A 57671-nucleotide genomic window follows, 5' to 3' on the forward strand; every position below is an offset into this window, starting at 1 on the left:
CGGCGAAAAAGTGATCGACTTTGGTCAAAACCTGGTAGGTTGGGTAAAAGTTACTGTTCAGGGCCATGCCGGCGATTCCATTATGATATCGCACGCCGAGGTATTAGATAAGGCAGGCAATTTTTATACCGAAAACCTGCGCGCTGCCAAAGCGCAAAATATTTACATTTTAAAGGATAACAGCAAGCAAACTTTCGAGCCGCAGTTTACGTGGCAGGGTTTCAGGTATATTAAGGTAGCAGGTATTAAAGGCGAACTAAATCCGGCCGATTTTACCGGGATAGCCTTATATTCGGATATGAAGGTCACGGGGAGTTTTGCATGCTCAAATCCATCGCTTAACCAATTACAACACAATATTCAATGGGGGCAAAGGGGCAATTTTTTAGATGTACCTACTGATTGCCCGCAACGCGATGAACGGCTGGGCTGGACGGGGGATGCGCAGGTGTTTTCGCGCACGGCATCGTACAACATGAACGTGCACAACTTTTTTACCAAGTGGCTTAAAGATGTGGCAGCCGACCAGTACCCCAGCGGAAGTATCCCCTATATCATCCCCGATGTTTTTACTAACGGCAATAATGAAGTTGGCGGCAGTACCGGCTGGGGCGATGTATCAACCATTGTACCGTGGACAGTGTACTCGGCTTATGGTGATAAACAGGTTTTGGAAAATCAGTACGCGAGTATGAAAGCCTGGGTTAAGTACATTGAAAAGCAAACCAAAAACGACCTTTGGGTTACCGGTAATCATTTCGGCGATTGGCTGTTTTACAGTGTGAACAACGACAGGGATGGTACATCTGCCATCACCAATAAATATTTAATAGCCCAATGTTTTTATGCCCATTCAACACAGATTTTACTTAGCAGCGCCAAAGTCCTGAACAAAAAGGCCGACGAACAATATTATACACAATTATTGCAAAGGATAAAAAATGCCTTTGTAAAGGAATATGTTACACCAAATGGCTTGATATCATCTGATACACAAACGGCCTACGTGCTGGCGCTTGAGTTTGACATGCTACCTGTAGCCCTAAGGCAACAAGCTGCCGAACGGCTGGTTAAAAATATAAAGCAGTATGATTATCACCTTACAACTGGCTTTTTAGGCACCCCATACCTTTGCGATGCCCTAAGCAAGTTTGGTCATGCAGATGTGGCTTACAGGTTGTTGTTACAGGATACCTATCCATCGTGGTTATACCCTATAAAGGCCGGGGCCACAACCATTTGGGAAAGATGGGATGGCATCAGGACCGATGGCAGCTTCGAGGAATCGTCTATGAACTCCTACAATCATTACGCTTATGGCGCCATTGGCGATTGGATGTATCAAAACATAGCCGGCATACAGGCGGGAGAGGCCGGTTATAAAAAAATAATTATTAAGCCAGCTATAGGCGGAGGCCTAACCTGGGCCGAGGGCGGTTACGATTGCCCGTACGGACACATCAGCTGTAAGTGGAAAATAGAAGGTGGCAAGCTTGATATGTCGGTTACCATCCCACAAAACACAACTGCTGATATTTTTGTGCCCGATGCGTTGGGTAAAACCTATCAAAAAGTTTCGGTTAAGGGCGGCGATTATCATTTTCAGAGGTAAGTGAATATTTTTTTTATCAAAAAGGATATATAAAAGGATGGTAATGGAGGTGATTACTTGCCTCCTTTAACTACCAACAAACCAGCGGGCCGCAACCATTTGCAGTTCACTATAATCCGGGGCGCCCGAAGCAGCCCACGCGATAATCCCATCCGGGCGTATCAGCGCGGCGCTTACACCTAATCGCTCTTTTGTGGTACCCGAGATGTATTTCATCCGGTCGCTATATTCCCCCGCTAAAGTTTTAAGCGAAGTGTTGGCATCGAAATCCAGCAGTATTCCCATGCCATCGTGCATAAGCTCGCCAATTTTTGTACCATCCCCCAGCTCAAAGTTGGGAACACTGTAGCCTGCCAGGGGGTGATGACCGCCAAGATCATAGTGGGTGGAAACACCCCAAACACGTCCTGCAAAATAGGTGGCGCCATCGCGCGTATTCATTAGGTCGCGCATAATTGCTTGCAGTGCGCGGGCTCCCGGGCTTGGTTTCATGATGGCAACCTGCGCGCGCGACCAATCCAAAACCTGTGCGCCAATTGGGTGCCGTTCGGTATTATAACTGTTCAGCAGGCCTTTCGGCGCTTTATTCTGGATAGTTGCAGCAAGTTTCCAGCCCAGGTTCATGGCATCGCCAAGCCCAAGGTTAAGCCCCTGGCCTCCCAACGGCGAATGAATGTGAGCTGCATCGCCGGCCAAAAGTATCCGTCCGTTGCGGTAGGTTATGGCCTGTCGTGCCCTGTCGGTCCACGTGGTTGCAATATGCAGGGTATTAATGGTAACGTCGGTATCCGAAATACGGCGTAACACCTCCTGTACGTGTTCACGGGTTATTGGTTTTTCTGAGCCATGAAATGCCCCGCCATCAAAATTCTGTATCATTAGGTAACCTGGTTGAGATTGGAGGTACATGCCCCTGGGCGTCACGTTCCGGCCCGGTTTTAGCTTCTCAGGATCGGCAATGTCAATACGGGTGGTGTAGCCGGTAAATTCAGGCTCGGTGCCCGCGAATTCAAAACCGCCCAACTTGCGAACAACGCTACGGCTTCCATCGCAACCTACCAGCCATTTACCTTGAAAAGATTGTTCGCCAGACTGAACAGTTACTCGGTCTTCGGTTTGATGAATGTCAGTAACGGCAAGGCCACGCTTGAGTTCTACGCCAAGAGTCTCGGCGCGACGGGCCAGTACAGTTTCAAGCTCCGCCATTTCAGAAATTAAGCTGGTATCTGTTGAGCCGGGCAGACGATTCGTCCATTGATTAGTGTCAATATCGCCTTCATGAAACGGAATGCCGGCAAAATGCCCCAGCTGCCGCCGTAACCCTTGCCCGGCATTTTGATGAGGATTTTTAAGGCGCTTGTGTACCTCAAGTTGTTGTAGCAATCCACGCCGGTACAGCGCCTCGATAGTAGGTGCCGAGAGCCCCCGGATCCCGAATGGTAATTGTTTTAGTGGTGAGTGCGGGTTCTCGGCTTTTTCCAGTATCAATACCGAACGTTTGGCCAGGGCCAGTTCGCAGGCCAGGAACAGGCCTACAGGCCCGGCGCCGGAAACTATCACATCGTAGATAGAATTATTTTGTGCTGATTTATCGCCTTCAAGTGTAACTTTCATATGGAATGATTTGATACACAAAATTCAGCAATGCCGCTGTTTCAGGCTTGTACAAACGCGACAAAATCGTTGCCTACAGGAGGCTTCCCTTGCTTTGCTTTCCGAGCGAAGGCGGCTGGCGTACTGCCGCTGTACCGCTTAAACTCGCGGCTTAGGTGAGATTGATCTGTATAACCGAGCTCATGGGCTAAACCGGCGAGGTTGATATCCGGATAAAGCCATAATTGGTTACGTACCTGCTCAAAACGCATTAAACCGGACACATCTTTAACCGTGTGGCCAGACGATTGCTTAAAGTTCCGTTCCAGCGTACGAACGGTGGCATGGGCTGCTGCCGCTACCTGGCTTACCGGCATGGTACCCTTTGCTTTGCTCATCGCAACTCCTGCTTTAAATAGCATACTGTTGGCTGCAACCGCCGACCGGGCATTAAGGAAATATTGTTTTATCACGGACAGTGCTTCATCTATCCTGCCGGCTTCAATGCAGTTTTTTAACGTTGGGTGAAGCTGCGCAATAGGATGCTCAAACATGTGCACACCGCCTTTAACCGCCTGCAGCCCAAGTAAATCGAACACCGTCCAGGGAAAGCACCTGATGGCAATAATTTCCAGGCGGTTTTTGGCGTAAAAAACAACAGGCTGGTTGAGCAGCCCCATCATGAACGGCGATGGCAATGGCTGCAAGCTGCCATCCCGGGCAATGCTGCAACCGTTCCCGAAATGAAAAATAATTTCGGCATAGCCATCGGGTTGTACTTCAAAATCAGATAGCTGTTCCCCGAAGTCTCTGCTGTTGTACCAAAAACATTTTATGGAATCTTGTAGCTCTTCGGGAGGCGCAAATTCTTGGTGCTGCATATGGAAAGATAGTGTATTTTATTTTGCATAAAATACAGGAATTTAAACTGAAAATAAGACACCTGTCATTGTTCAGCCCGTCATTGTTCAGCCCGTCATTGTGTTTTTTTCTAAAGAGCACCCTGCGTATACCTGATGATCTTTAGGTTAGACTTCATTATCTTTGATTCCCGCTATACATACCGCCTTTGAAAATTTCTCCTTCTTCGTCTGTTACAAACAATACCAATTCAGCATCTCCAGACGCAGTAATAACAACTTGTTCGTCTTTGAACACAATGGCCTCCTTTTTTTTCAGATCGATACTGTCATTCACCCGGATTGCTCCCTGAAATACATACAGTAATGCCGTAAGGCCATTTTTAGATAATTCGGGTATTTCTGAGCTATTGCCGCCCAGCAGCTTCATATCATACAGCCAGGTTTGGCTGCTGAACTGAAAAGTTGTTGCTGTAGTAGGAGAGGCAAGTAACCTCCATTTATTTTCGCTGTGGATAGTTTCCAGATCAAGAAAGACCACTTCTGGCTGCAAATCCTTTTTGCCGGGACGGATAAATATCTGTAGCCCTTCCAATGGCTCGCCTTCACCAATTATTTTTTCTTCATGGTAAAATGACTTACCGGCTTTCATCAGCATCAGTGTTTTTTTGCCAATCATTTTTACAATGCCTTTAGAGTCGCTGTGCTCTGCTTTTCCGGTCCTGAAATAGGAAAGTATTTCGTCATTGATATGCGGATGCATCTTAATAACCGTGTTTCCGTGAATCTCGGGATGGTCAATCCTGCCGATACTGCCAATGCCGGTATCTGTATTTGAAACAGCTAAACCAGGGTACAGTATTTTGATAGGGCCGTTACCGACAAACAGGGAATTGCTTATTTTTTGTAACATAAGTCATTTTTTAAGGGATCAGGATAATGGGATAGCATTGTCCTGATCCTGATAATTATAATTTAATTTCAGGCAAACTGCCCAACCTTTGACATTACCTCTTCAAAAAGAATTGGCAATACATTCTGCCCTTCTTCTGTAGCCCAGTTATGTACCAGTTCTGATATTAACTGGTTAATGGTTGTAGTCCGTACGCCTTTGCTTTCCCAGGTTTGCTGAGCTATATCATCGGCAACTTGAGAAGGGGAGCCACCGGCGTCGATGACTACCTGAACGTTAAATCCTTCTTCCTGCATGGAGATAGAAGGCCAAACGATACAAACATCATTAGTAAGCCCTGCCATAATAACATTTTTCCTGCCGTTGGCGGCCTTCAATACCGCTGTTTTGTAAGCCTCGTCATCCCAGGCATTGGTAATTCCTGAGCGTTTTACACGATTAGCATACTCTTCGGGAAGCAGATCTTGTAAATCCTGTAGTAAAGGGCCTTGGGCATGGTCTTCCTGGCTGCTTGTAAGTACAACGGGGATATTAAGTGCCTTAGCCAATCTCGCCAATGCCCTTGTTCTGCTTATTATCATTTCGTGTGGTCTGTTTGCACAAAAATTAAGTGTACCTACCTGATGATCCACCAATAACATTACTGTATCATCCTTTTTGAATTGTTTCATTTTCTGAAGTTTTAATTGTTTACAAAATCTTTTTTACTGATTTATAAAACAAAGTTAGCGGGCCGGAAAAAGAAGAACGATGACATTTGTCATTAAAGAAAATTGGATCAGTGGAAGGACGAATATTAGCAGGAGATAGCTGTTATTTTTTTACTAATTTACTGCGAACCCGGCTAAGCGTTTCTTTATTTATACCTAAATAGGAGGCAATAGTATGTTGCGGAAAACGCTGCACAAATTCCGGGTAGTTTTTTAACAGTTCTTCATACCGCTCTTTAGCAGGTAAAGTAATGGAGTAATTTAATCTTTTTTGTGAAGCGATGAAATTGCTTTGATTCATTTGCCAAAACATTTCTTTGATGGCTGGAATGTTCAAAATTTGCAATAAACCGTCATGTTTTAAAGTCAGTAACTCAGTATCCTCCCAGGCGTCAATATTATAAACAGAAGGGGTTTTCATCAAAAAACTTTCACGGTCAACCATCCACCAGTTTTCAATAGCTAATTGTATAATGTGCTCGGTGCCATTTGAATCGATGCTATATAGCCTCATGGCACCTTTTAGGATAAAGCCGGTATACTGACAGACGTGCCCCTGCTCTAAGAACATTTGTTTCCTTTTTAAAGCCTTTGGAAAAAAAGAATTTTTGATCAATTCTTCCTCCGCACTTGTAAGTGGGGATTCGCTATAGCGATGTATATAGTTAAATAGCGACTCATACATAATGGCCAAACGTTTGATTAAAAGTAAAAAAATGTTTTAAGAAGCCGAACAACAAACAGGTGGCTTCAATCCGCACATCATAAGAATACCTTCTCCTATATGTTCCACATAACAAATTGTTAAAAATGTTAAAGCAATTTGATTTTTTTTCGCTGCTTTTTTTCTTTGCATCGTCAGCTTTTAAACATTGAACCAATTATCGAAAAAGCATTTTAGCATTGACGGTACACTTAATTATCTCCCTAACGTTCCGAAGATTTTGGGAATGCGCTTTCTGTTGTCGACAGCGTGTAAAATACAGGTTTATGCCCCATAATTGTAATACGATATGGTACAGCACCTTTAAAAAAATCAACCTTTTTGCCCGGTACTATGGATATCCCAGGCTTAACGGGCAAACTCGGGTTTAAAAAGCTTTGCGTTTGAACCTGGCACTAAGGGTATATAACCTTTTTTTTAACCGTATCAACTACCAGTTCGTTTCGGGTTCTCCCGCTCTCATTAACGGTTCGGAGAACAACATCCGCAGTCGTGTAGCTACTAATAAGCTTTTTAATTTCCTTTAAGGTCACCGGCATAACAGTACCGTGCCGTGGTTTAAAATTCATGGTCACCTCTTTATCTATAACCTTAAAGTTTTTTAAATCGGTTGATTTTGTAAACTGGTAACGGCCGCTGGTATACATGTCATACATCAAAATAAATCCACTGCCATCATTTAATTTAAAAGTACCGGCCCCTTCAACCGGTAGTGTAGTTTGCTGAACGTATTGATCGCTTTGAAGCGCATATCCACCGGTTAAGCTTTTGGAAACTGCAATTTTAATTCCAGGTACCCTATCTTCTGTTTTAAAGAACAAATAGTATTTGTCGTCTTTTTTCTCGATATCCCCGTCTATACAAGCTGCATTATCCGGACTAAAGAATAGCTGCTTAGGCTCCCCTTCAAAATCAGTAAAATCTTTATTAGCATATATATAGTATATCTTATCCGGGTTACCGCCGTGCTTTAAAGAAAAGTAAACCATATACTTTTTAGCAACATTGTCATATATGGTTTGAGGCGCCCATACACGCAAAAGACTATCCTGATTGGGAAAACGTTTTTGAAAATTAATATGAGCAGAAGACCAATGGATCAAATCGTTTGACTTAAGTAACACCAATCCACGGTTAGAGTTCCATCCGTTAGCGGAAACCATATCTGTTGCAACCATATAAAATGTTTTCCCATCGGCACATCTCAGGATATGAGGGTCCCGAACGCCGCCGGTTTCGCTGATAACCGAGCTATTTATAACCGGTTCATTGTGGTTTAAGGAAAGATAGTGGTACCCATCCATGCTGATCGCGAACCGGATGGCCTCTTCACTTTTCTGATTTCCGGTAAAATAGGCAAATAAGTAACCTTTATACCCCTGCTTAAAATTGTGTTTGCTTTTTTGCCCGAAGGCTGCTAATTGACAATTGAGCGAGAAAAAAACAATTAAAGCAATACTGATTGCAATTCTTATATGGTTCATGTTAAAATAAAAGATCATCCTTTGCAAAAGCATTACTGCCAGCAGTTAAAATATAATATAATCAGGCTCCCCGACGATATTGCTAAGGAGTATTGCGAATAAAATCCCGCTTATTGTAAGCGATCTAAAACCGGTTTGTTCACCGCCGACAGTTTTTGGTTTTCGGGTTTTAGCAGTTCAAAAACTAATACCTCATTTTTGCCGGTATGCAACCATTCGCGCGGTACATACAAAGTTTGTTGAGGGCCGGTTCGCCAGTACCTGCCTAAGTTATGTCCGTTAATCCACACCATGCCCTTACCCCAATCGGTCATATCGAGATAGGTATCTCCCAATGAAGATAATGAAAAAGTCCCCTTTTTCATAACAGGTGTGTTTAAGTTAACCAAACCAGGTTTAGGATTGTAGCTACCCACCGTTTTTAATGGCAAAGGAAAGTTTTGCCAGGCCGTTATTTCATTATTTTGAAAAAACACTTTACCAACAATTCCCTTTTTGTTCTGTAACAGGTATTTACCAAAATTGATGCGGCCCAGGTTTTCTACTAAAATATCCAGTGTTACATTTCCAGCAGGTAAACTGACGTTAATACTGTCTAATCCGGTACGACGATCGAGGGTTCCTACCGTTTTTCCGTTGATCATCACTACCGCGAAATCTCTGAGCTCTTTAACCTTCACTATTCCGGATTTTCCTCCCGGAATCGTTGTTCGGTACAACATAAAACCATAATCGAGTTTCATATCCTCAAAGGTTAATGGATTTTGACTGCTTTTGCTTTCCCGTTTTAAGTCGTCAAGGTTTGCCACATTATTGAGCTCAATTTGAGGTATTATGATGGTGGGTTTAACAGGGGGAACAACAGGCAAATTAATGCCGGCGGGTAAATGTTTTTGAATTACGTTTCTAAAAGCCCAAAATTTGGGTGTCGCGTTTCCGGCTTCATCAAGTGGTGCATCATAATCGTAACTGCTTATCTGTGGCTCAAACGGCGACTGGTCGTTATAGTTGGCCCCGTTCATAAATCCCCTTGTAGTTCCGCCATGAAACATGTACATATTTATCGAAATGCCTGCTGCAAGTACAGAGTCTAACCGGCCGGTATACTGATTTGCCGGAACCGTATGGTGTTTTGTACCCCACCAGTCGAACCACGCCGGATACCATTCGGCAATATAATAGGGGCCTTTACTATCGTGGTTTTGGTTGATGAGCTCCTTTACCTTGGCCGGATTATCTAACCCATTTACTGCCGGCAGTAAACCTGGCAAATGTCCTTTTACCAGGTCGGCAGCCGGATCGCAGGTATATAACAAACCGTCAAATCCGGCGTCTTTAAACATTTTTTGATTAACGGCCAGGTAATCCTTGTCAGAGCCGTATGATCCATACTCATTTTCAATTTGTACCATCAGGATGTTACCGCCATGATTTACCTGGTAGGGGGACAATCGCTTTCCTAATTCTTTAATGTAGTTTTCGTATTCGTTTAAATATTGCGGATTCTTGCTTCTTACAACCAGTCCTTCTTCATTTTCCAGCCAATACGGATAGCCGCCAAATTCCCATTCGGCACATACATAAGGGCTGGGGCGCAAAATAACCCACAAGCCTTCCTGCTGAGCTATTTTAATAAATTCAACAATATCATTATTGCCGGCGAAGTCAAATTGTCCCTTTTGCGGTTCGTGCAAGTTCCAAAAAACATACGTACCTATGGTGTTAAGCCCCATTGCCTTTGCCATTTTCATTCTGTCGCGCCAGGCCTCCCGTGGTATGCGGGGATAGTGTAATTCGCCCGAGATCATCTGGAAAGGCTTACCATCTAACAGAAAGTCCTTATCTCCTAATGTGAATTGATGTTTAGGTTGGGCTTTGACCAGGCCGCCCGCTAACAAAATGGCCCCAATTAAAAAAAGAATAAATGATCTCATTAAAAAAATATATAAAGTGTTATTGGTTACATAATAGGCAGGCCTCTCAAAATTGTATTACGGATGCGGTTAAGCTCCACTAATACTTCTGGCTATTAGCTGATGCTGCTAAAATGGATGTAAAATCAATTAATAAAAAGGGGCTAACCCGTAAAATTGAAGGGGTAAACCACTAAAAAGGCCCCAAAAGGTTGTTTTCGTAGGATTTCGGGTAGTTTAAAAACAGACATTAGAGCACAACACTCAATAGATTGCCGGCTGAAGAATGGTTTTTACATTTTCGGGGAGAGGTAAACCAGGCGGCTGCTTACCGGTTTATTTTCTTTCGGCCACCTGGTTTACCATAGCATTTTTGAAGCTCTTTCTAAATTTTTTAATGTATTCGGAAGGTTTTAAGTCGAACACTTTTTTAAACTGCTCACGAAAATACTTGATATCTTTTATTCCAACGGCATAAGCAGTTTCCAATATATTTAAATCGCTATGTACAAATAACTGTGCCGCTTTTCGCAACCTGATAGACCTTATGAAGCTATTTGCGGGTTGCCCGGAAATCATTTTGATTTTTTTATAGATGCCGGAATAGGACATATTTAATTCGTAGGCTAAGGATTGAAGGTTAAAATCGGGGTCTGTTATATGATCCTCAACAATCCGGATGCAGGAATCCAGAAACCGTTTGTACTCTATCGAGATGCTATGGGGGTTATTGTTAAGTGTGATTTCATTATAAAAATATTGCTGAAGGGTATTCCTGCTCCTCAGCAACCCATTGACCTTTGCTTTCAGGATATCTTTGTCAAAAGGTTTCCCGATATAATCATCAGCGCCACCTTCAATACCTTTTAGCTTTATCTCATTTGATGCGCTGGCTGTTAAAAGAATCACCGGAAGGTGCGAGGTTGTCATATTTCCCTTAATGGCCGCACAAACTTCTATACCTGTAATGCCCTGCATCATCACATCACATATAACAATATCCGGCCATTGTTCGTTTATTATTTTTATTCCCTCTTCGCCGCTTGACGCAACAAGAACATTATATTCGAGTTTGAAAATCTGGCGCAGATATTCTCTCATATCCTCATGGTCATCGATGATCAATAGCGTTTTGAAGTCAGACAATGATTGTTCTTCAACCGGGTCTGCTGCCAACACGATGTCATTAGCTGTAGTTTCAGCATCAATCAGCTCCTTTAAAAACCCGGAAGTAGCTGCTGATTGTTCTAAAATAACAGGGTCTTTAAGGTGCAATCTGCCTTTTTTAAAAGTGATGGTGAACGATGTGCCTTTTCCAATCTGACTTTGATATTCAACTGTTCCGGCCTGGCGTTCTACAAAATTTTTGACGAGGTATAGTCCAAGACCAAATCCTCCGGTTGGTGTGCCCGCCAAATCAGGTACCTGGTAAAAACGACTAAAAAGTTTTTCACCAACTTCGGAAGGGATTCCGCATCCATCGTCCTCGACCATTATTGATACCACCTGGTCTGCTTCTTCTACACAGATGCGAATCTTTCCATGTTTATGAGTGAACTTTATCGCATTCGAGAGCAGATTAAATAACACTATTTCTGTTTTTTCTCTATCTACATAAATATTAAGGCAATCGGCTGATGATACAAACTCCAAATGGATTTGTTTTCTTTTCGCTTCATGTACAAAACATAAATAAACCTCCTTACATAAATCAACAATATTAACATTGCTTATTTTAAGCTGATCGGATTCTGATTCTGCCTTTTTGAAAAGGAGCAGCTGATCTACCAGGCCTAATAGCCGGCGCGCGTTTCTGTAAACAATGTTTAAATTGGAGGCATCCATAGCCTTCTTTTCGTTAAATAATAGTTCCTTAACAGGGTTAATGATCAATGTCAATGGCGTCCGGAACTCATGAGAAATATTGGTAAAAAAAGCAAGCTTTCGTTCGCTTAACTCCTTTTCCTTTTCACTTTCATAGTGAGCAATCTGAATTTCGTATTTTAGTTTAGCCTGATGGTCCCTGTATAACAGATACAGATAAACCAACCCGCCAATAATTATAATATAGATAGTATATGCCCACCAGGTTTGGTACCACGGTGGAGAAATAATTATGATTAACGATTTCGGCGTTATGTTCCACACGCCGTCATTATTGCTTGCAATTACCTTAAAGGTATAAGTTCCCGGGTTAAGGTTGGTGTAAGTAACCCTTCGCTGGCTACTGTTAAAATTCCATTTTTCGTCAAAGCCTTCTAATTTATACCGATAACCATTTTTCTCTGAATGGGTATAATTGAGCGAAACGAATTCGATTGAAAATACATTTTGGTCGTAATTAAGAAATGCAGTATCGGCTATACTAACCGGCTTTTTCAATGGCGAATTTTTACCCGGCCTTACCGATTTATTAAACACCTGGAAATCGGAAAGATAAACCTGGGGGATTTTATTATTCAATTTAATTTTTGACGGATCGAAAACAACTACGCCAGTATTTCCGCCTAAATAAATCTGACCATCTGCCGACTTGTAAATAAGCGAGTGGGAAAACACGCCGTCGCCTTCATCAAAATTGGTGACAGCTAATGCTCGGGGAGTAAACTTTGATATTCCCGTTGCGGAGTTAATCCAAAGATTCCCAAAACCATCTTCAACAAGGTTGTTGAAAACATTACTTGCAAATCCATCTTTGCTTGAGTAAACGATAAAAGAATCATTTTTCGGAACATATTTATTTAGCCCGTCGGCCGTGCAGATCCAGATATTCCTTTTACTATCCTCAAATAAACAGTGAACGATATTACTACTAAGGCTACCGGCATTTTTGTCATTATAAGCGTAATGATGAAAAATGCCGGTTTTTTGGTCAAAACGATCAACCCCGTTTCCATTTGTTCCAATCCACACATTGCCTTTTTTGTCTTTTAAAAGCGTATAAATATGGTTGCTGGCAATTGAATTAGGGTTTTTATCGTCGTTATAATAATGTTTGAATTGCTGTTTTTCTTCGTTGTATATTTTAAGGCCGGCGTCTGTAGCGAGCCAGTATTCATGAGGCCTTACTTCAAGAATATCTCTGAAAACATCTTCATTAAAGAAATTGCTCAGGGCTGAATGATGAAAGTGGTGTATAAACCGGTTATTCTTAACGTCAAACTTATCAAAACCATTTTCGGTAGCCGCCCATAATACACCATCATTGTCTAAATATATTTTGCCAACCTGATTGCTGCTGATGCTTGACGGATTATTTGTGTGATTAAATAGCTTTGTGTTTTTTTTTATTAAATCAAACTGATAAAGCCCGTTGTTTGTTGCCAACCACAACATGTTCCCTTGCAACAACATACTTTTTACTTCGCGCGGTTTGATTGATAATGGAATGAAATGGAATTTATACTGTGTAAAATCTACTTTTGTTAAAGCGTCTTTACCACATAGCCACATAATTCCGGCATTATCATTGTAAACATAGCTATCGGCTGTGCTATTAACATCGCCAATTTTTCGCCATTGGCCATTCCCCTTATTTATAAAATAGAACCCGGCGTTACTTCCAACAACTAAGGTGGAGTCGTTAGCGTTGTCGATACAAAAAGCGCCTATATTAACATTGTCACGACTCGGAAATGCGGTATATCGCTGTTTTTTAGGATCAAACTGATAAAGCCCGCTCCAATAGGTGCCCACCCAAATACAACCACTCCTTTGATCGTAAAAAAGGCTCCAGATATCATTAGGGCTTTTTTTATGCAGAGATTCGGTTTGCAGATAATTGGTAAAACGCTTACCAACCTTATCGAATTTATTCAACCCGCCGTTCCAGTTCCCCAGCCAAAGGTTTTTATCGTTATCTTCAACAATTGCATTTACCGACTTTCCTTTTATTGAAAACTCGTTTTGCGGGTTAGGTTTATAGGTAATAAATGACCTGCGATTTGCCACATATTGATTAAAACCATCGTCTGTTCCTATCCAGATAGTTCCTTCTCTATCGCATAAGATCGAAAAAATCTTGTTGTTACTTATCGACTGTTTGATTTTATCACTATGATAAAACCGTTCAAATTTTTCAGTGTTGGGATCTAAAACATTTAAGCCGTCTATCGTCCCAACCCATATTTTTCCGTTTTTATCTTCAGCAAGCGCGTTAATATAATTTGAACTTATGCTTGCCGTGTTACCAGGAATGTTTACTAAGTTTTCAAAGGAGTAGCCATCAAACTTACAAAGCCCATTGTCTGTCCCTATCCACATGTATCCGCGCCTGTCTTTAAGGGCTACTGTTACATTTTCGGATGGCAGGCCGTCATGAGTAGTATATGATTTTAGGGCAAAATTCTTGATGTCATTGGTTGGAGAGGTCGTTAAGATTTGTCCATTTAGGCCGGTTGTGCACAAAAAATTGATCAGGAAGAATAAGACAGCTTTATACATAAATCCGTTATCACTTTTAATTAGATAAATACTATACCGTGTTATCACTGATAACTTGTACCAGTATAAAATAAGCTTCACAATCATCTTTGGTCGGTCAACAATCAAAAATATTGTACTTAATACACTAATTTTCAGGATAACACAATTACAACAAAGCGGGGAACACGGCACGTTGGCCATATTAAAAGTGCCGACAAATGATCCTTTTATTGGGGTATAAATTGAGGTTTGATACGCATTTTTCCTTAAGAATATATAGATCAAACTTTATTTAAACCCTAATTGGAGGATTCATCATCGCTCTTAAATATTAATCAAACCCCTACTGTGACGTTGAAACATTAAGTTTATAAGGCACTCAAATTTATATAATATTAATTGTATTAATAACAAGAATTCCAAATGTTTAGGAATTGAAAACAGCACCGATACTTGACGTTCAGGCGATAACGGGTTAAAAAAAGAAGAGGAATTGCGTTAAAATTCATTAAAATGACACTTTATCCCCGCAATATTGAGGCTTTACCCCCTTTTTAATTTCTGCTTTTTAAAAGAGATTTAGGTTAAACCATATAAACACGGATTTCCCATTTCCATTATTGCTTACAGTCATTTTTCAATGGCTAATCAAATTGCCGACCGTAACGTCCGGCAGTGATTAACGGTAATTGCTGGGCTGGAAATCTGGATTTTAATACCTCTGCCATGAGAATATTCAAATTATTACTGCATATGCATTCAGTTGTTTTGCAGCTAATCGATGTCATTATTTGCTTTGTGCCAACGCCGGGAAGATCACCGCCTTGTTTAAAAGTTAAAACCAACTGATTATAAAGAACTAATTATCTAATATTTTAATATAAAACTTATGAGAAAAAATTTAACCGCCCAGGCGCTATGCTGCCTGTTAGCCTTTATGATGGGCTGTTCAAAAAACACTATTCAAAAGAACCCTGATATCTCCGGCTTGTCGACAAAACAAAACCTTGCGCTTTCAACTACCAACACCAATGGCTTTCGTGGTATAAACTGGGCCGATCCTAATGGCAATGAAGGCGACGGAAGGGTTGTATTGCCAAGCGGTATGACTACATCGCTCACCGCAACCCAGGCTGCTGCTTTGGCCACCAGTATTTCAAGCGCTGTTAAAACAAGCGGCGGTACTACTATCAGGATGCCCATAAACCCATGGACGGCCTCAAGCTCTACTTATTGGCCTGTATACCAGGCTGCAATTAATGCCATTGTATCAAACGGCTGTAAAGTAATACTTTGCTACTGGCCGGTAGGTGTGCATCATGTACCGGATGTTACACAATGGACTACCATGTGGACAACTGTGAATAATGTTTATAAAAACAACACGTCTATTTTGTATGAACCTATAAATGAACCTGTGGATTATTCAAGTACCGATTTGAATAATTTATATGCCAGTTTCCTGACTACATTTAGTACGGCCGATGGGAAATGCATCCTGGACGGCACTGGTTATGCTGCTGACGTAACTGCAGTTGGCGCCGATTCAAGGTTAGTTAATCAATACCTGGGCCTGCACTGCTACTGGTGGTTCTGGGGATCGCATGATGTTTGGTCGGGCTATTACAGCGACATGTCAAGCAGGACCGGATCTTACGCGGCCCGTACGGTGGTTACCGAAGTTGGTATCGAAACATTCAGGAACATGAGTTTCTGGTGGCAATGGGATACTGGTGTATATGTTGATCAGGCATTTTTAACCGGGGCGCTTTCGTATGCCAGGGACAACTCTATGGGTACTATAGCATGGTCGGGCGTTAATGATATTGATACCTACCGCTGGTATAAGGCAAATAATAACCTGGTAGAGGTTAGCCCGGGCACCGCGAACATGTTCAGGTGGTCATGGAAACTTACCGCATCTCCTGTATGGCTGGGGCCAATTGCCGACGGGCGGTACAAGCTTCAAAATCGTGCATCGGGCCTTATGCTTGATAATTTGGGCAGCACAACCGATGGTGCTACCGTAGCTCAATGGGCATCGGGAACAAGCGCCAACCAGAAATGGAATGTAAGTTATACCGATGGCTATTATACGCTAAGCTGTGTAACCGGGAAAGAGTGCCTGGACACCGGGGGTAATACTACTGATGGCTCATCGGTTAAACAATATACAGTAGGCACCAGTACTAACCAGCGCTGGTCAATAGTTTCGGCCGGAAGCGGTTACTACAAAATAGTTAACCTTGCTACCGGGAAATGCCTGGATACTGGAGGCTTGACAACCAATGGATCTGTTATGCAACAGTGGACAAGCGGTTCGAGCTACAACCAGCAATGGACGCTTATTGCGCAATAAAAAAGTTAACAGTACCAAGTGGTAAGTCTGAAGTTGAATTTTTTCGTTTTTGACTTAGAGGCTGTCTAAAAATAAAAAACAGATGGTTATTGCTTCGTACTCGTGCGTCAAGTATTGGAATTTACATAAACATTCGCTTGAACACTGGCTACGGCTCACCCGGTATAGGCTACGCCCGACCACCCTCTCTTCACCTTCGGTGGAAAGAGGGTTTGTTGTTATTTATTTGATAATCAGTTATTTATTAAATCATAATTTTCAAAACCCTCTTTCCGGCGAAGCCGAAGAGAGGGTCGGCCAGCGCAGCATCGCCGGGTTGAGTTGTAGCCGACATGCGAAATATGTTGTTGTCCCTTCATTAGGAGCATAAAAACATTAGCAAATCAAATTTAGACACCTTCTTAGAACTTTAGGATAACATTATCCGTCAATTTATCGATGACATTATACTACATCGCGAGGCTGCCTTAAAAGGGCAGCCTTTTTAATTTTACGATTTATTTACCTTGCGATTGATAACTGAAAATTTGCGAAGCAGTGTATTCATCGATATAAAGGAGGATACACCTAAATTGCGCGATCATTTTAGTGTTAACCATGGTTAAATGCAATGTATTGATTATTAAATATTTATAAATATTTTATCTGAAATGTGTTAAGTTATGTTAACCCAATTAGATGCGTTTGCCCAGGGCGTTATAGGACTAAGTACCTTGCTGCAATACTTCAGATATGATGGGAGCTGCCAATTTCAAAACATGTACAAAGCAGATATATCGTATTTAAAACGAACCCCCCGATAAACCGCTATTGCAGTATTATCGGGGGCTATATCGCTAAAACGAAAGGAAATTTGTGCGATGACAGGACGCCTTAATATCCCGGGTTGTTTGGTAGCAATTTTTTGTTGATGTCAATATCGGCTTGCGGCACTGGCCATAGCCATCCTTTCCCTGCATCAAATGTCCGGGTATCTAACTTAACCTGTTTAAACTGCCAGGTAGCGGCACTTGCCGGATTACTCAGCAACGATTTGTCATATCCATAAACATCATGAACCAGGGATTGATCTTTCCAGCGTAACATATCTGCATACCTGGTGCCTTCCATAAAGAATTCAACCCTGCGCTCATGGCGTAATATTGCCCTTAATTGGGTTTGGTTTAAGCCGGTACCTTCTACATCTTCAACCCTGGGCATGCTTACCCTGGCCCGCACCTTGTCTATAAGTGTATAGATTTCGGTTGCGGTGCTTCCCGATTCAATCAGGGCTTCGGCACGTATCAGCAACACGTCAGCATAACGCATCAAAATAGTATTGAGGGAACAATTATTGGGGTCGGCAATACCTATCGCCGCGTATTTACGCGGGCGTGCACCAGACGGAACCACATCATTGGCAGGTATGTAGGTGGTTGTACCCCACAAAGAGCCAGGTAATACTACTGAAGCAGCCAATCTTGGATCGCGATTGACATACGGGTTTTGAGCATTGTAGCCCGAAGCAGAGTTGGTAACCGGTAATCCATTGGTCATGTAATATGAATCGATCAAATCAGCAGTGACGTTTGGAGTTGGCCAAACACTCAAAGATAAAGCAGATGATGGCCAGGGTTGTGACTGGGTAGTGGGTATATATTGGATGTCAAAAATCACTTCACTATTGTTTTCGTGTGCCTCATCAAACAGCGAACCATAGTTAGTATATAAACTGTAGGCGTTAAGATTGATCACATCCTGCGCGGCCTGTGCAGCATCGGCCCACTTTCCATTGTACAAAAGAGCTTTTGCCTTGTAAGCTAATGCAGCTCCTTTGGTTGCCCGGCCAACATCAGAACCCGAGTAGGAGGTTGGTAGTGCGGCTGCTGCCTCTGTAAAATCAGTTAAGATCTGCGTCAGCACGGTAGCTTTCGCAGTCCTTGAAACATATGCATCCGAGAGCGACAGTACACTGGTAATTAAGGGCACATCGCCAAAATAAGTAGTCAAATCCGTATAGGCATACCCTCGTAAAAACTTCGCTTCGGCCGACATTTGGGTTTTTACAGTAGCATCAATGCTTGCATTGGCAACATCCTGCAAAAACTCGTTGGCCCTTGAAATAATGGTGTAATCCTGGGTCCACTTCGCATATGGCGCCCAACTGTTGGTTGTGGTTTGCCATGCTCCAACTTCCTTTGAGCCCTGCCAGGCATCCTGGCAATAGGCATTATCCGATTCAAATTCAAACTGGAAAAAATGCGCCGGGGTGGCATTAGGTTGCAGTGCATTGTAAATGCCCACCAACGCCATTTTTACCTGGGTTTCGTTCTGGTAAAATGTCGAGGGCGACAAGCGGTCTTTTGGCGTTTTATCCAGAAGGTTTTTCTTGCAGCCGGCAAGATTAATAACAGATGCTAAGATTATGATTTTATATATAGTCTTCATGATTTTATCCTTTAGAAATTAACATTTATACCTGCAGTCATCACCCGCACCTGTGGATATGCCTCAGCTCTTGTTTGATCAGAGGTTTGTTCCGGATCAAAGCCTTTGAATTTGGTGAATGTGAAAGCGTTTTGTATGTTGGCATATATCCTAAGCGAGCTTAAACCTATCTTCTTAATGGCAGCCGGACTTAAAGTATATCCCAATTCAATATTCTTAACCCTTAGATACGACGCATTTTCCACGTAGAAGGAAGAGTGAATATTGTTTCTTACGCCATCCAATGTAACTCGGGGATAGGTATTAGATGGATTTTGTGGTGTCCACCTGTTTAACCACCAGGTACCAACGTTTGCAAAGCCGCTAAAAGGCGAAGCTATTTCATAGTAGGTATAACCCTGCATGCCTTGTACGCCTTGTAAAAACACCCCAAGGTCCAGACCTTTCCAGGCTGCATTGAAGTTAAAAGCATAGGTTATGTCAGGAAATTGCTTACCTATGATTTTGCGGTCGTGGTTTTGGTCAACTACGCCGTCACTATTGAGGTCGGCATATTTAATATCGCCAGGTTGCGCGTTGTAATCGCTTACTTTAACTACACCCGGTTTAAGCGTATAACTACGGCTTGCGTACGGAATGGATGCATCGCTGTTGTTTTGCCATGTAAAATCAGAAATCTGGTAAATGCCCGTCATCTGGTAACCGTAGAATGAATTTATAGCCGAGCCCACAACAATCGCTTTTGGAGAGCTGTACTGCTGAGGCACGTTCATGCTGATGATTTTGTTGACGATGTGAGAAACATTGAAGGAAGTTCTTAATTTAACACCATTGCCAAACGTTGTTTTATAGGATATGCCAAGTTCAAAACCTTTGTTTTGCACTTCACCGGCATTAGCCATTGGGGCCGACTGCGCAATTGTTAGTGGTATCGGCTGGGTCAATAAGAGGTTTTTAGTCCTTTTATCAAAATAATCTGCAGTAATTTCAATGTTATTGTGGAAAGAGATGTCAAGCCCCAAATCCAATTGCTGAGCTGTTTCCCAGGTCAAATCTTTGTTGGTCATTGCCGTAACGGCAACACCCGAGTAAAGCGTTCCGCCGAACGAATAATTCTGACCCGAACTCAGGATATCGCTGCCATTATAGTAATTATTTATATTTTGATTACCTAAACGCCCCCAGGAGGCACGAATTTTTGCAAAATCAAGCCAGCTCACACTTTTCATAAAATCTTCTTTTGATAGTACCCAGGCTGCTGAGAATGACGGAAATGTTCCCCATTGTTTACCTTGTGCAAACCTGGAAGAGCCATCTCTCCGGATATTAGCTTCAAATAGATATTTTTCGTCAAACGCATAGTTTAAACGGCCAAAAAACGAACGGAGGCCGAGATCGTAACTGCCAGAGTTATTGGTTTGTGTGGCCGCATCGCCAAGGTTCAATACACGTTGCGTGTTGTTAACAAAATGTGAGCGAAAGCCGCTTTGCCAATCATAGGTAAACTCCTCTTCGTTGTAACCGCCTAATAAATTGAATGAATGACGGTTAATTGTCTTATTATATTTCAGTAACCCGGTAAGCAATGAGTGGGCGTCAGTCTCGTTGGTTACATTAAGGTCTGATGGCAATTGTGTAGTTGTTCCATTTTGGTTTTTCAGCGTTACATTGGCATGAAAAGCATTTGCGTTAGTGGAGATAACATTATAACCGTAAGTAAGCTGCGCACTTAAACCTGGCAGAATTTTATATTCTGCTTCGGCCTGTCCACTAAAATTGTACCGTTTTGTCAGATTGGTACTACCTTCTTTAATTTCCCCGTAGTAGTTACGTTCGCCGTTAACAGAAACCCAGTTCCCACTTGCATCCTTAAGCGGATGTATAGGCGCCAGGGTAGAATACCATTCGGCATTCCAAAGGTCGGTAGGTTCGCTTTTTACACCCAAATTCCCGGATACATTCCCGGAAACACGAAGCCTTTTATCTTTTAGATGGTAGGTATCGAGGTTGAGACGGAAGTCTGTTTTTTTGTAATTGGTTGCCACCAGGATTCCATCCTGATCCAGATGCCCCAGCATAAATGCATAATTGACGTTGTCGCTTCCTCCCGTTGCGCTTACACGATGGTTTTGCATATAGGCGTTTCCATAATAAACCTTGAAATAATTGATATCGGGGTATAATGGGTTGTTGTGCGCCGCGTATTTTTGAATTATCGAATCCGGATAGGCCGGTGCCGATCCGGTATTTACTGCCGCCTCGTTGTAAAGCGTGGTATATTGAACAGAGTTTAATACATTGGGCAGCCTTGTCGGACTTTGAATCCCGGCATATCCACTATAGTTAACACGAAGTTTGCCTGCTGATCCCCGTTTAGTGGTAATTAAAATAACGCCGTTTGCAGCACGATTACCATAAATAGCAGATGATGCGGCGTCTTTCAACACTGAAATTGATTGAACATCGTTAGGATTTACGTCGCCGATGCTGCCGGGAAAACCATCAACTAACACCAATGGGGAATTATCTCCAAAAGTACCTACCCCACGAATATCTATAACCGTGTTGTCATCTCCGGGTTTACCCGAACTTTGCAGTGCAAAAACACCAGAAACAGTGCCTTGTAAAGCCTGCCCGGTATTTGTCAGGGGCCTGCTTTCCAAATCCTTTGTATTTACAACGCCTACAGAGCCTGTCAGGTTTTCTTTCTTCTGCGTGCCGTAACCTACTACAACCACATCGTTCAGGGTTTTCATTGAAGGTTGAAGTTTTATTGCGATATCAGTCTTTCCGCTTACTGCAATTTCAACTTTCTCGTATGAGATATAGGTTACAACGAGTACGGCATTTTCCGGCACATTCGAAAGTTGAAAGTTACCCTTTAAATCACTCAGGGTACCTTTATTAGTTCCCTTTATACTAATAGAAACGCCTACCAGCGGCTGGCCATCAATAGCGTCTACTACAGAGCCTTTTACAGTTATCGCCGCCTTATCAGCCGCTATATGGGCAATTACGGGGCTATTGTTGTGAGTTATTAAATTGGGGGTTAACGCGTTTGCGCCAATTGGCAATATAAATAATGCCAAAGTTTTAAACGTAGTGCGAACCCCTCTGGAATACAAATAATTTGGAAAAAGTAATTTTCGTTTCATAATTGGGTTATTAAAATTTAAACTGGTTAGTTCTGTGGGCAAGGGCAGTTATATGTTAATGCAGTTGGCTATTCCGCGGCGACAAACGTAATATTGGCATACAATGCAGCCCCCGGAGTTAACTATAACAAGCAATTGCCAGGGCCGGGAATTTATCCCGGCATTTTCGTCGATGTGTTTTAATAAGACGCTGGTGGCTTCTCTTTTTTCAAAGCATGCGCTGTTCTTGGAATTTTCCTCATGATGGTGTTTAATTAATAGAGTAATTGGTTAATATGAATCGTCATTTTGAGACGACCATTCAAGAGGGCAAAGTCTTTGAAAAACGCTAAAAACAAAAGGGGCTAACCTGCAAAAAAGAAGGGGCAAAAAGGGAGTTTTAGATTGAAAAAATACTTTTAGGCGGTTTCGCAGTGAAAATTTGTCCGGAAAAATGAAATGTATTCCATTCCACGTTATCTGTGATCTTTTGAGTTTCGCTATGTTGAAGTAAATGCCTTAAGTCTTCTCTATGAGCAAATTTCATGCGAACACTGCTGCCCCAAAAACAGTCTCTTTGTAAACCGGTGATTAATTTAAGGGAGATAATTTTGATGGAAAATATCAAACTGTTAAAAGACGAAAAAAGAGCAAGTCAATTGATTGAAAAACAGTCTGCTATAACATATTTGTTAGTTGTTTTAGAACCCCTTGCTTTAAAGGACTGGAATAGGATTGAATTGTATCTGGTGCTGATTTTTAGTAACATATATAGTGGTTGGAAAAACAGAAGCATTGAAATATGCATTTCAATGCCGTTTTCTGCTTTAGTAGGCCTGACTGGGCAAATTTCGAACTTTTTCTTCGAGGATTTGCGTAAAACGGCGTTTTAGCTGGCAAAGCTCCAATGTATAAAGATCTGTTTGCCGATATATTTGGTCGGGGTGTATTAACCGGCCAGCGGCGTGAACGGACAACCCTATCGGCATTAACGAGCCTTTGCGCTTGCTAATCAGGACTGTAAAGCTTTCTCAGTTAAGGTTGAACATAGTTTTAATCTCACTATTAAATAATAAAGACTGAACAATCTCATTTGCAACTTCATGTTTTTCATAATTTTGTGCTTTAAAAAAGCTCATGTAGTTGTCCTCCATCAATTGGTCAAGTTCATCATTTATTTGAGGTGAGACCGACCGGATTGTTTCTACAGCTTCAGGCATAAATTTTCTCTGAGTCGGTTCCACTTTGCCTTCTTTAATAAACCCCATTGTTTTTTTATGACAACGGCAAGGATTGGTGGGATTCACCAATCCACACTTATTTTCCATGAATTGAAAAAGGTCAGCCCGGGCTCTCGACAATTGTTTCCGGAAATTTTCCGGAGAAATGTCCAACAGTGGCGCAGCTACAGTAGATTTCATGTTAAAGATAGCTCCCAGTATAAAAATAATTCTTTGCTGTCTGTCCAAACAAAGCAACATGCCACTCATGCATTTATTCCTTGTATCATCAATCAAATCGCTATAAATGACCTGCTCTTCAACACTCATTTCTTCAGATGCATGCGCATTTTCGAGAAAATCACCAAGTTCTTCAAAGGAAGCCGTTTCCAGCCTCCTCTTATTGCCCTGGTTTTGGATGAAATGGTTGAAAACTATACGGTACAACCATGTTCTGAAACTGCTTTTGCCCCGGAATTGGCTTAATTTGGTCACCATTTTTATCAAACCTTCCTGGGTTAGGTCAGCAGCATCTTCAGCATTTCGTACTAATCTCAACGCGACATTATAAACAAATCGCTGATGCAGCTTAATCAAGCTTTCCAAAGCTGATTTTGATCCTTCCTGTGCCTCTTTTATAAAACGCATTTCCTCATTGGTATCATAAGCGACTAAAAAAGGATTCATCGTATTTCTATTGGAAGAAGACATGTTCAGAACATCTAAATTTAAGAATTAATTTCGTCCTGCCATAACACCCCCGTCGACATCCCAAATGGCACCGGTCACCCACGATGCTTTTTCCGAAAGGAGGTATACAATTGTATTGGCCACATCTTCTGGTTTTCCATTCCGGCCGATCGGCTGAAATCCATTAAAACCTTTTAAAGCTTCAACAGCAGCTTCCTGCCCTCCAAAAACCTTATCATATACTGGTGTTTCAACGACTGCCGGAGACACTGCGTTAACCCTGATATCATATTGTGCAAGTTCCATTGCCAAATGCTGGGTTAAAGAGTGCAGCCCCGCTTTCTGCATTGAATAAGCAGATGAAGGTGTGGCCCTGACAGATTGCTTTGCCCACATTGAACCGATATTAACTATGGAGCCGTTTTTATTATTAGCCATTAGTTTGGCTACAGCCTGTGTTATAAAAAACAATCCTCTATTTAAATCAAGATAGGAATCATAGTCAATAGAAGTATGATCCAAGAATGGCTTTGGGCTAAAAATACCGGAAGCATTAACCAGATAGTCAACCCGGCTTATAATAGTATTGCCGAGCTGATTTATGAAATCAGCGGTTTGCAGACGATCTGTCAAGTCAACTTTGTAACCTTTAATATTTCCACTGCCAGACAATTCGTTAATAGTTTGATCTATTTTAACCTGATTTTTGCCAACAATAACTACTGTAGCTTCATTTTGTAGTAACAATGCCGTTGTGGCTTTACCAATTCCGCTTGATCCTCCAAGTACCAAGGCGGTTTTACCTTTAAATTCGTTTTCCATGTTTTCGTTTTATCATTAGACACCTTTATTAAAAAGTGTGACAACCGCCTGAAACAGTAAAGAAATTCGGAGTGATTAATAATACAACATTGTTTCTACCCAACAAATGACACTAGTTCTATCCGGACGACTTTATAAAAATTAACCTAATGAGTATTCCTGCGCGGTAAGCGAAGTAAGCTATGTATAACATGAGTGTAAGGCTTTTTTAAAGTTTAAGTTGTAATAAGATATTTATTATCAATGAGTTGTGATTGAAATATTGATAATTAAATATTGTTAACGATTTTTCAGTGCCCGCTAAAAATGAAAAAGCCCGCTACGATTTATCGTAACAGGCTGATTTTCACGTAGCGGGGAGCAGGATCGAACTGCCGACCTTAGGGTTATGAATCCTACGCTCTAACCATCTGAGCTACCCCGCCGTTTTTATTTTAATCCTCTTTTTACATGGTTGTTAAAAAGAGCAGCCCTGTTTATAAAACAATGGGCTTCCTTAAAAAGGTTTGCAAATATAGCAGAAATTCGTTTTCTTTAGAAAAAATGTTAACATTTACTGCATAACCTGTTTTCAAGTATAAACCCCGATGTCCGAAAAAAAGAAATTTACTATTGAGTATGAGATAAAATCATCTCCAAGAATACTGTTCACGTTCCTAAATGAGCCTAACGGGTTAGCACAATGGTTTGCCGATGATGTAAATGTTCGTGACCAGGTTTTTACTTTTACCTGGGACGATGAACCGCAAAAAGCCAAACTTATTTTAGTTAAAGAAAATAAACTTGTAAGGTTCAAATGGCTTGAGGACGAGCCGCAATGCTATTTTGAAATGGAAATTTTGCAAGACGAACTAACCAATGATGTAGCCCTGAGCATCACCGATTTTGCAACGGAAGACCAGATCCCCGAACGAAAACTGATATGGGATAACCAGATTGATTACCTCATTAGCGTACTGGGCGCGTAAGGCCAATTTAATTTTAGCTAATTTTGTATTACCAAACGCTAATTTTGCGTTAATGAAAATTAACCTGCACCGTTGCGCGTTTTTTATCCTGTAAATACAAATTGCCCCGATGAAAAAGATCCACCTTTTACTGCTTAAATCATTTATAAGGCCTTTTGTAAGCACGCTGTTCATCGTAATGTTTGTGTTGCTGATGTTGTTTTTGTTTAAATACATCGACGACCTTATAGGTAAAGGCTTTGCCTGGTATATCATCCTGGAGCTGATGATGTATAACTCGGCAACCAACGTGGCAATGGCGCTGCCGCTATCGGTATTACTATCAACCATTATGACTTATGGCGCACTGGGCGAAAATTATGAGTTGGTGGCTATTAAAGCTGCCGGCATTTCGTTACGCCGGGCAATGTATCCCATGATAATCGTTGTATCAGTATTAAGTATCGCTGCATTCTTCTTTTCAGATTATATGCTGCCGATAGCTAACCTGAAATATTACTCCTTATTGTATGATGCCCGGAAGCAGAAATCGGCCGATTTACTGCCCGAGATGATATTCAGTTCGAGCTTTCCGGGCTACACCATTCGTGTAACCAAAAAAGATCCTGACGGGCAAAGGCTTTATGGTATTATTATTTACAAAAAAAACGAGGAAACCAATAATACCGAAGTGACAATGGCCCATGAAGGTACCATGTTTCGTACTATGGGTGATAAGTTTTTGGTGCTAAAACTAAAGGATGGTGTAAATTATGTGGAATCAAAAAGCGACGGTGCCAACTATGATTTGCGGCAACGCTTCACCCGTTTCCGTTTTAAAGAAATGGAGCAAAAATTTCCGCTGGATGCCTTTAAAATTAGCCGCACCGATGAAAATGAGTTTAAGTCGGCATCGCAGATGATGAATTTGAGGCAGCTTAAATTTTTTGTTGATTCGAGTCAAAAGGCCACGGATGCCGCTGTAATGCTCAATTATAAGCTTATTACACCCTACATCAAGTATTTTAATTTACCGGCCAAATCAAAAGTGAAATATATTGCTGCCGATAAAGATGTACTAAAAAGTATGAAAATTGCAGATCAGCAGATGGCCTTATCAAGCGCTGCATCTGAAGTTCGGTCAGTAAAGGATTTTTTAAAAAACCGTGCCGATAAATATAATAACGATGCATCTACCATCCGCCGATATGATTCGGAAGTGCAAAAGAAATATACCTTATCCGCAGCATGTATCGCTTTATTTTTAATAGGTGCTCCCCTGGGCGCTATTATCCGCAAAGGTGGGCTGGGGCTTCCGGTGGTGATTTCGGTGATATTTTTCCTTATCTATTACATTATATCAACCATAGGCGAAAAATCAGTAAAGGCAGGTAATGTTAATACTGTATTTGGCATGTGGGTAGCTATTATTGTGCTAACGCCCATCGGGCTCTTCCTTTCCTATAAAGCCGCTACCGATTCGGTGATATTTGATATGGAGGCCTATAAAAGATATTTTAATAAAATCTTTAAACGCAAGGACGCCTGACACGCGCCCCGCCTCCAAAATCATTTTACATAGTACCGACCAGAATCATTTTAATATAGTTTAAATTTGTTTAAACTTTAATACATCATGGCACCCTTTTAGGCTTGCCATACGTAATATACACATAATGTTAAATACAATACAAGAAGCTATAGAAGATATACGGTCAGGGAAAATGATCATTGTGGTTGATGATGAGGACAGGGAAAATGAAGGTGATTTTTTAACCGCTGCCCGCAATGCAACCCCCGAAGCAATAAATTTTATGGTACGCCATGGCCGCGGCCTGGTTTGCGCACCTATTACGGTAGATAGAGCCCGCGAACTTGAACTGGAGCCGATGGTGAGCCACAATACTACGTCGCACGAAACTAATTTTACGGTCTCTGTTGATTTATTAGGGCACGGTTGTACAACCGGCATATCGGCTACCGACCGTTCAAAAACAACACTGGCATTAATTGACCCCGCCACCAAACCTGAGGATTTAGGAAGGCCAGGGCATATATTCCCGCTTATTGCTAAAGATGGAGGCGTTTTGCGCCGGTCGGGCCACACCGAAGCCGCTATTGATTTGGCTGTTTTGGCTGGTTTTGAACCCGCCGGAGTTATATGCGAGATCATGAAAGAAGATGGTGACATGGCCCGCCTGCCCGATCTGCTGGTTATGGCAAAAGAATTTAACCTGAAAATTGTATCTATAAAAGACCTGATAGCATACCGTTTAAATGCCGAAACGCTGGTTAAAAAAGAGGTTTCGGTGAAAATGCCTACCGAGTGGGGCGATTTTGAAATGATTGCCTATACCCAACTGGATACCGGCGAAAATCACCTTGCCCTGGTAAAAGGTACCTGGGAGCCCGGTGAGCCTATTTTAACCCGGGTACACAGCTCATGTGTTACCGGCGATATCTTTGGATCATGCCGCTGCGATTGTGGGCCACAGTTGCACAAAGCAATGGAGATGATAAGCAAAGAAGGCAAGGGGGTTGTTGTTTACATGAACCAGGAGGGTCGTGGTATAGGCCTTATCAATAAGTTAAAGGCTTATCACCTGCAAGAGAACGGTTATGACACCGTTGAAGCAAATGTTAAATTGGGCTTTAAAATGGATCAGCGCGATTATGGCGTTGGGGCGCAGATATTACGCAGCCTTGGAATTTCAAAAATGAGGCTGATGACCAATAATCCTAAAAAACGCGCAGGCCTTATTGGCTACGGGCTGGAGGTTGTTGAAAATGTACCTATCGAAATAGCATCAAACCCACATAACGAATTATACCTGCGTACCAAACGCGACAAAATGGACCATGCCATTATGCGCGATCATTAAGATTTTAGATGTGCAGATTACAGATGTGCAGATTTTAGATTACAGATGTGCAGATGCAGAGAAATTAGATAATAAAAAGCAGGTTGATTAATGTCAGCCTGCTTTTTTGCATTAAAATCTGTCTTTTTCATTTTCAAATTACCAAATTTTCAAATTTTCTTCATCTGCATATCTGAAATCTGCACATCAATATTTCATCTGCACATCAATCTACTAATCATCGTCATCCGGTTTGGTAACAATAGGATTGGGGTTTGTTACCGGTAATGGTGTTACCGGGGCCTGGGTGCGTTTGCCGCTTCTGAAAAGGTTGCGGATAAACTCGCGGAAGGTGTCAAAATCCCGTTGATAAACTAAGCCCAACCCGTTTACATACTGTGGTAGTAACTGGTTATTTAAATTGTTTAAGGTGGTACTGTTTAATATCCGGTACGAGTACCTGGCAGTTAAGTTACCATCTTTCCTGATGCGGTACAGGGCTTCAAAATCCTTGTTAATATTGTTAAAGCTTTGATTGAAAAGTGTAGTGTTATTGTTGTTGAATAAATCGTTTGAGGCCGTGTTGGTAAACAAACTTCCGTTGAATGAAAGCCTGTCATTAAAGAAGCGAAGCGAAGCGCTGGCTTCATTAAACGAGCGGATGTTTAAATCAAAGTTTTTAATGTTTGATTGCGCTATCAGGTTATTTAGTTTATTAAAAGCGAACTCGGTAACGGCATCGCCGGCTGTGCTTATTACCTGGTTGGTTAAACTGTTATTACTGCCCGACGAAAACTGCCTGCGCACAATAATGCTTAACGCCTGCTGGCTGCGGTTGTTATTATCAGACAGGTAAGTAGCCACATCATCCTTTACCGAAGGGTCGGTAGGGAAGTTAAAGTCAAAGTCGATAACAGGTAATAATAACGATTTGGTTAGTATTAGCTCGGCCTGTACCAATACCTGCTTGTTGCCCTGCGGCGATTGCAAGCCCGCGGCCGTATATAACGGCGAACGATCTGTACGTACCTCGTATAACGCTTTTAGGTTTATTTCGGCGTTTGCCGGGTTGCCTGTCCACCTGATGGTACCGCCCTGGCTTACTGTAAAGTTTTTACTGATAAAGTTTTTGGCCGTAAATTCAAATTTGCCCGTGGTTATTAAAAAGTCGCCATACATTTCAAAATCGCCCAGGCTGTTAATGTTCAGCTTTAGGTTATTGGCCACGCCGCTGCCTTCCAGCAAACCATAATCGGTGGCTATTCTTACAACGGTTTTTTCATCGGCGGTTAAATCAAAATTAAGGGTTACACCATTAAATGCACGCTCTTTGGCAACAACCTTCGCGGTATCGCTATGACTTACAAATTTTATAAAATCATATTCGCTTGCTGTTGATGAGGTGTTAAGCGGGATATTGAAAATTGTGCCGGCCTCGGTACGCGCGGTTATATCAATCTTCATGTTATCAACCGGGCCTTTGAAACTAAAATTACCGGTTCCGTATGCTGTGCCATAGTATACGTGGTTATTCTTAAATGTGGTATTCAATGCCAGCAGGTTTTTGGCAACAAGGTCAACCTCGATATCCGGGTTAGATGGGTTGTTCAAATCTATAGTGCCATTGGCAGTTCCTGTGCCGCCTCGCTTATCTTTAAGCACCATGTTATCTATCTTAATAATGCTGTTAGCCACGTTTACCCTGGTATTAACCGTATACGCTGTTTTTAAATAATTAACCGTTACTCCTGTATTTACCAAAGTCACATCACCGTTTAATTTTGGTTTCGACGGGCTGCCCGAGAGCTTCAAATTGGTAGAAATATTTCCTTTAACATCCGACACCAGGTCTTTAATGAATGGCTCAAAGATGATGGCCTCGGTTTGATTCATTTTTACATCAAAGTCCAGGTTATCTTCAGTGTCTTTACCAAAGGCGTATATCCCCGATAGGTTCATGGTTTCAAGGCCGCGGTTAACAATGTTTAATTTCATGTCGGCCTGCTTGCGGTCGTTATCCAGTGTTGATACCAATTTTACATTACCAATAAGCGTTTTGTTCATGGTAAGCGAATCGATAGTCAGCTTGGCATCAACACCTGGATCTGCGGTAATGGCGGTCATATTTACATCGCCATTGAGGTAGCCCTTTAAAAATATGCCCGATGTTTTGGTGAGCTGGTTAAGCGTACGCATGTTAAATTTCTCAAACGTGAGTTTTAATACATCAGTAGGGTTATCAGATATAAAGCCATTTATCCTGACCTTTTGACTTCCGTTTGATAACTCAAACCCCGTTACCTGTGTTTTGCCATTAAGTAGCCGGATGCGTACCTGCTCCTGTATTTTCCACTTTTCATGCTCCAGGATCACGTCTGAGGGTAGTAGTTTTAATTTGGCTGTAGTGTCTTTGCCAAATTCAACCAGGCCGTAAAGATCCAGCTGGTTTACAGCATTTTTATCGGATAGCTTAACGTTAAAGTTTAAACTATCGTTTTTAAGAAAGTTGGTTATGTTAATGTCCTTGATAAAAAGGCTGTCGGTTAGGTCAACCCTTTTTAGCGAAACGTTAAGTCCCAGCAAATTATCGGATGTGCTCTCGTCAATAATAAAATCATGAAAAACCGTTTTGCCAATTTTAAACGTTTTTATATAGCCCGATAGCGTAGCTGTTTTGTTATTGGAGTCAAAATGGCCCGTAAAATTCCCCTGATCAGGTATTTTTAATTGAGGTAAAAATATCGATGTCAGCGGATCGAGTTTTTTTAGGGTGAGGTTAAAATCAAACTCTTCTGGTTTAGGCGGTACAATAGTAGTTTGCAACGATGGAATGTACTTTTTAACAATGGTTTTAAAATACGATGGGAGGGTAGCAAGGTCAAAACTGCCTTTAATATTGGCATCGGCAAAGTCAGATTTGAGGGCTATTTCCCTGGCATTACCGCTGCCGCTGGCCGATAGGTAGAGTGAATCGGCCTGGTAATTATTACGTGGGTCCACAATCTTTATCGGCGATAGCAAAATATTGCCCTGTAAATTTTTAAGATCGTTGCCGCTAAATGTGGTTTTTAGCTGCGTACTAAGGGTGATGGTATCTTTTATCAGTTTTAAGGCGTTTAGTTTGGCATCCTTAATGGTGGCTGCTAAATCATACGCGGGCAGTTGGCCGTTTAGGTTTACCTTTCCTTTCAGGTCGAGCTTTATGTTTTTATCGTTAATGGTGATATGCCCGTTAGCAAGTTTTTTTATAAACGAGCCATTGATGGTAAGGTTATTATAGGTGTAATTATTAAAATCGATGTATTTAATTTTAGCATCCCCTTTTTCGCTCAAGGTTTTAAGGTCGTCGCCGCTGCCCTTTATGTTTGATGTAAACGTGGTGCGGCCCAGGCTGCTTTCATCAAGCAAGGTGCCCAGGTCAAAGTTAAAGGCATCCAGTTTGCCGCTGTAACTGGGGTTTCCTTTTTTGTCGATTTTTAAATTAATGTCCGAATCAAAACGGCCAAGCTTAGTTTTGAAAATACCGTAGGCCACAAAATCGTTTTGCAAACCGCTAAATCTGCCTGTGAAATTGACGTTACCAAACTTGTTGATAATATCAGGCACTTTTAGGTTGGGCTGGCCCGAAAAATGACTGATAAGATAATCGATATCCTTTTTGTTAGATGCTATCTGGTCAAAGCGCAGCTCCAGGAAGGTATTATCCCAATCGGGCAAACCTCTTAAATTAAAGTCGCCTTTTATAAAGGTAGCCTGGCCTCCGGTTATTGTAACTCCTTTTGATTTTATGTTACTAACCGTCCCGTGGGCACGACCGTCTAAACCAAGGTCGAAAGTTACTTTTTCGAGCCCGCTGGTAAAGTAGGCGATATCTGCCGATGATACCCGCGACGATTTAAAATCGCCATCCATATAGACCTTAGTGTTAAACTCGTCAAAATCGCTAAACGATTTAAATTTCATCCTGAAATAATCTTTCAAATCAGAATGCCCGGTTTTTAAATGAAGGTTTTGTGCCAGGATCTGGTTAGTATCTATAGTGATATTTGATGTTAAATTTTTAACGTAAAACCCGCTTTTTTCTGCAAGGGTTAGCTTTTGCACATTGCCTTTAAACAGGTGGTTTTTGATATCCATATTTAAAACCACCGTGCTAAAATGTTTTACGTCGATATCGTCAAAATTAACCTGGGCCATTGCGGTATCAATCAGCTGGTTTTTGTACCGGAAGTGGAAGTTGTTAATGGTGATCTTATCAAAATTCAGCGTCCAGGGTTTGCTGGCGGTTGTTGCGGTATCGCCAGAGTTAAAATAGTTGATAATAAAATCGAGGTTGGTAGTACTATCCTTTTGTTTTTTCAGGTAAAAAGACCCGTTATCAAGCTCAATGGCCGAAAAAGTAATAAGCCGTTGTTTGATGCTGTTAAAAATAGAGAACCCATTAATATCTACTGCCAGCTTTGGGGTATTCAGCAGCGTATCCTTCTTTTTATCCAGTACATATAAGCCTTCAATAACTACGGTGCTAAAAGGCCTTATGTAAAGACTTTTTATACTTACTGTAGTACGCAATTCATCCGACAGATATTTGGTCGCTTTTTTAGCGGCCCATGTTTGCACGGGTTTATATTGAAAAGCCAATAAAAGTATGCTAAGTGTCAATAATATCAACAACACCAGCCCGAATACTATTTTGAGTGCTTTTTTAATAACTTTGCTTTTTATTTAGTGATTTAGCGAATTATTGAATTAGTGATTTAAAACTCATCAATTACAATTAAGGCATTGATTAGTTTGATGATCTTTTATTAAGATCGGAAAATTCAGCTAAACAGGAATTCACTAACTCACTAATTCATTAATTCAATAATTAAAACAAGTGCCTGTAATATTAGGAATTGAATCTTCTTGCGATGACACATCTGCCTCTGTTTGCGTTGATGGGGTTATCCTGAGCAATGTTATTGCTAACCAAAGCATTCACGAGGCATATGGTGGCGTTGTCCCCGAGCTTGCCTCAAGGGTACATCAGCAAAATATTGTTCCTGCCGTTCAACAAGCACTATTGAACGCAAAAGTAAACAAAAATGATATTGATGCGGTAGCTTTTACCCGCGGGCCGGGCCTTTTAGGCTCATTATTAGTTGGCGTGTCATTCGCCAAGGCATTTGCGCTTGCCCAAAACGCGCCATTGGTGGAAATTAATCACATGCAGGCCCATATCCTGGCCCACTTTATTGGCGATCATAAGCCCGTGTTTCCATTTTTATGCCTTACCGTATCGGGCGGGCACACGCAAATAGTTTTGGTAAAAGATTATTTTGAAATGGAAATTATTGGCCAAACACTGGATGATGCTGCGGGCGAAGCAATGGATAAAACCAGCAAGATACTGGGCTTACCTTATCCGGGTGGCCCGCTTATAGATAAATACGCGCGGCAGGGTAATGCGGATGCTTACAAGTTTCCCGAGCCGCAGATCCCGGGCTTTGATTTTAGTTTTAGCGGGTTAAAAACGTCGATATTGTATTTTATTCGCGATAACGTGGCTAAGAACCCCGATTTTATCAGCGAAAACATGGCCGATATTTGTGCCTCGGTTGAAAAACGGATAGCAACCATACTGCTTAATAAATTTGAAAAAGCCGCAAAACAGTACGGCATTAAACAATTGGCTTTGGCCGGCGGTGTATCGGCCAATACAGGTTTAAGGTTGGGACTACAGGCGCTTTGCGAAAAAAACGGCTGGGAAAGCTTTATTCCGGCTATGCAATATTGTACAGATAACGCCGCAATGATTGCAATTGCCGGCTACTATAAATATTTAAAAGGTGAATTTTCGGGGCAGGAAATTGCACCCATGGCAAGGATGATATTTTAGCCCCCTAACCCCCTAAAGGGGGAACAGGAGGGCATTTGACTTTATTAATAATTTAAAACTCCCCCTTTAGGGGGCAGGGGGCTTCTTATGAACATTCCATCATTAATATTCTGGGCGGTATTTGTGCTGCCGCTGGTTGCATTTTTAGTATGGCTAATGCGCCAGGATAAAAAGAAAGGTGTTACCGGGCTTATTGTATTGGCCATTACCGTTATTGGCGGTATTATTTATATGTACGTTAAAACGGGTGGCAAATAATTAGTTGAGTGGTTGATTGGGTGATGAGTAGTTGATTAAGTTAATGGCTTACACATGTTGATTATATTTTATGAAACTGGAAAATAATTGGCGCTACAAATCACTACAAAACCTGGAAAAGATAGGCGTTGAAGATCCGGCAGCGGCGCCAACACCACTTGTACGGCGCTGCCTGGAGCTATTGAAGCTCCCGCTAAATGAATTTACTACCGGGGATTTGCGTTTAATGATAGGGCAGGAGTTTAGCTTGCCATATCTTGTACCGCTTGCCATCGAAGAACTTACAGAAGATCTTTTTGCCGAGGGCGATTACTACCCCGGCGACTTATTAGCGGTTGTGTTAAAAATTAAAACTGCCTTTTGGGAGGAAAACCAACAATTATTTAACGCTATAACAAGCTTAATAATCAACCGGCATGGCCAAATTAAGGAAGCCGGAATTTCCCTGGGCTCTTTCGCCGCCTAAATTCCTTTGGTTATTTACACCGGGGCAGTTAACCCTTTATAAAACGTTTGAGCATATCCTGCAATAGTTGCTGCCTGGTCAAGGCCGTTAATTATTTTGCGGGCGTTTACCCAGTCGGTTAACTCGGCTGTGAAATATTTGCCAAGGCTCTTGCCCGTAAACAGGCCACCAACCATCCCTTTAACCATAATGTTTGCAGCTATAGTTGGATCTAAGGCCAGTTCTGGATTTCCGAGCAGGTCAACATGCAGTAAGTGGCCCATGCTCTCGTAATTCTCATACCAGGTTAGTTGTACATAGCCCCTGCCGTAATATAATTTATCGGGAGTGGTATAGGGTATCCGGTGACCGGGGCCGGTCCCCATTTTTAATTTTTTACCATAGTCATGGCCCGCGCCCTTGCCAAATTCGGCTATTGGCTGCATTTTTTTGGCGCATTCATGAAACACAGTAGCCAGCATGTACGCTGTTTTGCGGTTATCGGTTATACCAGCTGCAGCAATAGCCGTTAAAATAGTTTCGATGCCATCAATCTGGCTTTGAGAGAAGTGTCCGCCAAACATAGGACGAATGGTGTCATAAAGGTGTTTTGTACCCGACATAAATTGAAGATTTAGAAGTTAATAGCCTGTGGCCGTTATCGTATCTTTTACAGATAGATATTGTTGGAAGAGGAAAAAATAAGATGTTAGGCCGTGTTATGTAAATATAAGTATTTTTGGTAAAATATCAAAAAGGATGTAGGCTCAAGCCATAATCATAATATTGTTTTCTTGTGATTTAAGTAACAAATAAAATAGTTTATATTTTTATTGGACTTTATGAATTAAATGGTAAATTTATTTATACATCTAAACATATTTAAATCTTATCATTATGGGGATTTTTTTCAAGCAGTCCGCCAATGTAGGTGCTAACACAGAGGTAGGTGATAGTGCAGAAATAATTGATCAACAATCTTCGGAAGTTGTTGCCGATACAAATACTACTCTAATATGGGGGCGATTAATTTTTGCTATTGTTCTTCTTCTGGTAATTTTATTTACTGGATTATATGCTGGGCAAAAAAAGCCTTTGGAAGAGTGGAGTAAGGTACTTATTCATTCGTTCGAGCTTTTATTAGGAGCCTTTATCGGAATAATAACAGGTGAATCAGCTTCAAAAAAAAACGATTAGCACAAATCAAACGCAATATGGACCCAGCTCAAATTTGGCTTTATAGTCATTGGTCAGAAAATGATTTGCCCAATAATCAATGGATAGCAGTGTCGGCAAATGGGATCATTGCACAAAATGAATCGTTAGATATCGTAATAAGTGAAGTTCAAAACTTAGCTCAACCAGACGTTATTTATTCCTTTATAACATTTGATATATGGCAGTAGTAACCTTCCCAAATTCCAAATTATATGTTGGTAGCTCGTTAAAGCCTTTAGCAGATGTAGTCTTAATTGGGCCAGGCGGTCGTCGATTTAGAATTGCTGCAGCATTAGTAGATACCGGAGCGGATTTTTTTCAGGTTCCTGAATCTGCAGCCCGTGCTGTTGGTTTATTACCCGGAGGCACGTATACAGTTGTAAGTGTAAGAACAGCTGGCGGTATAATCACAATGAAGAAGTTGAGCGCTGTTCAGATTGAAATAGAAAGTGCATTAGTTACCATCGAAGTTTTATGTAGTCCTTTGGGTATAAGCACTCCATTAGTTGGTCGAAATGCACTTAGGGCATTATCCAATATTGGTTTTAGTACTATCGATTGGATGTGGTAACTAACTTACCTCATAATAATTGATAATATCTGTTAGCTAAATTTAATATTATTACTTTCCAAACCGTTCTTTTAAATAATTCCCGGTGTGCGATTTTTTTTCTTTGATGAGGTTTTCGGGCACACCTTCAAATACTACTTTCCCGCCTCTGTCGCCGCCTTCGGGGCCAATGTCAATCACCCAGTCGGCGCATTTAATAACATCCATGTTATGTTCAATAACAATAATGGTATTGCCGTGCTCCAGCAAGGCATCAAATGATTTCAGCAGCTTTTTAATATCGGCGAAATGCAGCCCGGTAGTGGGTTCGTCAAATATAAATAGCGTTTTGTGCGTGTTGTTACCCTTTACCAGGAACGATGCCAGCTTAATACGCTGCGCTTCGCCGCCCGATAGTGTATTTGATGATTGGCCCAGTTGTACATAACCTAAACCAACATCAACCAAGGGTTTTATTTTTGAGATGATCTTTGGCTCTTTGGCAAAAAACTGCAAAGCCTCGTCAATGGTCATGTGCAGTACTTCGGCTACATTCTTTTCATTGTAGGTAATATCCAGGATGTGCTGTTTAAAGCGATTGCCACCGCAGGTTTCGCAGGTAAGGAAAATGTCCGCCATAAACTGCATCTCTATTTTCACTTCACCCTCGCCCTGGCAAACATCACAACGGCCACCCTCTACGTTAAACGAGAATGCGGATGGCTTTAAGCCGGCCGCTTTGGCTGCCGGTTGTGCAGCGTACAGATTGCGGATCTCGTCCCAGGCTTTTACATAGGTAACCGGGTTTGAGCGCGATGAACGGCCGATAGGGTTTTGATCAACCATTTCTACCTGTTCTATCTTGGCGTAATCGCCTTCAATACTATCGTATGATCCTGTTTGCTCGCCCGAGTAATTGCCCAGTGTTTTTTGCAGGGCAGGTGCCAGTATGCGTTTTACCAAACTGGTTTTACCAGATCCGGATACGCCGGTAACTACCGTAAGTACACCCAACGGAAATTTGGCATTTACATGCTGCAGGTTGTTTTCGCGGCCGCCCTTTATCTCAATAAAATCGTGCCATTTACGGCGGGTGGCTGGTATAGCAATTTCGTCCTTACCGCTCAGGTAGCGGCCGGTTAAGCTGTTATCGTCTTTTATTATCTCGTCATAAGTCCCGGTAAAAATCAATTCTCCGCCATGGGTGCCGGCTTCGGGGCCAATATCAATGATATGGTCGGCCGCCTTCATAATCTCTTCCTCGTGCTCAACCACCAAAACGGTGTTGCCTACATCGCGCAGGGATTTTAATACGCCAATTAAGCGCTGGGTGTCGCGCGGGTGCAGGCCTATGCTTGGTTCATCCAACACATATATCGAGCCCACCAGGCTGCTTCCCAATGAGGTAGCCAGGTTAATCCGTTGCGATTCGCCACCCGATAGTGTGTTTGATAAACGATTTAGCGTTAAGTAGCTCAAGCCAACATCATTCAGGAAAACCAAACGATTGGTTATTTCCATTAATAAACGTTTACCAATTTTGGCGTCGGTTTCGTTCAGTTCCAGGCCTTGGAAAAACTCCTGCGCTTTATCAAGCGGCATCAAAACCACATCAGTAATGGAGCGCTCATTAATTTTTACATACGATGCATCCTGGCGCAAACGGCTGCCCTTACACTCGGGACAGGTGGTTTTGCCCCTGTATCGCGATAGCAAAACACGGTACTGGATTTTGTAGGTTTGCTCTTCCATCTCCTTGAAAAACTCATCAAGGCCACGGAAAAACTTATTGCCAGTCCACAGTAATTTTTGCTCTTTCGCAGTAAGCTGATTGTATTGGCGATGTATCGGGAAATCAAATTTCAGGGCATGCCTCACCAGGTTGTCATTCCACTCGCGCATCTTTTCGCCACGCCACGGGGCAATGGCTCCTTCATATATCGATTTACTTTTATCGGGGATAACCAAATCTTCATCAATACCAATTACCTTGCCATAGCCCTCGCACTTTTTGCAGGCGCCGTAAGGGTTATTAAAGCTGAAAAAGTTGGGGGCAGGCTCTTCAAACTTAATGCCGTCCAGTTCAAAGCGATCGCAAAAAAAGCGCTCGGTTTCGTGCTCCGTGTCGGTCTCCTGGTAACGCACGTAGCAATCGCCTTTACCCTCAAAAAAGGCTGTCTGGATAGAGTCGCCCAGGCGACTTACCGTTTCATCCTCTTCGTTTTTGCTTATACGGTCGATAACGATGCGTACAGCGTTATAAGTGGTGAGTGGTGAGTAGTGAGTGGTGAGTTGATCTGTTTCATTTTGCTTTTCGCTTTCAACCTTTTGCTTTTTGCCTTTCGCCTTTAAGCTTTCACCTTTTACCTCTTCTATCAGCCATGACCCGTCATCAACAATACTGGCGTCCTCTAACAATGCCTCTATTTTTGAAAGTTTGCCCTGGTATTCCACGCGTACAAAACCTTTTTGCATCAGCACGGCCAACTCTTCTTTCAGGCTGCGGTTATTGTGCGGATATAAGGGAGCCAATATGGTTACCTGGCTTTCGTTGGGCAGGCCGAGTACAAAGTTTACCACATCGGTAACCGAATCTTTTTTCACCGGCAGGCCGGATATAGGTGAAATGGTTTTGCCAATGCGCGAGAAAAGCAGTTTCAGGTAATCATAAATTTCTGTCGAGGTGCCCACAGTTGAGCGTGGGTTTGATGTGATTACTTTTTGCTCAATAGCTATTGCGGGCGCTATACCTTTTATATAATCAACGTCGGGCTTGTTCATGCGGCCCAGGAACTGGCGGGCATATGACGAAAGGCTTTCTACATAGCGGCGCTGGCCCTCGGCATATAACGTATCAAAAGCAAGCGACGATTTGCCCGAACCCGACATACCCGTTACAACAACCAGCTTGTTTTTGGGGATGGCCACATCCATATTTTTAAGGTTATGTACGCGCGCCCCTTTTATAATAATATGTTTTGATGGATCTTTTTCTGCTTCTTTGCTCATATATTGTTGGTAGTCCATGGTCCATAGACCATAGCAAAAACCATACAATCACTATGGTCTATGGGCTATCGACTATGGTCTTTTTTCTAAAATGCAAAAATCCTAAAATATTTAGCATAATCCAAATCGCTTTCACTTTGTTTAGATGATTATTGCAATTAAATACCCGAGTTTACAGTTTGTTGACTTTTAATTATTTAGAGAGGATTTTTTGGGTTGGCGGGGAGCTAAATTACTTTAACGTAAACATACGGAGGAGTTAGGCTTTTTAGGCTTTTGATTTAACCGATACCTGCATATTGGTGTAATAATGCTTTTAAAAGCTGGTATCATTTTGTAATATTTACAATATACGCCAACATAATGACTACGCTGACTGTAAATATTGAGGATAAAAAAACCGAGAAAGCCATCAAAGCTGTATTGGACGCTTTTGGCCTGGATTATTATGTTGCAAAAGACAACACTAAGCGCCCATTATCAAAGTCGGAACAGGTGATGTATAACCGGCTAAAACGATCTGTAAAAGAAATAAATCTTTATAAGGAAGGGAAAATTGAACTTCAGGATGCAAGAGAATTTTTAAATGAGCTATAGAGTTATCATTGCTTCTGCAATTGGTAAAGAGGCCAGGAGAATTGCAAAAAAAACATCCGGGCATAAAATCAGATATTGGTAAACTCATTACTGATTTGGAAATAAATCCTATTATAGGGACAAATCTGGGGCAAAATTTTACAAGATCAGAATGGCTATTACCGGAACCGGCAAAGGAAAGTCAGGTGGAGTCAGGGTGATAACATACGCAATATTAGATAATGAAATTGTTATTTTGGCAGAGATTTATCTTAAAAGCGAATATGAGACGTCCGATATCAACGTGCTGTTAAAAAGTTTAAAGGATGATGGTTTGATATAACATTTGGATACGCGCCTTATCTTCCTGCCTTATCCAAGGCTTTTGGTCTCCCTTAACGCTTAAATAAACCGGATGTCATTTCGACGACTCTGCGGCGGGATTGTGGGCGGGGGAGGAGAAATCTTAAACGCCCTACATCAACAAAGCCTATCGAAATGCAGGGTGTTCAAGATTTCTCCTCATCCCACCACTTAAATCCATCTCTGATTCGTTCTAAATGACATTTTCTTTTATTGAGAAATGTGTAAACACTGTAGCTTAACACCGGCAATATTTAATATTTAACATTTTTTAACATCTCGCCGGGCAATAAGTTGATGTCTTTTAATAAATTTACAATACAAAATATTTGTAACGGATTTAATACAAATTAACAGTATCATATTTTTTAATCAATTTGATTTTTAGAATTTATTTTGGTGCTGGTTAAACCTTTGGTAATATAAATTAGTCTAATATTATTGTTGCCAAATAATAAATTGTTTTGTGGGTTTTAAACCCGATGTATTATTAAAAAAGCACTGCAAAAAAAAATATAATTTGTTTTTTAATGTAGAATTTGTTTTATTTGACGTAACAATTTTTTTACCCTAACGAGCACGCTATAGAATATACTTTACTTTTTAAGAGTTTAACTAAAAATTAAGTTTAAAGTAGTACTTTCTATGGATTTTCAATTGAATAGTGATCAGGATCTAATCCATCTATACATTGCCGGTGATGAAGCGGGGCTTGTAGAATTGATCAGGCGTTACCAATCAAAAATATACACCTCTATTTATTTGCTGGTAAAGGATGAATACCTTGCCGAGGATATTTTTCAGGATACTTTTATAAAAGTGATAAATACCCTCAAAGCCGGGAAGTACAACGAAGAAGGTAAGTTTTTGCCTTGGGTTACCCGCATTGCACATAACTTGGTTATCGACCATTTTCGCCGTGAAAAACGCGCACCAATGGTGAGCAATGGCGACGATTTTGATATTTTTGAGGTGCTTGGTAATTACGATGAAAGTACTGAAGATAAGATGGTTAGGGAGCAAACCTATAAGGACCTTAAAGGTTTGATACAGCTTTTGCCATCTGAACAAAAGGAAGTGCTGATTATGCGTCACTTTGGCGATATGAGTTTTAAAGAGATTGCCGATATTACCGATGTAAGTATCAATACTGCGCTTGGCCGTATGCGCTATGCACTTAATAACCTGCGCAAAATGATGCAGGGCAGGGAACTGAGCCTAAAAAATTAGTCATTAAACATTAAGTAATAAGCTATTTTAATATTAAATCCGGTTGTTGATTAATTATCAATTAACCGGATTTTTTGTGGAAGTAACTTTATTAATCACATTTCCAGTTAATTAAATAATCAGGAAAAATTAATTAATAAAAAATATTTCATTTAATTTTCATCTAACAAAATATTATCTTTAAGCCACCGTTATAAATCGTATAAAAATTACAGTAATAAAGCTTATGGATGAAACCTTTACAAAAACGTTAAATGCTAATGCTAACCAAGCTGAGATGAACGATAATGTACATTTAAACCTGGACGCCGACGAGTTGATTTTTTATAATTCAATTCGTGCCGATTTGGACCTTTTAGCTAAAAAGCCCAAAGTGCAAACCATACACCAGATATTGGACTATTCGAAGAGCCTGCGTTAAGCATTGCATCCCCTCACTGGTTCATAGATCATAAATTGTTGATTACGGTACCCGATGTGAATCGACCCTGCCAAAAATCCGATAAATGATTTATGAACCTTTCTATTTAGCAGACCATAGCCCATGGTCTATAGTCCATTGTTGGATGATATTTTATAGTTTTGTTTGAAATTTAACTATGGTCTATGGACCATTGACTATAGACTAATATGCTGAAAGCCGATCGCTACAAACACTTTGTTGAATATTTTTCGAAAAATCAGCCTAACCCTGTTACCGAACTGCATTATGAAAACCCGTTCCAGTTATTGGTGGCGGTCATCCTGTCGGCACAATGCACAGATAAACGCATTAACCAGGTAACCCCGGCGCTGTTTGAACGTTTCCCTACGCCTGAAGCGTTGGCGGCATCAACACCCGATGAGGTTTTTACTTATATACGTAGTGTAAGCTATCCTAATAATAAGGCAAAGCACCTGGTGGGTATGGCCAAAATACTGGTAGATGTATTTAACAGCGAGGTGCCATCGGGCATAGATAACCTGCAGAAAATGCCGGGCGTTGGCCGTAAAACCGCCAATGTTATTGCATCTGTAGTGTTTGAAGAGCCGGCTATGGCGGTAGATACACACGTTTTTAGAGTAGCCAACCGTATAGGTTTAACCAATAACGCCACTACGCCGCTGGCTGTTGAAAAGCAATTAATACAACACATTCCTAAAGAGCATATAGCCGTAGCCCACCACTGGCTTATATTGCACGGCAGGTACATTTGCGTGGCCCGCAGCCCCAAATGCGATATTTGCCCGCTTACCTGGTTTTGCAGGTATTACGAGCGAAACAATACCGAAACCGCTTTATTGAAAGCCGAGGCCGCAAAGATTAAGAAAGCCAAAGAAGCTAAGAAAAAGGCTGCACTTAATAAGATTAGTAAGGAATTAAAGAAAAGGAGTGTGGAGAAGGGGTAATTGGTGAGTGGTTGATTAAGTGAGTAGTTAGTTTGTATATTAGGTAAATATAACCATTCACCTAATCCAACTTAATCAACCACTCACCTCCCAAAAAAATATTTACTAAAAAAATTAGTATTTTTAAATAATACATTTATATTTGCTAAAGATAATTTGAAGATGGCTAACACAGATAAAAATAACTCGGACAAATTAAAGGCTTTACAGCTTACGCTGGATAAGCTTGAAAAATCATACGGAAAAGGCACCATCATGAAGTTGGGCGATTCTGTTATTGAGGCTACGGAGGTAATATCAACCGGCTCATTGGGGCTCGACATCGCCCTGGGCGTTGGCGGTTTGCCTAAAGGCAGGGTCATTGAAATATACGGGCCGGAATCATCCGGTAAAACAACTTTGGCTATCCACGCCATTGCCGAATCGCAAAAGAAAGGCGGCATTGCTGCATTTATTGATGCAGAGCACGCGTTTGACCGTTTCTACGCCAAAAAGTTAGGGGTGGATGTCGAAAATCTCTTAATCTCGCAGCCAGATAACGGTGAGCAGGCTTTGGAAATTGCCGATAATCTGATCCGTTCAGGAGCGATAGATATCCTGGTTATTGACTCTGTTGCCGCGTTGGTGCCAAAGGCTGAGATTGAAGGCGAAATGGGTGACTCAAAAATGGGTTTGCATGCACGTTTAATGTCGCAGGCCTTGCGTAAATTAACCGGTACCATTAGCAAAACAGGATGTTGCTGTATTTTTATCAACCAGCTGCGCGATAAAATCGGCGTAATGTTTGGTAATCCCGAAACTACCACCGGCGGTAACGCTTTGAAGTTTTATGCGTCGGTACGTTTGGATGTACGCCGTATATCACAAATTAAGGATACCGACGAGGTTTCCGGTAACCGCGTTAAGGTGAAGATTGTTAAAAACAAAGTTGCGCCGCCGTTCCGCATTGCCGAGTTTGATATCATGTTTGGCGAAGGTATTTCTAAAGCCGGCGAAATCATCGACCTGGGTGTTGAATATAACATCATCAAAAAAGCAGGTTCATGGTTTAGCTACGGCGATACCCGTTTAGGCCAGGGCCGCGATGCAGTTAAACAATTAATATTGGATAACCCCGAGCTGATGGAAGAACTGGAAACTAAAATTAAAGAAACCGTTACCGGCGAACATTTAGCCGAAGTATAACACGATTTTGGGATTTAGCGTGATTGACAGGATTTCTTGAAACCCTGTTCGATTTTAAAAGCTTATAGATATTTGAAAGCCTCTCAATTTGGGAGGCTTTTTGCATTTGTTAGCTTGGTGTAGGTTTAGTTCCCGGAGGGGTAAGTTGGGGTGTTGAGGAGGTGTTGAAAGGTACCGGAAGGTATGCGAAGAGGATTTGTAAGGTGATAAAATAAAGGCCTTGCTAAGCTGGTTAAATGTGCGAATACGGAACCGTCAATTCCAATAAAAATAAAAAAATCAATAATTCAGTAATTCAATAAATCATTAATTGTAAACCTTCATCCCTGCGTAATAAATCACTAATGTGTTAAATCGCTAATTCAATAATTATTACATTAGCTTTTGATGAATAAACTGGTCTTATTGCTGTTTTTGGGATTGATGATCCAGCTTTCGGCTTGCTCTTCAAAATCTGCAGATTCGCATAAAACGGTTTTTAACATTAACCTGGAGGAGGGCCTCACCTCGCTTGATCCTGCTTTTTGCCGCAATCGTTATACCATCTGGATGGATAACCAGGTTTTTAACGGGTTGGTGCAGGTTAACGACAGTTTAAAAGTTACGCCCTGTATTGCAAAAAACTGGGAGGTTTCTGCTGATGGGTTGCTGTATACATTTCACCTGCGCCATGATGTTTATTTTCACGATGATCCGCATTTTAAAAATGGCATAGGCCGAAAGGCAGTGGCATCTGATTTTGTTTACAGTTTCGGTAGATTGATAGATCCTAAAGTTGCCTCATCGGGCTCCTGGATTTTTAGCGATAAAGTAAAGGGCTGCAATGCCTTTACAGCCCCCAATGATAGTACTTTCCAGATCAGCCTGAAACAGCCTTTCGCGCCTTTTTTGAGCATGCTTACCGCGCAATATTGCTCGGTTGTTCCCAGGGAGGTTGTTGAGTTTTATGGCAAAGATTTCAGGAGTCATCCTATAGGAACCGGCCCTTTCAGATTTAAATATTGGAAAGAGGGAGAGGTGCTGGTGCTGCTTAAAAACGATAAGTACTGGGAAACCGATAAAAATGGCAGGCACCTGCCGTATCTTGATGCCGTAAGGGCTACATTTATTGCCGATAAGCAAACGTCGTTTTTAGAGTTTGTAAAAAAGAAGCTTGATTTTTTAAATGATATAGATGGCAGCTATCGCGATGATATACTTACCAAATCGGGTGCGGTTACACAAAAATATAAGGGCAAATTCATACTTAATACTGCTCCCTATTTAAACACCATGTACCTCGGTATTTTGGTCGACAGCAATTTGGCTATTGTCAAAAAATCGCCCCTGAAAATATTGAAAGTAAGGCAGGCCATAAACTATGCTATCGACCGGCAAAAGATGATTAAATACCTGCGCAATAGCATGGGGACTCCCGGATATGCAGGCTTTATCCCACAGGGCATGCCGGGTTTTGATGGTAAATGTGTCAAAGGGTACTCTTACGATCCTGATAAAGCGCGGCGACTATTAGCCGAAGCTGGCTTTCCCGATGGTAAGGGATTACCCGAAATATCGTTGGCTACTACCGTAGGCTATCGCAGCCTGATTGAATATGTGCAAGGTCAACTGGATAGGATAGGCATTAAAACCAGCGTAGAAATAACCCAGGGAGCGAGCCTGCGCGAATTAGTATCTAAAAATGGCATCAACTTTTTTTACGGTCAATGGATTGCCGATTATCCCGATGGTGAAAATTATTTGTCGGTTTTCTATTCAAAAAATAAGATCCCGTTTGGCCCCAACTATACCGGCTTCAACAATAAAAAGTTTGATGCATTGTTTGAACAAACCTACCAGGTAAAAAACGATTCGGCTCGCTATGCCATTTACCAGCAAATGGATAACCTGGTAATGGAGCAGTCGCCGGTGGTGGTTTTGTATTATGATAAATTGGTAAACCTTTATCAGAATAATATATTGGGCTTTAGCTTAAATGGTCAGAATTTGTTGGTGTTGAAACGGGTGATGAAAACACCCTGATATCATTCAATGGAAAAGCCTCCGTTCTATTTATCCGCATACTTCAGCGCATCGGCATTAACTACAGCTGCCTGGGAATCTTTTACGGCAGCAGTACCTAAAATGACTATAGCATCAGCCCCGATTGTTTTTGAGTAAGCAGAAAGTTTTTTTATTACCGTTTCCTGGTGAATATAATTGGGGCAGGTTAAATGCCCAATTACTTTATATTCCCTCTTGACATCGTGGGCAGAATAATAAATATCGACGGAATTTGTGGGGCTAAGCTTGTCGCCAAAATAGGTGATGGGAGTATTGCAGGCAGATAAAATAAGGCAAAAGCCAGCGGAGAATAAAAGGGACCTTTTCATAAGTGCGTACTTAGATAACTGAGACTAAGATATCGCGGGACAGTTTACTGAATATTATGTAAAAGTGATATTACAATTAATGGTGCAAACAAAAAAGCCTCCCCAAAGGGAGGCTCATATAATTAACTTTCAGCGTTAACCTTTAGGCTTTCAGCCTTATTAAGATGCCATTTGTTTACGAATGATGTTCAATGCACCACCTGCTTTAAACCACTCAATTTGCTGAGCGTTGTAAGTATGGTTAACCGGGAACGATTCAACCGAGCCATCTTTGTGGTTTAACACAACGGTTAACTGTTTGCCGGGGGCAAATTCTGTTAAGCCGGTAATGTCGATGGTGTCGTCTTCCTGGATTTTGTCGTAATCGTTGTTATCAGCAAAGGTGATACCCAGCATACCTTGTTTTTTAAGGTTGGTTTCGTGGATACGGGCAAATGATTTTACCAATATGGCACGTACACCAAGGTGACGTGGTTCCATAGCAGCGTGCTCACGTGATGAACCTTCACCATAGTTTTCGTCGCCTACTACTATTGATCCAATGCCGTTTGCTTTATAATCACGTTGAGTAGCAGGAACTGGTCCGTACTCGCCGGTTAGTTCGTTTTTAACGCTATCGGCAGTATTGTTAAAGTAGTTGATGGCACCAATCAACATATTGTTTGATATGTTATCCAGGTGGCCGCGGAATTTTAACCATGGACCAGCCATCGAAATATGGTCGGTTGTACATTTGCCTTTTGCTTTAATCAGCAATTTAAGGCCTTTAATATCTACACCTTCCCATGCGGCAAACGGCTCTAATAACTGTAAACGTGCCGATTTTGGATCAACCAATACCTGTACCTGGCTACCATCTTCGGCAGGGGCCTGGTAGCCGGCATCTTCAACAGCGTAACCCTTAACCGGCATTTCTATACCCATTGGCTCATCAAGTTTAACTTGTTCGCCATTAATGTTGGTTAAAGTATCGGTAAGTGGGTTAAAAGTTAAATCGCCTGCAATAGCCAAAGCTGTTACAATTTCTGGTGAAGCTACAAACGCATGTGTGTTTGGGTTACCATCCTGGCGTTTAGCAAAGTTGCGGTTAAACGAAGTGATGATTGAGTTTTTGCGTGTAGGATCGTCGGTATGACGGGCCCACTGACCAATGCATGGTCCGCAAGCGTTTGCCAATACCACACCGCCCATTTGTGCAAAAGTATCAAGGTAACCATCACGGTCAACCGTATAACGCACAAGCTCCGATCCGGGGGTGATGGTAAATTCAGCCTTGGTAGTAAGGTGTTTATCTACAGCCTGTTTTGCGATAGATGCAGAACGGGTGATATCTTCGTAAGATGAGTTGGTACATGAGCCAATTAAGCCAACTTCTAATTTTGCAGGCCAGTTGTTTTCTTTAACAGCGGTAGCAAATTTAGAGATCGGCCATGCCAGATCCGGTGTGAACGGACCGTTAATGTGCGGTTCCAGTTCGCTCAGATTAATCTCGATAACCTGGTCAAAATATTGCTCAGGGTTGGCGTAAACTTCCTGGTCGCCGGTTAAGTGTTCAGCAACAGCATCGGCCAATTCGGCTATGTCGGCACGTTTGGTACCTTTAAGGTAAGCGGCAATTTTATCGTCATAACCAAACACCGAAGTGGTTGCGCCAATTTCGGCACCCATGTTACAGATAGTTCCTTTACCTGTTGCCGAAAGTGAACGTGCGCCTTCGCCAAAATATTCAACAATGGCGCCGGTACCACCTTTTACAGTAAGGATACCTGCTACTTTCAAAATAACGTCTTTAGCTGATGTCCATCCGGATAATTTACCGGTTAATTTAACACCAATCAACTTAGGGAATTTAAGCTCCCATGGTAAGCCTGCCATAACATCGCAGGCATCAGCACCACCAACACCAATAGCTATCATACCTAAACCACCCGCATTTGGCGTGTGCGAATCGGTACCAATCATCATACCGCCCGGGAATGCATAGTTTTCTAACACTACCTGGTGAATAATGCCGGCTCCGGCCTTCCAGAAACCAATACCATATTTATCAGATACTGAAGCCAGGAAATCATAAACCTCGCGGTTAATGTCAATGGCAGTATTTAAATCGGCAACGGCGCCAACTTTTGCTTGTATCAGGTGATCGCAATGTACGGTAGATGGAACAGCAACCTGCGGACGGCCAGCCTGCATAAACTGCAATAAAGCCATTTGCGCTGTTGCATCCTGCATAGCCACGCGGTCGGGTGCAAAATCAACGTAATCCACACCGCGGCCAAACGCTGTCTTAGCGTCGCCTTCTGAAAGGTGGGCGTATAAAATTTTCTCGGTTAAAGTAAGATGTTTACCGGTCGCTTTACGGGCAGCATCCACGCGGGTGCTGTAGCGGTCGTAAACTTTTTTGATCATATCTAAATCAAAAGCCATTTGTATTTGATTTTTAGGTGAAAAGTAAAAGAAATTGACACTAAAATTGATTGTCAGAAACTTAGTGCGGCGAATTTACAAAATATAACATCTAATTAATAATCAAGGTTTCGTCAATTCTTATTTGGATAGGTTCTAAATAGGTTTGTGGTTGATTGGGTTGGACTGATTAAGTTGGAGTGGGTTGATTGGGTTGTGAGGATCATTAATCATTCCTTTTTTTGATAAGATGGAAATATTAGTTCAATAATAGGGAATGATCGTGGGCAGCTTAGAAAGATTTAAAATAAACTAATCTGTAAGAAGTAAATTATATTTTGGAGGTAAAATTGGCTGATCTCAATGAATTAGATAAATTTAGCCTTCAACAACGAATGTTATATGAAATATCCAGTTTTAGTGATTTTGCTAATAGTGTCGCTAATAAAAATCGACGCTGACAAAAAAGAGTTGCTTTGTCATCATTGGGTTCAGTTTGCGTCTAAGAAGAACGGTGCTGTAGTGCCAATTTCTGTTGTCGCTTTAATGGCAAAAGAGTGTTCGTTTGCCAGGGACGGTAAATATGACGAAATGATGTACAATAAAGCCTTCAGGGCTTCTGGAAAGTGGTTTTTCAATAGCGATCAAACGAAAATGGGAATGACTATCGATAATGTTAACGGTCAAAATTTCCCCGGGCAGGATCAATTTAGAAACACAAATATTATTATTTTAAAACTAACGAAAGATACGTTAGTTTACGGTGAGGAAGCCTATTACGGAAAAGATCGAGTTTACGGGCATGACGATTTGTATTTTGTTCGAAGGGACTGATCACAATAATTAAGGCATTAATGCCTCAAAACTATACCCCTTCTTACTCCATTCCTCCATCGCCCTTGGCAGAACATATTCCAACCTGTCAAACGCTTTCAAACTATCATGAAATACAACTATTGATCCTGCTCCGGTATATTTCATAACGTTCTTTAAGCAACCCTCCGGCTTCAGGCCAATATCAAAATCGCCGCTCAGTACATCCCACATGATGATTTTGATGTCGGGTTTAACAGATTTTAAATCCTTTGCCTGTTGTTTTTTGATGCGGCCATAAGGTGGCCGAAATAAATTAGTATGCAGTATTTTATCTGCTGAGAGAAAATTATCAACGTAGGTTTTGTTATCAGTTTTCCATCCTTTAAGGTGGTTGTAGGTGTGGTTGCCAATAGCATGCCCATCGTTAACAATTTGCTCAAAAATATCGGGATGTTTGCCTACATTGTCGCCAATGCAAAAGAACGTTGCTTTGGCATTGTACTGTTTTAAAATATTTAAAACAAATGGTGTAACAATAGGTATAGGTCCATCGTCAAAAGTGAGATAAATACAACGGTTAGTTTGGTTTACATTCCAGATAAGCTCGGGATAAAGCTTTTTTAGCAGCCAGGGAGTTTTAACCAGGTACATATTCAAAACAAAAGTTAATGTTAAATTTTCCGGTAGATAGAAAACAACACCGCAAGGTAGTAATCAGTTGCTTACCATTGTATAGAAAAACCTTATGAAACTAAAATTTATACCATCTTTTAAAGCTACCGTAATTTGCGCCATCATGTTTTCGTCGTTAAGCTTCCGGGCTAATGCGCAGGAGGTAATATCGTTGCAAAAGGCTGTTGATATGGCCCTGGAGCGTAACCTTACCATCAAACAATCGCAGTTTACCGAGGCGTTGGATGATGAAACTTTAAAACAGTCGAAATATAATCAGCTCCCAAACCTTACCGCAGGCCCGCAGGCATCATTTAACTTTGGCCGTAACATCGACCCATCTACCAACCAGTTCATCAACCAACGCATTTTTGCGTTAAATGGTACCATACAAACACAGGTAACCCTGTTTCAGGGTGGCCAGTTGCGCAATACTATCATTCAGAACCGTTTATTGCTTGATGCTGATAAGACTGCCACAGCAAAAGTAAGGAACGATCTTATTTTAAACGTGGTTACCACTTATTTACAGGTATTAACCAACCAGGATTTGGTAAAAGCGGCTCAACAGCAAATAGATGTATCTAAAATTACTTTAGACAGGGCTCAAAAAAACTTCGATGTTGGCAACCAAACGCTGGCCGACCTTTCGCAGGCTAAAGCAACAGTGTCAACAGCCGATTTGAATTATACCAATGCTCAAAATGCCTATGAAATTTCGTTGCTTACCTTAAAGCAATACATGGAAATGGCCCCGCAAACAAATATCGTGGTTGAGAAACCAGATATCAGCAAACTAACGAATGTTCAAACATTATATAATGCCGAGGAAGTTTTAAAAAGCGCCGAATTGGTTAACCCGGATTTATTGCTGGCAGAGCAACGGGAAAAGGCTACCCAACAAGGTATTAAAATAGCCCAGGGCAATTATTATCCAAGCGTGGTATTGTTTGGCCAGTTAGGTTCCAATTATTCAGACGCGCGTACTTTATTGGGAGGGATAACACCCACCGGCAGGATAGATACCGTTGGTTTTGTTAATGGTAACCGTAACCAGCCGGCCACAGTACCACAATATGCCGCTGTATATAATAAATATCCGTTTTTTAAGCAGTTGAGCGATAACTTTAACCAATCGGTTGGGGTTAGTTTGCAAATACCCATTTTTAACCGTTTTAGCTCACGTACATCGGTACGCAAAGCAAAAATACAGTATGAAAACGCTAAGGTAACAACACAGCTGGCCCGTAATAACCTGAGCAAGATTATTTACCAGGCGGTATTGGATGTAAAAGCTGCCGAAAAATCATACCTGTCATATACGCAAACTTACCAGGCCAATAAAGAAGCCTTTAATATTATACAACAGCGTTATAATGTTGGTTTGGTAAACTCGCTTGACTATAATACCTCTTTAACCAATCTCAATAAATCGCAGTTTGACATGATCAACGCGCAATATATGGTTGTGTTTAGGGCGAAAGTTATTGATTACTACCTGGGCAAACCAATATCATTGTAAATAAAAAAACTAAAACCGTAAATATCCAAACTCATAATCATGGGAAAAACTACTAAATATATTCTGATAGGACTTGGTTCGCTGATTGTTCTGTTGATCATTGCCAAGGTAACCGGCCTTATTGGTAAGCCGCCTTTAACCCAGGTTGCCACCGAAAAAGCTGATACACGCGTTATTAACGAAACCGTATCTGCCAGCGGCAAAATAAAACCGCACATCGAAGTTAAAATAAGCCCCGAAGTATCTGGCGAAGTGGTTGAATTGCCCATTAAAGAAGGCGACGTGGTTAAAAAAGGCCAGCTGCTTTGTAAAATCCGTCCGGACATTTTAAAGTCGGGTTACGATAGAGCCATCGCATCTTATAATACTCAAAAAGCCAGCGTGGGTAACTCTGGTCAATTGTTAAAACAAGCCCAGGCTACATTTGATAACCAGGCTGGTATATTTAAACGCAGCCAGGAGCTATATAAAAATAAGGTGCTTACCGTATCTGAATATGAAAATGCCAAAGCTGCTTATGAAGGCGCCAAAGCTTCCTTAGAAGCTGCCAAGCAAAACGTTATCGGCTCACAATATGGTTTGGCACAGTCATCTGCTTCGGTAAAAGAAGCGCAAGATAACCTGGCCAAAACAACCATTTATTCACCTGTTGATGGCGTGGTATCAAAACTATCTATTGAATTGGGCGAGCGTGTTTTAGGTACCCAGCAATTTGCCGGTACCGAGATCATGACCATATCTGACCTGAGCAAAATGGATGTTAACGTTGATGTGAACGAAAACGATATTAACCGCATTTCATTAGGCGATTCATCGAATATTGAGATCGACGCGTTTTTGGGTAAGAAATTTACAGGTGTTGTTTCTGAGATAGGAAGTTCGGCCAACGTGGTAGGTACCACTGCCGACCAGGTGACTAACTTTACTGTTAAAGTACGCATCAACGCAGATTCATACATGTCGTTATTAAAAAAATCTGCAGATAACCCGTCTCCTTTCCGTCCGGGATTAACAGCCACTGTTGACATAAATACCAACCAGGTAAAATCATTATCGGTACCTATTCAATCGGTAACCACCCGCGAGGAGAAAAAAGATCAGAACGGGCCGCCTAAAAAGGACGACGACAAGAGTAAACCATCAATTACACAGCCATCAAAAGAATATGTATTTGTATTAACTGCAGGTAACAAGCTAAAACAAGTGCAGGTTACTACAGGCATCCAGAATGATACCTACATTCAAATATTAAGTGGCCTTAAAGGCGGCGAAGAAGTAGTGTCTGCCCCTTATGCAGCAATTACTAAAACACTTGCCGATGGGATGATTGTAGAAAAGGTTGACAAATCGAAACTGTTTAATGCCGATAATAACAACAAGGCGAACTAAGCTATAAAAGATAATATCATTGGAGCCGCGATCTTTAATTGATCGCGGCTTTGTTGTTTTGCAGGATTTAGGATATCATCTTACTACGTGATGTTTACCTATAGTCGGTTTGAAAGCTATCCTTACTGTCATTCTGAGGTGAGAAGAATCTATTCTACACCATGCTTATTTCACTTATAAAGTTTCCGAACAGATTCGTGCCTCAGCATGATAGTTCTCTAAAGGAGATCATCACGCCATTACTACGAGGCACAATGACGATTGTTGAGTAACAACCCTACGCCAACCCCTGCAAACTCATTACAGCTTGATCTAAAAAATTAGGAATAAGGGTTTGTTGGGTATGGCTAATTTTGTCAGGGTCGGCAAGGTGGTTTAGCATTTCCTTGTATTTTACGTCGCCATGTTCGTTAATTACCTCGTCTTTTTTGTCTTCTTTTAAAAGCAGGTTTTTCATGCCATTGGCGTCGGCTTCGGGATGAAACTGGGTAGCAAATGAGTACTCGTCAAAACGAATGGCCATCATGGCGCGCGGCAGATCAATATGCGGACGCTCTTTTTCGATAGCCACCAGCTGCATATTCAATTCTTTAAACCTGTTTTCGTTCGGATTAATTACCTGCCAGCTTCTTGAATCAACTGCGTAAAATGGTTCGGCAAGGCCTTCAAATAGTGATTCGGTTAAACCGGCCCCGGTTTTATTTACCGGCAACACGCCAAACGATGGCGAACGGCGGGTGTTGATATCTCCCAGTTCGTACTTACGGCACATTAGCTGGAAAGAATGACAAACATAAAAAGAATGTTTTTTATCGATAGTGTTGGACAGATTGTGATCTTCGAGCTTGTCGGTCAGCCTGAAATATTTTTTTTCCCATTCTGTGCCCTCATGTAACGGGCTTCCCGGCCCCCCGCTTGATATGTAAATGTCAAAATCAAGGCCCGGCACTTCGCATCCCCTGCGAACATCAAAAACTTTATAGGTGATATTTAAATCGTGTTTTGCCTTATATCTGTTTAAAATATCCTGGAAACCGCGCATCCCCTCATTCGCTATCCCATCATACAAATCAAGTATAGCTACTTTTATTTCCGGTTTATATTTTAAATTCATTCTTTAATTTCTTTTCTTGCATTTGCCTTTGAATGTCAAATTTGTCTTTGTCTTCAGTGCATTCTTCATTATAGTAGTTTATTCTGAATGAAAACTTAAACGCACTGTCTGTCAAAAAAAAAGTCTTTTCAAAAGAGAGTTTTGTTGCTGATAAGCAATGATTAAGCGCAGATATAGTCTTTGCCCTAAACATACCACATTCATCCACATCATCGATAAAAATATAACAAAAATCATTGTTATTTGATGAGTTAAGGATTTCTGTTAAAAGCTTGGAATCTTTTAGCTCTGAATTTCCTTCTATCATTTCATAATCGGGCACAATAAACGGGAAGATATCGCTTATGCTTCCTGTTATATCATCTGACTGCTCCAAATCAATATATTCCAGGTCCTCTAAATTCAGGTTGATAAAAAACTGCTGATATTGCTTTAATTTATGAATGCCCTTGTTCTTCCTTATTATAAAATTTAGTCTCTTGTGGTTCGATATCGGCATCTTATTTTATTACAGCCCCTTTAGTGTTTGCGATGTGATGTAATCAACCACATCTGCAAAGTTATTATTTTGCTGGTAAACGGCCAGCTGCCTATCGGCCCCGGTACCGGTTTCCAGTATTTTGTGTACATACTGAAGATCATCGCGCGAGCCAAGTTCGTCAACCACATCGTCGACAAAATCAAGTAACTCTAAAACTAACGACCGGGTGTTTACCTCCATCTCTTTACCAAAATCAATCATTTTGCCATCAATGCCATAACGGGCGGCCCGCCATTTATTCTCGTTAATAAGCGCCCGTGAGTAGGTTATAAACTTCATGTTTTGCTGCCGCAGCTTATATAATTTGGCACACAGCGCCTGGAAAAGCGCTGCAAAAGCAATGGTTTCATCAACAAGCATAGGGCAATCGCAAATACGGAATTCGATGGTTTCGAAGAATGGGTGAACCCGGATATCCCACCAGATTTTTTTAGCGTTATCGATACAGTTGGTTTTTACCAGCAGCTTGATATAATTGTCATATTCTTCGATGCTGCTAAAATAATCGGGAATACCGGTACGCGGAAATTTATCAAAAACCTTGGTACGGAACGATTTAAACCCCGTGTTACGCCCTTCCCAAAAAGGCGAATTGGTTGATAAGGCATATACGTGCGGCAAAAAATAGCGTACCTGGTTGGCAATGTGGATAGCCATATCCCGCGATTGGATGCCCACATGAACGTGTAAACCAAAAATAAGGTTGGAACGGGCAGCTTCCTGCATCTCATCTACAATCTCGAAATAACGTGGATGATCTGTGATGAGCTGATGCTGCCAGTGCGAAAACGGGTGCGTTCCCGCTGCACCTATGCGCAGGCCAATATCGCCGGCAAGCATGGCCACAGTTGTGCGCAATTTGCCCACCTCCTTGCGGGCTTCGGCAGTGTTTTTGCAAATGTGGGTGCCTACCTCCACAACCGCCTGGTGCATTTCGGCCTTCACCTGGTCTTCGTGGATTTTTTGCGCGCTATCCACAATTCTCTGCTCATGCGATTTTAGCTCCCTGGTTACAGGGTCAATCACCATAAATTCTTCTTCAACACCTAAGGTAAACTTGTTCATAATTGGTTAAAGGGCTGGTTTGTAATATTGTCTTATCAGTAGAAATTTCCGCTGATCATCTTGCGTCATAAAAATGGTATCCTTATTTAGTTTATTAATCTTAAAAGGATCCCCATCGCCTAAATGCAACGTGCTGTCGTTTTTATCAAGGGTCCAGGTATATTTAATCTCTCCCTCAACTCCTTTTATTTCAGCACTCGGTTTGTTATCAACAGCATCCATGAAAAACCGGGCCCGGCCGCCATTTTCAAGTTGAAAATGGCCAAAATGTATACTTGCGTCGTTACCGGTACCTTTTAACAACCAGATGCTATCTTTTTCATTCGTTATTAATACTTTTTCAATTTTACTACTTTGCCTGCAACTAAATAATCCGCAAAGTACGATTAGTAAGAATATATTTAAATTCGAATAAGCACCCTTTAATTTAATCATATAATTTAGTTGCTGTCTTTGCCCGAGCTTTCGCCCACGGTGTATAGCTTATTTACCGGTAGGTTAGCAGCAATCTCAACATAGATTATTTCTGTATTTTCTTAGCTGTTGTTTTTTTCGGAACTGCCACTTTCTTTTTTACCTTCCCTTCTACCTCAATAGCATGTTCATCTATATCCACGGATACATCCACTTTAGCCGGTTTTGCTCTCACACTCACCAGCGGAGTTTTCGCCGCCGATGTTTTTACAAACTCGCCCCAGGTGAGGTTATCTAAACCACCTTTTTGTTTCTTGGCGCGTTCAATGGCGTAATCAGCAGCAGTTTCAACCACCCATTCAAAGTTTTCCTGGCCTACGCTGGTAACTTCGGCATCGGGAGCGGGGTTGCAAAAATCAATAGCGTAGGGGATACCATCACGAATAGCAAACTCCACAGTATTAAAATCGTAACCTAAAAACTGGTTCAGTTTTATCACGTAATCTTTAACGGTATCCAAAAGCTTTTTGGCTGCCGGGGCCTTGCCGTGCTCGTAACGCAA

45 protein-coding genes and 1 tRNA gene (2 of these 46 running past the window's edge) are annotated in these 57671 nt (G+C 41.5%); 22 read left to right on the forward strand and 24 right to left on the reverse strand.

What is annotated here, in order from left to right; translation table 11 throughout:
* Positions 1-1612 carry the 3' portion of a glycoside hydrolase family 78 protein gene (locus tag BMX56_RS05285; protein ID WP_090641983.1) on the forward strand. It extends 1043 nt beyond the left edge of the window, so only the last 1612 of its 2655 coding nucleotides appear in the window; the start codon falls outside the window, past its left edge; its stop codon occupies positions 1610-1612.
* Positions 1613-1678: 66 nt separating this feature from the next.
* Here the strand turns inward: BMX56_RS05285 and BMX56_RS05290 are convergent, their stop codons facing one another.
* The 8 genes from BMX56_RS05290 to BMX56_RS05330 form a co-directional block, all read right to left on the reverse strand.
* On the reverse strand, positions 1679-3226 hold the full coding sequence (locus BMX56_RS05290) for an FAD-dependent monooxygenase (RefSeq protein WP_090641987.1): 1548 nt from the start codon (positions 3224-3226) through the stop codon (positions 1679-1681).
* A gap of 41 nt (positions 3227-3267) precedes the next feature.
* Entirely contained in the window at positions 3268-4086 is an 819-nt protein-coding gene (locus tag BMX56_RS05295; protein WP_090641990.1) for an AraC family transcriptional regulator, read from the reverse strand.
* Between the two features lie 157 nt (positions 4087-4243).
* Positions 4244-4978, reverse strand: coding sequence for a pirin family protein (locus BMX56_RS05300; protein WP_090641993.1), 735 nt, complete (start codon positions 4976-4978; stop codon positions 4244-4246).
* Positions 4979-5046: 68 nt separating this feature from the next.
* Positions 5047-5649, reverse strand: a complete 603-nt coding sequence (locus BMX56_RS05305) for an isochorismatase family protein (RefSeq protein WP_090641996.1) — start codon at positions 5647-5649, stop codon at positions 5047-5049.
* A gap of 142 nt (positions 5650-5791) precedes the next feature.
* Positions 5792-6373, reverse strand: a complete 582-nt coding sequence (locus tag BMX56_RS05310; RefSeq protein WP_090641999.1) for a Crp/Fnr family transcriptional regulator — start codon at positions 6371-6373, stop codon at positions 5792-5794.
* A gap of 434 nt (positions 6374-6807) precedes the next feature.
* Complete coding sequence (locus BMX56_RS05320) at positions 6808-7896, reverse strand: glycoside hydrolase family 43 protein (protein WP_090642006.1); 1089 nt, start codon at positions 7894-7896, stop codon at positions 6808-6810.
* A 110-nt stretch (positions 7897-8006) separates the two neighbouring features.
* Entirely contained in the window at positions 8007-9830 is a 1824-nt protein-coding gene (locus tag BMX56_RS05325; protein WP_090642009.1) for a glycoside hydrolase family 35 protein, read from the reverse strand.
* Positions 9831-10145: 315 nt separating this feature from the next.
* On the reverse strand, positions 10146-14252 hold the full coding sequence (locus BMX56_RS05330; protein WP_177183724.1) for a hybrid sensor histidine kinase/response regulator transcription factor: 4107 nt from the start codon (positions 14250-14252) through the stop codon (positions 10146-10148).
* Between the two features lie 871 nt (positions 14253-15123).
* Between BMX56_RS05330 and BMX56_RS05335 the strand changes: the two genes are divergently transcribed.
* Entirely contained in the window at positions 15124-16593 is a 1470-nt protein-coding gene (locus BMX56_RS05335; protein WP_090642015.1) for an RICIN domain-containing protein, read from the forward strand.
* 873 nt (positions 16594-17466) lie between these two features.
* Here the strand turns inward: BMX56_RS05335 and BMX56_RS05340 are convergent.
* Together BMX56_RS05340 and BMX56_RS05345 are read right to left on the reverse strand one after the other, a co-directional pair.
* Positions 17467-19020: a RagB/SusD family nutrient uptake outer membrane protein gene (locus tag BMX56_RS05340; protein WP_090642018.1), complete on the reverse strand. Its 1554-nt coding sequence runs from the start codon at positions 19018-19020 to the stop codon at positions 17467-17469.
* Between the two features lie 11 nt (positions 19021-19031).
* Entirely contained in the window at positions 19032-22175 is a 3144-nt protein-coding gene (locus BMX56_RS05345) for a SusC/RagA family TonB-linked outer membrane protein (RefSeq protein WP_090642021.1), read from the reverse strand.
* 593 nt (positions 22176-22768) lie between these two features.
* Here BMX56_RS05345 and BMX56_RS05350 point away from each other — a divergent pair.
* Positions 22769-23047 (forward strand): hypothetical protein, encoded by a 279-nt coding sequence (locus tag BMX56_RS05350; protein ID WP_090642024.1) that lies wholly within the window; start codon positions 22769-22771, stop codon positions 23045-23047.
* Positions 23048-23185: 138 nt separating this feature from the next.
* Here BMX56_RS05350 and BMX56_RS05355 read toward each other — a convergent pair whose 3' ends face one another.
* The 3 genes from BMX56_RS05355 to BMX56_RS05365 all read right to left on the reverse strand — a co-directional run bounded on the left by BMX56_RS05355 (position 23186) and on the right by BMX56_RS05365 (position 25311).
* Positions 23186-24061 carry an RNA polymerase sigma factor gene (locus tag BMX56_RS05355; RefSeq protein WP_177183725.1) on the reverse strand — a complete coding sequence of 292 codons (876 nt, stop codon included), beginning with the start codon at positions 24059-24061 and terminating at the stop codon, positions 23186-23188.
* 48 nt (positions 24062-24109) lie between these two features.
* On the reverse strand, positions 24110-24886 hold the full coding sequence (locus BMX56_RS05360; RefSeq protein WP_090642029.1) for an SDR family NAD(P)-dependent oxidoreductase: 777 nt from the start codon (positions 24884-24886) through the stop codon (positions 24110-24112).
* Positions 24887-25237: 351 nt separating this feature from the next.
* Positions 25238-25311: transfer RNA gene (locus BMX56_RS05365), tRNA-Met, on the reverse strand.
* Positions 25312-25473: 162 nt separating this feature from the next.
* Here BMX56_RS05365 and BMX56_RS05370 point away from each other — a divergent pair.
* The 3 genes from BMX56_RS05370 (at position 25474) to BMX56_RS05380 (ending at position 28715) form a co-directional block, all read left to right on the forward strand.
* Positions 25474-25854, forward strand: a complete 381-nt coding sequence (locus BMX56_RS05370) for an START-like domain-containing protein (RefSeq protein ID WP_090642033.1) — start codon at positions 25474-25476, stop codon at positions 25852-25854.
* Between the two features lie 109 nt (positions 25855-25963).
* On the forward strand, positions 25964-27382 hold the full coding sequence (locus BMX56_RS05375) for an LptF/LptG family permease (protein ID WP_090642036.1): 1419 nt from the start codon (positions 25964-25966) through the stop codon (positions 27380-27382).
* 127 nt (positions 27383-27509) lie between these two features.
* Entirely contained in the window at positions 27510-28715 is a 1206-nt protein-coding gene (locus BMX56_RS05380; protein WP_177183726.1) for a bifunctional 3,4-dihydroxy-2-butanone-4-phosphate synthase/GTP cyclohydrolase II, read from the forward strand.
* A gap of 213 nt (positions 28716-28928) precedes the next feature.
* Here the strand turns inward: BMX56_RS05380 and BMX56_RS05385 are convergent, their stop codons facing one another.
* Entirely contained in the window at positions 28929-33314 is a 4386-nt protein-coding gene (locus BMX56_RS05385; protein WP_143065368.1) for a translocation/assembly module TamB domain-containing protein, read from the reverse strand.
* A 259-nt stretch (positions 33315-33573) separates the two neighbouring features.
* On the opposite strand from BMX56_RS05385, the gene tsaD reads away from it, so the two are divergent.
* The 3 genes from tsaD (at position 33574) to BMX56_RS05395 (ending at position 35299) form a co-directional block, all read left to right on the forward strand.
* Entirely contained in the window at positions 33574-34575 is a 1002-nt protein-coding gene (tsaD, locus tag BMX56_RS05390) for a tRNA (adenosine(37)-N6)-threonylcarbamoyltransferase complex transferase subunit TsaD (RefSeq protein WP_090642046.1), read from the forward strand.
* 87 nt (positions 34576-34662) lie between these two features.
* Entirely contained in the window at positions 34663-34833 is a 171-nt protein-coding gene (locus BMX56_RS30060) for a hypothetical protein (RefSeq protein WP_177183727.1), read from the forward strand.
* 70 nt (positions 34834-34903) lie between these two features.
* Entirely contained in the window at positions 34904-35299 is a 396-nt protein-coding gene (locus BMX56_RS05395) for a contact-dependent growth inhibition system immunity protein (RefSeq protein WP_090642049.1), read from the forward strand.
* A gap of 14 nt (positions 35300-35313) precedes the next feature.
* Here the strand turns inward: BMX56_RS05395 and BMX56_RS05400 are convergent, their stop codons facing one another.
* Positions 35314-35901 (reverse strand): glycoside hydrolase family 19 protein, encoded by a 588-nt coding sequence (locus BMX56_RS05400; RefSeq protein WP_090642052.1) that lies wholly within the window; start codon positions 35899-35901, stop codon positions 35314-35316.
* A gap of 274 nt (positions 35902-36175) precedes the next feature.
* Between BMX56_RS05400 and BMX56_RS05405 the strand changes: the two genes are divergently transcribed.
* The 3 genes from BMX56_RS05405 to BMX56_RS05415 are packed head-to-tail and all read left to right on the forward strand — an operon-like array spanning position 36176 to position 37067.
* The gene (locus BMX56_RS05405; protein ID WP_090642055.1) at positions 36176-36475 is read left to right on the forward strand and encodes a hypothetical protein; all 300 of its coding nucleotides are present in this window, start codon (positions 36176-36178) and stop codon (positions 36473-36475) included.
* Positions 36476-36492: 17 nt separating this feature from the next.
* Positions 36493-36684, forward strand: coding sequence for a hypothetical protein (locus BMX56_RS05410; RefSeq protein WP_090642058.1), 192 nt, complete (start codon positions 36493-36495; stop codon positions 36682-36684).
* The gene (locus BMX56_RS05415; protein ID WP_090642061.1) at positions 36675-37067 is read left to right on the forward strand and encodes a retropepsin-like aspartic protease; all 393 of its coding nucleotides are present in this window, start codon (positions 36675-36677) and stop codon (positions 37065-37067) included. The genes BMX56_RS05410 and BMX56_RS05415 overlap by 10 nt, the downstream gene beginning before the upstream one ends.
* A gap of 51 nt (positions 37068-37118) precedes the next feature.
* Here BMX56_RS05415 and uvrA read toward each other — a convergent pair whose 3' ends face one another.
* Positions 37119-40055 (reverse strand): excinuclease ABC subunit UvrA, encoded by a 2937-nt coding sequence (gene uvrA, locus BMX56_RS05420; protein ID WP_090643901.1) that lies wholly within the window; start codon positions 40053-40055, stop codon positions 37119-37121.
* A 363-nt stretch (positions 40056-40418) separates the two neighbouring features.
* Between uvrA and BMX56_RS05425 the strand changes: the two genes are divergently transcribed.
* From BMX56_RS05425 to BMX56_RS05455, 7 genes are all read left to right on the forward strand, one after another.
* Positions 40419-40652 (forward strand): hypothetical protein, encoded by a 234-nt coding sequence (locus BMX56_RS05425; protein ID WP_090642064.1) that lies wholly within the window; start codon positions 40419-40421, stop codon positions 40650-40652.
* A 151-nt stretch (positions 40653-40803) separates the two neighbouring features.
* The gene (locus BMX56_RS30355) at positions 40804-40974 is read left to right on the forward strand and encodes a hypothetical protein (RefSeq protein ID WP_218152386.1); all 171 of its coding nucleotides are present in this window, start codon (positions 40804-40806) and stop codon (positions 40972-40974) included.
* A 665-nt stretch (positions 40975-41639) separates the two neighbouring features.
* Positions 41640-42224, forward strand: coding sequence for an RNA polymerase sigma factor (locus BMX56_RS05435; protein ID WP_090642067.1), 585 nt, complete (start codon positions 41640-41642; stop codon positions 42222-42224).
* Between the two features lie 277 nt (positions 42225-42501).
* Entirely contained in the window at positions 42502-42645 is a 144-nt protein-coding gene (locus BMX56_RS30065; protein ID WP_158642931.1) for a hypothetical protein, read from the forward strand.
* A 209-nt stretch (positions 42646-42854) separates the two neighbouring features.
* The gene (gene nth, locus BMX56_RS05445; RefSeq protein ID WP_090642074.1) at positions 42855-43613 is read left to right on the forward strand and encodes an endonuclease III; all 759 of its coding nucleotides are present in this window, start codon (positions 42855-42857) and stop codon (positions 43611-43613) included.
* A 162-nt stretch (positions 43614-43775) separates the two neighbouring features.
* On the forward strand, positions 43776-44798 hold the full coding sequence (recA, locus tag BMX56_RS05450) for a recombinase RecA (protein WP_090642077.1): 1023 nt from the start codon (positions 43776-43778) through the stop codon (positions 44796-44798).
* A gap of 387 nt (positions 44799-45185) precedes the next feature.
* On the forward strand, positions 45186-46820 hold the full coding sequence (locus BMX56_RS05455; RefSeq protein WP_090642080.1) for an ABC transporter substrate-binding protein: 1635 nt from the start codon (positions 45186-45188) through the stop codon (positions 46818-46820).
* Between the two features lie 26 nt (positions 46821-46846).
* On the opposite strand, the gene BMX56_RS05460 is transcribed toward BMX56_RS05455, so the two are convergent.
* Positions 46847-47170 carry a hypothetical protein gene (locus BMX56_RS05460; protein ID WP_090642084.1) on the reverse strand — a complete coding sequence of 108 codons (324 nt, stop codon included), beginning with the start codon at positions 47168-47170 and terminating at the stop codon, positions 46847-46849.
* Positions 47171-47329: 159 nt separating this feature from the next.
* On the reverse strand, positions 47330-49597 hold the full coding sequence (locus BMX56_RS05465; protein ID WP_090642088.1) for an aconitate hydratase: 2268 nt from the start codon (positions 49595-49597) through the stop codon (positions 47330-47332).
* A gap of 381 nt (positions 49598-49978) precedes the next feature.
* Here BMX56_RS05465 and BMX56_RS05470 point away from each other — a divergent pair, with 381 nt between their 5' ends.
* Positions 49979-50410: a hypothetical protein gene (locus BMX56_RS05470; RefSeq protein WP_090642091.1), complete on the forward strand. Its 432-nt coding sequence runs from the start codon at positions 49979-49981 to the stop codon at positions 50408-50410.
* 9 nt (positions 50411-50419) lie between these two features.
* Here the strand turns inward: BMX56_RS05470 and BMX56_RS05475 are convergent, their stop codons facing one another.
* Positions 50420-51043, reverse strand: a complete 624-nt coding sequence (locus BMX56_RS05475; protein WP_090642093.1) for a polysaccharide deacetylase family protein — start codon at positions 51041-51043, stop codon at positions 50420-50422.
* 94 nt (positions 51044-51137) lie between these two features.
* Between BMX56_RS05475 and BMX56_RS05480 the strand changes: the two genes are divergently transcribed.
* Complete coding sequence (locus tag BMX56_RS05480) at positions 51138-52586, forward strand: TolC family protein (protein WP_090642096.1); 1449 nt, start codon at positions 51138-51140, stop codon at positions 52584-52586.
* Between the two features lie 39 nt (positions 52587-52625).
* On the forward strand, positions 52626-53975 hold the full coding sequence (locus BMX56_RS05485; RefSeq protein ID WP_090642099.1) for an efflux RND transporter periplasmic adaptor subunit: 1350 nt from the start codon (positions 52626-52628) through the stop codon (positions 53973-53975).
* 277 nt (positions 53976-54252) lie between these two features.
* On the opposite strand, the gene BMX56_RS05490 is transcribed toward BMX56_RS05485, so the two are convergent.
* The 5 genes from BMX56_RS05490 to BMX56_RS05510 form a co-directional block, all read right to left on the reverse strand.
* Positions 54253-55089 carry a type 1 glutamine amidotransferase gene (locus tag BMX56_RS05490; protein WP_090642103.1) on the reverse strand — a complete coding sequence of 279 codons (837 nt, stop codon included), beginning with the start codon at positions 55087-55089 and terminating at the stop codon, positions 54253-54255.
* A complete protein-coding gene (locus tag BMX56_RS05495) occupies positions 55073-55465 on the reverse strand; it encodes a hypothetical protein (RefSeq protein WP_143065369.1) in 393 nt (130 codons plus the stop codon). Before BMX56_RS05495 ends, BMX56_RS05490 begins: the two co-directional genes overlap by 17 nt.
* 132 nt (positions 55466-55597) lie before the next feature.
* On the reverse strand, positions 55598-56695 hold the full coding sequence (locus BMX56_RS05500) for a carboxylate-amine ligase (protein ID WP_090642110.1): 1098 nt from the start codon (positions 56693-56695) through the stop codon (positions 55598-55600).
* A 6-nt stretch (positions 56696-56701) separates the two neighbouring features.
* Complete coding sequence (locus BMX56_RS05505; protein WP_143065370.1) at positions 56702-57130, reverse strand: hypothetical protein; 429 nt, start codon at positions 57128-57130, stop codon at positions 56702-56704.
* Positions 57131-57215: 85 nt separating this feature from the next.
* Positions 57216-57671, reverse strand: partial view of an ATP-grasp domain-containing protein gene (locus BMX56_RS05510; RefSeq protein ID WP_090642115.1) — the 3' portion only. It continues 630 nt past the right edge of the window; the window shows 456 of its 1086 coding nt (coding positions 631-1086); its start codon lies off the right edge, out of view; the stop codon is at positions 57216-57218.

It is taken from the genome of Mucilaginibacter sp. OK283 (genome assembly GCF_900110415.1).
In the GTDB taxonomy this organism is placed as follows: domain Bacteria; phylum Bacteroidota; class Bacteroidia; order Sphingobacteriales; family Sphingobacteriaceae; genus Mucilaginibacter.

Bases quoted from the DNA above. Each gene is read 5' to 3' on its own strand.
- BMX56_RS05290 (WP_090641987.1), bottom strand. From the start codon at position 3,226: ATGAAAGTTACACTTGAAGGCGATAAATCAGCACAAAATAATTCTATC.
- BMX56_RS05295 (WP_090641990.1), bottom strand. From the start codon at position 4,086: ATGCAGCACCAAGAATTTGCGCCTCCCGAAGAGCTACAAGATTCCATA.
- BMX56_RS05300 (WP_090641993.1), bottom strand. From the start codon at position 4,978: ATGTTACAAAAAATAAGCAATTCCCTGTTTGTCGGTAACGGCCCTATC.
- BMX56_RS05305 (WP_090641996.1), bottom strand. From the start codon at position 5,649: ATGAAACAATTCAAAAAGGATGATACAGTAATGTTATTGGTGGATCAT.
- BMX56_RS05310 (WP_090641999.1), bottom strand. From the start codon at position 6,373: ATGTATGAGTCGCTATTTAACTATATACATCGCTATAGCGAATCCCCA.
- BMX56_RS05320 (WP_090642006.1), bottom strand. From the start codon at position 7,896: ATGAACCATATAAGAATTGCAATCAGTATTGCTTTAATTGTTTTTTTC.
- BMX56_RS05325 (WP_090642009.1), bottom strand. From the start codon at position 9,830: ATGAGATCATTTATTCTTTTTTTAATTGGGGCCATTTTGTTAGCGGGC.
- BMX56_RS05330 (WP_177183724.1), bottom strand. From the start codon at position 14,252: ATGTATAAAGCTGTCTTATTCTTCCTGATCAATTTTTTGTGCACAACC.
- BMX56_RS05335 (WP_090642015.1), top strand. From the start codon at position 15,124: ATGAGAAAAAATTTAACCGCCCAGGCGCTATGCTGCCTGTTAGCCTTT.
- BMX56_RS05340 (WP_090642018.1), bottom strand. From the start codon at position 19,020: ATGAAGACTATATATAAAATCATAATCTTAGCATCTGTTATTAATCTT.
- BMX56_RS05345 (WP_090642021.1), bottom strand. From the start codon at position 22,175: ATGAAACGAAAATTACTTTTTCCAAATTATTTGTATTCCAGAGGGGTT.
- BMX56_RS05350 (WP_090642024.1), top strand. From the start codon at position 22,769: ATGGAAAATATCAAACTGTTAAAAGACGAAAAAAGAGCAAGTCAATTG.
- BMX56_RS05355 (WP_177183725.1), bottom strand. From the start codon at position 24,061: ATGAATCCTTTTTTAGTCGCTTATGATACCAATGAGGAAATGCGTTTT.
- BMX56_RS05360 (WP_090642029.1), bottom strand. From the start codon at position 24,886: ATGGAAAACGAATTTAAAGGTAAAACCGCCTTGGTACTTGGAGGATCA.
- BMX56_RS05370 (WP_090642033.1), top strand. From the start codon at position 25,474: ATGTCCGAAAAAAAGAAATTTACTATTGAGTATGAGATAAAATCATCT.
- BMX56_RS05375 (WP_090642036.1), top strand. From the start codon at position 25,964: ATGAAAAAGATCCACCTTTTACTGCTTAAATCATTTATAAGGCCTTTT.
- BMX56_RS05380 (WP_177183726.1), top strand. From the start codon at position 27,510: ATGTTAAATACAATACAAGAAGCTATAGAAGATATACGGTCAGGGAAA.
- BMX56_RS30060 (WP_177183727.1), top strand. From the start codon at position 34,663: ATGAACATTCCATCATTAATATTCTGGGCGGTATTTGTGCTGCCGCTG.
- BMX56_RS05395 (WP_090642049.1), top strand. From the start codon at position 34,904: ATGAAACTGGAAAATAATTGGCGCTACAAATCACTACAAAACCTGGAA.
- BMX56_RS05400 (WP_090642052.1), bottom strand. From the start codon at position 35,901: ATGTCGGGTACAAAACACCTTTATGACACCATTCGTCCTATGTTTGGC.
- BMX56_RS05405 (WP_090642055.1), top strand. From the start codon at position 36,176: ATGGGGATTTTTTTCAAGCAGTCCGCCAATGTAGGTGCTAACACAGAG.
- BMX56_RS05410 (WP_090642058.1), top strand. From the start codon at position 36,493: ATGGACCCAGCTCAAATTTGGCTTTATAGTCATTGGTCAGAAAATGAT.
- BMX56_RS05415 (WP_090642061.1), top strand. From the start codon at position 36,675: ATGGCAGTAGTAACCTTCCCAAATTCCAAATTATATGTTGGTAGCTCG.
- uvrA (WP_090643901.1), bottom strand. From the start codon at position 40,055: ATGAGCAAAGAAGCAGAAAAAGATCCATCAAAACATATTATTATAAAA.
- BMX56_RS05425 (WP_090642064.1), top strand. From the start codon at position 40,419: ATGACTACGCTGACTGTAAATATTGAGGATAAAAAAACCGAGAAAGCC.
- BMX56_RS30355 (WP_218152386.1), top strand. From the start codon at position 40,804: ATGGCTATTACCGGAACCGGCAAAGGAAAGTCAGGTGGAGTCAGGGTG.
- BMX56_RS05435 (WP_090642067.1), top strand. From the start codon at position 41,640: ATGGATTTTCAATTGAATAGTGATCAGGATCTAATCCATCTATACATT.
- BMX56_RS30065 (WP_158642931.1), top strand. From the start codon at position 42,502: ATGAACGATAATGTACATTTAAACCTGGACGCCGACGAGTTGATTTTT.
- nth (WP_090642074.1), top strand. From the start codon at position 42,855: ATGCTGAAAGCCGATCGCTACAAACACTTTGTTGAATATTTTTCGAAA.
- recA (WP_090642077.1), top strand. From the start codon at position 43,776: ATGGCTAACACAGATAAAAATAACTCGGACAAATTAAAGGCTTTACAG.
- BMX56_RS05455 (WP_090642080.1), top strand. From the start codon at position 45,186: ATGAATAAACTGGTCTTATTGCTGTTTTTGGGATTGATGATCCAGCTT.
- BMX56_RS05460 (WP_090642084.1), bottom strand. From the start codon at position 47,170: ATGAAAAGGTCCCTTTTATTCTCCGCTGGCTTTTGCCTTATTTTATCT.
- BMX56_RS05465 (WP_090642088.1), bottom strand. From the start codon at position 49,597: ATGGCTTTTGATTTAGATATGATCAAAAAAGTTTACGACCGCTACAGC.
- BMX56_RS05470 (WP_090642091.1), top strand. From the start codon at position 49,979: ATGAAATATCCAGTTTTAGTGATTTTGCTAATAGTGTCGCTAATAAAA.
- BMX56_RS05475 (WP_090642093.1), bottom strand. From the start codon at position 51,043: ATGTACCTGGTTAAAACTCCCTGGCTGCTAAAAAAGCTTTATCCCGAG.
- BMX56_RS05480 (WP_090642096.1), top strand. From the start codon at position 51,138: ATGAAACTAAAATTTATACCATCTTTTAAAGCTACCGTAATTTGCGCC.
- BMX56_RS05485 (WP_090642099.1), top strand. From the start codon at position 52,626: ATGGGAAAAACTACTAAATATATTCTGATAGGACTTGGTTCGCTGATT.
- BMX56_RS05490 (WP_090642103.1), bottom strand. From the start codon at position 55,089: ATGAATTTAAAATATAAACCGGAAATAAAAGTAGCTATACTTGATTTG.
- BMX56_RS05500 (WP_090642110.1), bottom strand. From the start codon at position 56,695: ATGAACAAGTTTACCTTAGGTGTTGAAGAAGAATTTATGGTGATTGAC.
- BMX56_RS05505 (WP_143065370.1), bottom strand. From the start codon at position 57,130: ATGATTAAATTAAAGGGTGCTTATTCGAATTTAAATATATTCTTACTA.